Here is a 57,671-nt window from a genome sequence, read left to right as displayed (position 1 = left end):
CCGAAAATAATTATCCTTCTTAACTACCATAGATACAAATTTACCTGAACTATCTTTCTTATAAACTTTTACATCCTTTGTAAAAGTCATTTTACCGGATTGGTCTTTTACAATTTCTGCCCCATCCCATACCACTTTTTCTTGTGCTTGTGCTGGTGATTCAATTGAGAAGAAACCTGCTCCTATTAATAGTAATACTATGAACCATTTTTTCATCGTCTACCACTCCTTTCCTATTTCAGTTTCATCAAATGTAGCATACTTAGATGTGTATATGAACAGTACAATATAATTCACTTACTTATGCTACGGTTCATCACTAACCTAAACAACTATTTGAAAAAAATAACAGTAACGCATTCCTCAACTAAACTGCCCCGTTAGTTTAGTGTAATGTTTCACAAGCTTTCATTACGAATGGTTTCTGATTTCCTATTTATAGTTCTTTCAATAATTAATTTCATTGTACTTAGATCCATTAGTATATTAAGTTCAACAAAAAGAGCGTGAATCCCTTCATTCCAGAATCAACGCTCCTACTTATTTTATCCGTTCTCTCCAAACCCTTTTTCAGGCTCCACTCGTTCAAACACAACTTTTTCTTCATTTATTCCTTGTTCTTTGTGCGATTTTCGGTCGTTTTTGCGTTAATCCTTCTTTCCTTAACTTCTCGGGAAAGTAAAAAACAGCCGAATCTTTATATCTCAAGAGTTTCAGGTTTTTTGATTCCAATATGTGCAAGTCTATTAAATAATATTTCCATCAAAAAAAAGATTTGTATGTATTTGAGAAATTAAGCCCATATAACTTAACACGTTTTTTTAAACAAATGATTATCTCTCAAATATTAAGGGATATGTTTTCCACAAAAAAATAAAGCATAAACTTTCCATTTGTTATCGTTTATAATTTCAGGTTGCTACTGAATCGATAAATTCGGTAGCTCTGTCATTAGCTTCACAAGGTTTCCACCAAACTTTAGCAGATTACATTAGTACCAACTTCGTTCACAGTGAAAATCCGATTTTTACAACCAATGAGATTTTGGCGCATCACGTTCCTTCATTTAATTCATCTATCGAACGTATAGGAGATGACAAGTTATTTATATATGTAATTTGATTACAGGATTACTTTTTAAGTATAATCTTGCCTAAAATAGAATTAAGTATATCCTTGCCAACTCGGCAAAGATATACTTAAAATCACACAAGACTGTTTGAATCCAATAATTTCTTAGTATGGAGACGGTGGGAATCGAACCCGCCTCTAGAACTTACCAAACGTTATTAAAGGTCACAAATGTAATCCTCTTTAATACATTAGTCATCATTTATTTTAATGACTATTATGACAAACATTTTAAGAATCGTGTAGTAATCTATTTCGTATTGTTTCTCATTATTAGTATTTGTTCCATGTAAGTATTTAATTTTTATATCATTACCATTGGTAAATTTTGATTTATTGAAATAACAATCAAGATAATCTTGTTCATTTCTTGAAAACAGGCTATTTTCAAAATCAACAAGATTGCCAGCACTTAACTCCTCTATTAATACTTGTATATCCGCAGGATAATGCCAATAACTCATTACTTCTTTATAATACAGTTCCTTAAGAACATATATGACTCTTTGGTCAACAAACTCTAAGTGACCCATGCTACTTTCACTGATAAAGTCATTATCAAATAACCATTGCATTCTTTTCAATTGATACTCTTGAAAATCACTTCTAGTTAATTTTTGAGAAATCATCAAATTGAACAAATCTTATATTTCTCTTCCTTATTTGGTAATTAGAAAATGCTACTCTAGTCAGAAAACAATAAGAATGAAGCAAACAGTTTATTTTATATTCTCCCCATATAAATTAACCTTGAATGGGATATTGCCATTCAAGGTATGGTTCTGCTCTACGTTAAACATAAAGTTTTACTTATAAATTAAGAAATCTTGAAATTCTTAAATAAAAATCCTCACAAGCATCTTCTTCAGTTTCAAATTTCTTTAATAAAGATAGTTCCATTGGTTGCAAGTTTCGAGTTATCAATGCCCCAAAATGTTCGACCCATCCACGAACTGAAGTTATATCCAATACCCTTCCATCCAGATGCGGCACCTTTAGCGGCCATTCTAAATCGTTGATACCATTTCAATTTCTCCCTCCTTTCGATGTCAAGCAGTGCAATTAACAAAGCTTGAATTTGTAAAGTTTAATAATAATCTCTCCTAGAATTTTATAGCAAATTGATTAATCTACTTAGAGCATTAATGGAGCACTGAATACAATGAATATATAGTCTGCAGATTATAAATCTATAAATGTAAGGAGGTGTATTTTAAATGCCTTTAACAACTGGACCAATTGAAAACCAAGGAAATCTACCTGCTAATGCAACTAACGTTCGTGTCAAAATTCTCAATCGTACAGGAGGAGCACTTACTGGAGTAGTTAGAGTTTTCAGACTTAATGGAACAAGACAATTACTTTCATCAGCTAACTTCAACGTAGGTGCTAATGCTTCTGGTTTTGTAACCCTTAGTTTAGTGGGTGGAGCGTCTCAATATGAAACTGAAATTGTTCCTAATCAAACCGGTGGAATATATACTGCCTACGGAAGAACAGCTTCAGCTAATATCATTACCGCTCAACGAGTTTTACACTCAGAATTAGTACAGATTCTTTAGTTTTAAAAAGAGATTTAAAAAGTTAAAATTGGTTTAGTAGGGCTGTGCCTAAGTCAATAAATTTATCGACTTTTGGACAGTCCCCTTATTTTATGTCTTTATACCTTTTTGCGTGAAAATCCAAGTAACCCCATTCTCCATAATTATTCAGCTTCTACATAAGCCTTATTTGATAAAAGACTATCCGTATCTAACTTTAATTTCGGTTTTCAATCTTTCTTCCAGTGAGCTTATATGACTTAGCAATCGTTTAACCACCTTATATTTGCAGTCTCTACAAATCATTCACAGAAATAAAACTTATATCACCACTACCAAAATTCATTTCTGCAAATCTAGCTTGTACAAATCCTTAATTACTGCTGCTATTGGATCTATTCGCTCTCTGGATTTTCGCTTTGACAACCGAATATTTTCATTTACATCAACCTCTGTAACAGCATTCCCGATGGACCATGTTAAAAGTTCATCTCCGTCAGGAGTGATTTTCTGTTGATAGACTTGCTCTCGAAAATCTTTTGTCGGCTCGCTAAGTGTTGGATAACCTTGCCGGACTTCCACGACAACAAATCCGTGCGCAGACATATTTTGTGCAAATTGCGTTGCTCCGTATGGGTCGTAACAGAAGACGATGGGGTTCCACCCATTCTCCTCCACAGTTGTTATAATCCAATTTTCAATGAAACTATAATCAACTACTGCACCAGGTGTTACAACCACCCCTGGTCCATCCACAATTGATAAGGTACTTTATCCTTTGCTTGCCGTTCTCTCAAAGCATCCTCCGGCATGAAGGAATGTTGTTTTACATGGAATCCATAATATGTTGGAAAAATCAATCCTGTGGAAGACAAGTCGATTTTTTTAGATAAATCAACTCCGATATAAACATCAAAACCAGTAACATCCACATTCTCTCGAGCACAAGCATTCCATTTTGATAATGGCATATAGCCACCTTGCTTTTGGTCAATCCAGATATTCATGTTTTTCGTAAGGAAGTTGCGCATTTTCTCTGGCACATCGAGGTACTGGTTGCCGTGGTCTAGCCATGCTATCACCTCTCTTTCATTCAAAAATATTTCATTTAGGGAACTTTGTACACGGAAGATTGCCAACCGGTGTAGGTCAAATTTTATTTTTCAGAAAATAGGGAGGGGGCTACCCTAAAATATTATTTCTTTGCCCTTTCCTTTCCTGTTTTCTTGTTATGGCATGCATGACAAAGTAATTGAAGGTTGTCTAAGTCTAGCCGTTTGTCCCAATCTTCTTTGGTAGGAATCATATGGTCTACAATAGAACCAACTGTAATACGTTTATCATTCATACATTCCTTACACAATCCATTGTCTCTTATCTTCACGATGCTCCTTGCTTTCTTCCAAGCTGTTGCATGATAAAAAGAATTAGATTGTTTGTCCCTTTGATGTTTATCGTAGTATTTATGTTGATTGCTATGTTCTAGTTGGTGGTCCACACAGTATCTCGTCTTCTATAAGTTCCTACATCCAAACTTATTGCATGGTTTCATTGGCATCTGATTCAATCGATTCACTCCATATCGTTTAACGCATGATTGCAAGATACTGGTTCACCATTCCCCTTCTCGAATTTGACTTAACTATATACAAGAATGACCACCACCTTTTATGTATTATTTAATGAAGACCGTTCATTCTTCGAACCTCTACCAATATGGTAATGTGATGTGAAAGAACGGTTTAAAAGCATAATAAAAAGCCACACCTGAATGGATGCGACTCTTTTGATTTTTATTAAGAAGAAATAATTTCTTTTACAAGATCAATCGGAACGGAATAACAAACATAGCTACCTGAGTAAAATAAGTAGACTCCACCTTCAACTTTAAGTTCAGTTATATCTTGTAAGTCAAAAATTTTATTTTCGTTTCGGAAGATAACTTGATAGTGGATTTTATTCAAATTTCTCACCTCCATCCACACTAATCATAATGTGATTGAAAAAGATTGTATGTAATAATAATTTGACATAAAAAAGCACCCCGAAGGATGCTTTTTTATGAGTATTTGTCTAGCACTATTAAATGACCTTTCTTGCTTGTATAAATTATTAACCGTCCGTTGTAACACCTTGAATTAACGCTATACCTAAACCTGATGCAATTCGAACTGCAACCGCTTCGCTAGTAGCTGCAAATGCTTGTGATACAGATGCTGAAATTCCTACTTTAGAATAATCAATATCCAAAACTGTTTTTCCTGTAGCTCCTGGTGCATAATAAGTAGCTAATTTGTTGAAGATTGCGTGGTTATTCATTGACCACATGAAAAGGTAAGAATATCCAGCTTGTCCTGGGTGCACAGATTTTGAAATTAATTCATCAAATTGACCACTTAAATCAAACTTAGCTTCTATTTGTATATCAGTTAAATTTGGAAATTTAGATTGCATATGAGCTTTCCAAGCATCTCTAAAATGAGAAGCATCAAAAGCTTCATTATTAGGAGCTCCAAGCTCGTATAGATAACCATCTTTCCCAAGTCTGTTATCGTAATAATCCAAGATTTTCAATGCATCAGTTTGAAGAGGATGAGATTGTATTGCAACTTTTAAATCGGAAAATCTAGAATAAGTATTTGCGTTCTCTGCAAATGCTTGCAATGTCAATGCCATTACAACGAGAGCATTATAACCAATAGAAGGGAAAGCACCACGGCTTTGGTCATCTGCCCCTACAGCTAAACACAGTCTAGTTCCAGGGAATTGTCCAGCTGAAGTAGCTGTAACCAGAGTTCCTTCAGTATTGTAAGTTGAACCATAATTTGTACTAACAAGGCGAAGTGCATTGTATGATTGAGTATAACGAGTATCATAAGCAGTAATACCGTACATTTTATTATACAAAGATATAGTCGCTAATGTCATTGCTATGCCGTTTATACCTACTTTGGCCATTTTTTGATTATGCCAAACAAAGTTGGTACCACTTGCAAATGAATTTAAAATTGAATTATCATTTTTTAAAGCTCTGTCAAGTTTTAAAGCCTGTCGAGGTATTTGTATTTCACGGACAAAACTTTCCGAGGAAACGCAATTGCTATCAAAATTAGGATTATCTAATACGCCTTGTTTGTCTATCATCATTAATCCGCATAGCATTAAAGGGCCTGAAGGGTCTGTAGTAAACTGACCTGATGTTACATATGAAGCTCCATCATCATGTAATTCACCACTCGCAAATACTGGTCTAGCTGAGAATACGTTATATACTTTTGCAGCCGCTACTGCTATACGATTTTTAATATTAATATCTGCTGCACTTGTGTAATATCCAGCTAACAATTGAAAAAGTTGTCCTCCACGATTTAGTGAAACTAGCGCGGTTTTTGAAATACCGACGGGTTGTCCATTTCTATAACCAGCAAAATTATAAATTGAACTATTCGTTCCTGATGTTACTGTATTCACTACTTTTAAATCTTCTTCTAATTTAACTAACATATCTTCAACTAATACTTTAGTTGATACCATAAATAATCATTCCTCTTTTCTTTAAGTTGTTTTTCACATCAAAGATTAAGAAACTCTATCTTTAACTTGCTTTTTGTTTGATTGATTTATATTCAGCCATCTCCTACACCTCCATCTGGCGGTTTGCATCTTCTTGTTAGTTCATCATGATGAAGAACTTGACAATTTTCATTATGTTCTTTATTTAAATAATTCCTTCTGCAATACTTACAGAACAAATGTCCAGATGCTTCGTCATATACATAAAGTTCTTCTGTCATTATGCATCCCTCCACAATCATATTTACTATTTAACTGATAGCTCGAAGATGTTTGAATTATCTTAACTTCTTGAACATTCAATTGGCGTTATAGGTTAAAAGAGGAAACGGTAAATCATTCAATCTGCATTATAATAAGAATATAAGGTTCCGTGGTTGGTAGCCTTATTTTCTACCTCATAGCACCCACATTTGTGGGTGTTTTTTATTGCGTAAGTTTCTCGTGGCTATTTATCGATAGCTCGAAGATACTAGATCACTCCCCATTTCTCGAATTTGACTTAGAGTAAAACAAGAATGACCACCACCTTTTAAGAATACTAAAAAGCCACACCTGAAAGATGCGACTTAAACGAAATATTAATTTTAACTGAACTGGATTATTTTCTTGATCAAGCAGCATTACCCATTTTAAATTTGATAAATTGCAATTGTTGTTAATTCGATTGCGGGTCCTTTAAGTTCAAAAGACTCCTCATTTATTTCACCTACATCAAACGATAAATCTTCAGAAGCATTCATACTAGGTAAAAATGACATCAATTGCTTCTTACCTACTTTTAACTTTCCAGGCAATAATTTTATTAAATCAATTTTCTCATGTGGTTTATATATTCTTATTATTTTTCCTAATATAGTAAATTCTCCTTCTAAATCATATCTATCTTCCACGAAGTTACTACTTTCCAAGGATGTAAAGAAATTACTTTCACCTTCTGTATACGGAGTTATTATCATTGTTACCTTTTTAAATCTAAGCATTGTTGACGCTAACTCAAAGCCTTGAATTTCTTCTTTAGTAGCAGTAGTTTCAAAATGACCTTTATATTGATCTACCATATCTAACATACTAGATAAAACTAATTCAGCTGGTGATTGATTAAATTCTCCTATCAATTCTATAAACTCACCACTTTTTAATTGATCCATGATATCATTGTCAAATCCAATTAATGTTTGGATCATCTGTTTATCTTCTAAAATAGTATATAGATCTTTAAATAAGACTGAATCTGATTTGCTAATATGTCCTTCAATTTGCTGTCCAAATCCAGAACCTTTTTTGGTATTTCGCTACTACTTTGCCCGCATTTCCCCCTATTTCTAAAGCACCGTCTTTATTTGTTTGATGAGTAATACTGTACTCTGTCATTAAATCTTCAACTAACATCTCTAAGAATTGTCTTGTTCTTTTTCCATCTTGCCAATAAATTGTAGGTAAAAACATAAAATCGCCTCCTACTTACAATATTCGCCAATATTCATGAATACTCCTTCTACAAAATGCATTATAAAAAGCCGCAACTCGTAATGAGTGCGACTTGTATTATTTTAATGAACAAATATACCTTGCAAGATTATAAATTTTGTATAATTTCTTTGTATACAAAAACGAAGAAAAATAATAAAAAGATATAAGAACATAAGAAACAGTTCCAATTTTAATAGATATCTCCATATCATCAAATCCAGCAAATATTTTGTATGTACCTGTTACTCCATCAGGATAATTATTATATTCTTCTCCTACCATTTTTACATCAACACTTTCTAGTTGATAAATTTTATCGTCAATAACTGTGAACTCACTACCAGATACTCCGTCTGAAATAATAGGTACTACAAAAAAAATGACTACTAAAATCAACCCTAAAAAAGCTAAAAATCCACTATGATGCTCTTATTCAACTACCCTGCCCCGTTAGTTTAAGTGTATCATTTTACAATGGATCGCCGAAATCTCTTGACGTTTTAGACGTAAAAAAAGAGCAAAGCATCTAAGCTTCACTCAGTTTCGTTATTTTCAATGGTGTGTCTAACAGCACCACCGCCAATAAAGTATTCATCAAATATTAAATCTAAAAACTTCTGTTTCTCTTCATCATTTAAGTTCTCAATCATTTTTAGCATATCTTCTGTCTCCATGAAAACACCTCTTTTAAGCTATATTATAAAGGATGCCAAATAAATCAGCACCCTAAATACCTGCTTCGTTTGTTCAATAAGAAAAATGCTTTACTCCTTCTTGAAGTAAAGCACCTGTAAGTTGAATAACAAAAAAAATTTATTGGTTAATACCAATATTTACATCCCATAGTCTTTGAACATTCACTAATTCCTGTTCATCGAATTCCATTCTATAAATATCAGGTTTTGATGTGTTATGTAAAAAATTCAAGTCATAAGTGCTATCGAAATATCCCATCATCAAGGTCATAACTGCCCCGTGAGTACCTATCACTATTTTTTTATCTCTAAAAGTATCTAATAGTTCTTTTAAGACTTTTATAGCTCTTTTTTGGGAATCAGCATTTGATTCTCCTCCCTCTAAAGAGAAATTTGATTCGAAAAACGACTTCTTCAAAAGTGGAACCAATTCCTTATCAGATATTCGATTGTCTTCAGAAGAAAATACCTTCTCTTTTAAATCTTCATACACTAAAACTTTTTGCCCTATTTGTTGAGCTAACTTTTCAACAGTTAAAATTGAGCGTACATATGGACTTGAAACAACTGCATCAACTTCTTCATCTTTCATTATGTCAGTTACTCGTTGAGCATCTAAATAACCTTTTTCGGTTAATCCTCTTGTTCTTTCATTTCCTACTTTTGGCGACTCACCGTGTCTCACCATATAAACAAATGTGCTCATAATATATTTCCCCCCCAAAGTGTAGTTATAATTTATCCACAGCCCTGTTTTACTAAAGCACCCGTTAGTTCAATATCCTTTATTTTTTTGAACCATTTAATCAATGATACAATTATGACCATAATGAATGTAATCGTTATAGAGTATTCCAAAATCTTAAAGAGAAAATCTGGATAAGGAATTTCCCAACCCGAATGCATTCCATTAACATCCTCTGATGTTCCCGTTCTATCAACCAATACAAACAATGCCGAAAAAGAAATAATAAAGGAATATATAGCCATTTTCACTAAAGTTTTTTCACGTTCCAACCCCCTTTAATCTTTTTCTCCACCTTACCATAAAACCCCATTATTGAGCTAAACTGCTTTGTTAGTTCAATAAGAAAAGCTACCTTTACAGGCAGCCACTTGTGAGCTAAAGCACCCGTTAGTTTAAGAAGAAGTTAACGATTAGCGTAGTTGGGTTTGCTACTCCATTTTTAATTAAAATTTCAGCTTCAGATTTAATTATTTCAATGTAGTTACTTTTTTTAAAAGGTTTTGTTACTTCGGCAATCCTTCTTAAACTTCCTACTGTCTTTGTTTTATTATTTTGAACATCCACAATTACAGTTAAATATGCTTCACCATTATATTTTACTACCCCTGTGACTTGTTTTTTCTCTAAATCTATATTTGTATATTCGGGTACGATTCTTAATGGTGCAAAGGTTGTCCATCCCACCGAACTTTGTTTTGATTTCAGTCCAATCTTAAAACTAAAATAACTGATAAGTTTTTTTAATTTGGAAATCATTTTCCCTCCTAATTTACAAGGAATATTTTATCCCGCTTTGGTTCAAGAACGGCTGTACTCCTTCCTAAAGTAAAGCACCCGTTAGTTGAAGTATCCTCTACGAAATTACTACAAATCGATTTGTACAATAGGGTATTAAAAAGCAATCAACGTTGTATTTCTATCATTTTCATCTGTAATATATTCTATATTTTTATAACCAGCAATTACTCCCTTAGAAAACAATTGTTGAATTATGTTTTGGTTTTTTGAATAAATTGTTACATACGAGGAATCAACTACTAAAAGTATAAACTGACATTCACTATCAACAAATTCTTGATAAGTTGCAATTTCTTTTACATCTAACTTATTTTCAAATGCCTTTAAATCGACGAATATCAGATAATATTCTTCTTTTGAAATAATCTCAGATAATGTTTCCCCATTAACTGTACACAGAGATGGAAATAGGGGAACCCCTAATGTGTTGTTTTCTTTTTTATAAGATTCTCCTCCGCCAATTCGCCAATTGAATCCATTAAGTTCTAAATCACTTAAAATTTCATACAAGTATTTTCCATAACCATTTGGAATTTCAAAAGTTATACCTCTAATTCTAATCACCTCCTTAACATGAAACAGCTCTTTGCCTTCTTCAACTAAACTGGTTCGTTAGTTTAAGTGTAACATTTCACAATGGATTGCCGATATCTAATAGATGTTCTGGACATAAAAAAAGACCCTCGAAATGAACTGCACCCCAATTGTTAGATGGTGTCTAACAATTGGGGTGCAGTTCAAAATGATGGTCTGGTTAACTAAAGCGATGATCTTTTAAGTAATTATGTCGAGAATCTGATTTGATATAGCTTCACTTTTAAGTGATTAAATTTTTTTGGATTAGCAGTTACAATAATTGAAATCCTTTTCTTGGGATATATGAGAAATTGTTGACCGCCTGAACCTAATTAAATGAGAACTTTTCTTATCCTGGGAACTAAATATTTCTCTATTTGATATTGACACATATAAATTATGAATTGATTCATCCCGTTCATATAATCTAAGAATTTCTTTTATCATAAACAATCATTCTCCTATATTTATTTGCATTCCTATCACGAGATATTGAATTTGTTTCATATAATATTTCTCTACAATAGGCAAAAATTCCTTCTTCAACTAAACTGCTGCGTTAGTTCAATAAGGAAAGTGCTTTACTCCTTGTTGAAGTAAAGCACCCGATAGTCTAATAATTAATAGTAGATTTAATAAATTTAGTTGTCATTATTCAACTCATTTTTATTAACCAGTTTCTTAATTGTTCAGCATAGTTAAGCCTATCTTCTGGAGCACTTAATTTACCGTCCGTTCTATAAAGATCATCCTCGTTATATCGTAGATAAACATGTAGATGGTAATGCCAGACATCTTGACTCCCACCAGGTTCGTTGTGTTGCCGAGTGGAAATCCCATCGCATTTATAACACTCCTTTAATGCGAAGGATATCTTCTTTGCCAACTGGTGGATTATATCAAGAGTAACGTGAAAAAAACATTATGACAGCAACCTCTTTGCTTTGACTACGTGTCTTCAAAGTCGGCATAATTAAATTACTTAATTTATGAAAAACAGGTAAAAAGAATGAAAGATCAAGTTGCATTTAAACTACTTTTCAAGGTCTTTATTTTAAGTTGTATAAAAAAACCATGCTATAGACATCGTCTAAAGCATAGTAATTATTTAAACGAATATTAAACTGCTAAGTTGATTTTTTTAGCTCATCTACTTATTGAGTCCATTAACTGGAAAAAATATTCGGGTTTATGAGTCTTATTTAGGTTATACCAAGAATGCAATGTATCTGGTGCAAATACATCTAATTTTTTCATTACTTCCATCGCAAATTCCAGAGGAGCTACTCCTGATGCAGTAACCAAATTCTCGCCAGATACTACAGGTTCCATCTCATAAAATTTTTCTCCTTTATAATTAGGACAGACCATTTTAATATACTCTAAGTCATTGCTTGTATGCTTTCTAGAATCTAGGTATCCAACATTCGCTAGTCCCTCAGTTGCACCACAAATTGCAGCAACAATAGTGCCAAGCTTTAAAGCCTCGCCAATTTTTTTCAAAATAGGTTGATGAATATCTTCTCCCCAAGTATTCCCTCCAGGTAAAATTATAAGATCCGTACTCTCAAGAGTACACTCATCAAGGGAAATATCTGGTTTTATGCTCAGTCCTCCCATTGTAGTAATAATTTCTTTATTAGCTCCTACTGTAATTACTTTTAAAGGTGCTAAATCTTTTTTGAAATATCTTCCTGAGTTTAGTTCCGCAATTAAATATCCATATTCCCAGTCCGACATTGTATTAAATACATAAAGAAAAACTTTTTTTGTTTGCACCCAATAACACTCCAATCACATTTAATATAACCAAAGATAACATAACTTCCCTGACACCTAGCGTCAGGGAAGTTATCAAATTTGATGAAATTTTATTAATTCCGACAAAACTTCAATCATTCTTTTCTTAAGACTGATTGGCTCAATAACTCGAATAGATTTACCGTACGGTAAAAGTAAATAAGGTACATATGTATGTATCATATCTTTCTCAAGAAGAAATACTGCTTGATTTGAAGTCCACTCTTGTAAATAACTTCCTAAAAACCAATGTTGGCAAATATCACTCAATGCCCTTTTATCTCCATTAATAACCAAAGAAATAATCCCTTCCTTATCTTCGATAGTTGGAACAAGGTTTTTCATAAAAAAGTCACGCGCTGAAAAATTTTCTGGTCGGTTAAACTTATTTTCGGTTAACATTAGACTTTCCAATCGATCTACTCTAAAACTACGGATATCATTCCTAAGATGACAAAATCCAATCACATACCACTTATTATTCCAATAAATAATTCTGTACGGATCCACCAATCTATACTTTGATTGCCCTTCAGCACTTTTATGGTATAGAACTTTTACAGAGTATCCGTCAGCTACGGCCTGCTCCAACTCCTTCAAAAAAGGTTCCATAGCTAGGGAACTTAATCGACTTATTACTTCAAGACTAGTTAAATGTTGATTTATCTTTGTTTCCTGCTCTTGATTCGAATATTTTCTTAGCTTTGATATAGCCCTATTTAGTGCTTCACCTCCATAATACCCGGCTTCTTCTGCAAAAATAGCAGCGTGAAATAGCGAGGTTTGCTCCTCAAAATCAAAAAAAAGAGGAGCTTCAATAAAATTGTTCAATAAAGAGTATCCACCGTTATGTCCTGCGTCTGAAATTATAGGTACACCACTTATTGAAAGTGTATCAATATAACGATACACAGTTCTTATATTCATCTCTAACTTTTCTGAAATTTGTTTCGCAGTAATTTTTTCACCTGAACTAAGCATCCATAGAATCGCTAGTACATTGTCAATTTTAGCCATAGAATCCACCTCTATATGGAAATAAATTTATTTTAAAATAATACTAAAAACATTACCTATTCATTGAATTTCTATTTAAAAGTAAGAAAACCAAAAAAGCTAAAACAACTGCCATGTAATCTTTGAACTTGACCTTTTAATTGTTTGTTCTCTTCTTCTAGCGCCTTTATACGGTTTTTTAAGGTCTTTAATAATACTTCCTCTAAACGGACACTTTTACTAGTTTTACGAGGGCTTAACTCACTTATTTGCATCCCTCTTAATGTCTCCACTCTAGTTCATGCAGTCGGTTTTTTACTTGCTGATTACTTAATAACAACGCAAGGTTTCGACACATTTTTTTCGATGGTTAAAGATTTGGTAAATGAGCCCTTTATTGATAGTAGTAGTGAACATAAACTTCAAATACTGTCAGAGAGAACAACTAAGGTGTTGGAAAAATATTATGGACCTATTAGTAAGTTATATATAGACTATAAAAGTTACTTTAATAAACAGTAGTATTTATAAAAATAAAACAATATTTATTAGTAAAAATAAGAGCTAATAACCAAAAAATCCAGAGAGTCAATTTTCCAATTGATAATTGAGCACCCATTGAAGTCTTTCAAAGTCTTCTGGGACACGAGAGTGAAATAGTTTATTCCTTCTTCAACTAACCTGCTGCGTTAGTTCAATAAGAAAAAAGGCTTACCCCATCTTGAAGTAAAGCACCGGTTAGTTGAAAATGAGTCAATTAAGATGATTTTTATACGAAAGTAAAACCAATTATACAAATTATTGCCGTCACACAAAAGAATGACCAATTAACAATTCGTCTTTCTTTTACTGTAAGTAGTTTGGATTCCGTAAATCTTAAATTGCTTACGATAAAAATAAGTCCAAACATTATGAGTCCACATCCTATGACATCATCTATGATTAAAATGTACCTTAGACCAGCAATCGAAATTAATAAAATACCTAAATATCCAATGACAATATAAAAGTAATGGTTCTTTATCCTATCCACCAACTTCCACTCCCTCTCAATTGCAAACACTTCTTTAAGAATATCTTCTTATTCAACTAAACTGCTGCGTTAGTTTAAGTGTAACATTTCACAATGGATTTCTGAGATCTACTTGAGGTTTCAGATATGATGGCCTTGTTTAACTAAAGCACCCGTTAGTGTAAGTACATTATTTCACAAACTTTCCAGTAAAAAACCACCTCCACACGAGGACTCGTACTCTTTCTCTAAAAATGTTAATCTATTTGTTGTTAGAAAACGCCTGAACAATCACTTTTGTAGATTTTGCGATGAGTTCATCATTAAAGCTTGCATTCTCTTCATTACGACTTGACATGATCGCAATAATAATCGGTTCTTGATTTGGTGACCACACAATCCCTATATCATTTCGAGTTCCATAGCCACCGGCTCCGCTCTTATCTCCAACCTGCCAACCCTCTGGAACACCAGCTCTAATAAGGGTATCACCTGTAGTACTCCCCTTTAGCCAATTTGTGAAAATTTCTTGCTTATCGGCTGGTAGGTACTCACTAATTCCAAACACCTCAAGGGTAGTTGCAAGTGCTTTAGGGGAACTTGTATCTCGTGAGTCCCCAGGAATAGCTTCGTTCAAATCTGGTTCCATACGGTCAGCTATTGTAATAGTATCGCCACTTTCTCTTAAAGCCTTTTCAAATCCATCTGGTCCTCCTAATTCTTCGAACAGAAGATTTCCTGCTGTATTATCACTATACTGCATCGCTGTTTCAGCTATCTTTCCTAGACTCATGCCTTTGTTCACAAAGTCTTCTGTAATTGGAGAATAGGGAACAATATCTTCATTGGTGAATGTTCTTATTTCCTCAAGCACTGATATCGGATTTTGCTTTAATAAAATAGCTGTGGCTAGGGCCTTAGATGTAGATGTATAAGCAAATCGTTCGTCCTCACGAAATTCCACGGTTTCATTTGTTCCTGTGTCAATGGCATAGACACCAAGTCTTGCGTCATATTCCTTCTCAAGTTGTTCAAATTTCTTCATTGTGTTTTCTTTTGCCGTTATATTTTCTGATGTTTGGTTAGTTCCCACCGTTTGTTCAGTTTCTGATTGTTGTACAACCTGTTTTTTCTCATCTGAGCAGCCTGCAATCATAAGCACCAAGCCTATTGGTGCTACTATTTGATAAAATCTTTTGTACATGATGTAAACCTCCTAATTATTTGATTAGACTCTTATGTAAGTATTGAAAAAAAAACCCATTGAGATTCAGTAAAAATTGATAATTAATAATTAAATTCGATCATTTATAATAAAGTTTGATAAAAAACCTGTATGGAAATGCAGGCTTTTTAGTTATTCCGCAATCGGGCCATATTGTTGAATAAGAATTTTTATAAAAGGTTGCCTTACAATTATTTAAAGCCTCCCAAACCTACGCTTAATAGGAACCAAACCTATATAATTAAACCCACTAGCACCAATGTGTTCATACACTCCACTCATTGCGAAGTTATCGCTTGGTTAGAGTTAGTATAACGATAAAGAACGAGTTTCAGAGGGGGGAATCGTTCTTTTTTGTTGTTTTATAAAGTTTAAAGGATTTATTATTTGAGATGAGTTAATGGGCATTTTGCTAGAATAATAAGAAAAAGGCTTGATTCCACTTAAAATGGAACAAGCCAATTTTTATTTTACTAATAATCCCCATTGTTTTGTAAATTTAGCCATTGATTTCTCTACTTCTTCTTCACTCGGAATATAGCTCAGTATTTCATCTTGTGTATACACTTTGCCGCCCTTCACGATCTTATCTATATGCTTTGTATGTTCAATTTTTTCTAATGGATTGTCGTTTAAAATAACTAAATCAGCAATATATCCTTCTTTAATTACACCAATATAATCCAGGCTGATTGATTTTGCTGCGTTTACTGTTGCTGCTTGTAAAGCTTCCAATTCAGTAAAGCCAATCTCCACAAATATTTCAAGTTCACGGTGTAAAACCATACCTGGGTATGTATATAATAAACCAGGCGTATCCGTTCCAGCTACTACAGTTCCACCCATATCATAGTAAATTTTAGCAATGGCTTTCTGTAAGTTCTGTGTTTTGGCATTATATTTTTTTATCAAGTCTACATGTTCCGATTGTTCCTTCCAATATTGCATCATATAATTTATCTTTGAAGCGGATTCTATAACAATATTTTTAGGAGACCAAATATCTGGGTAGTTGATAGATTGATCGTAAATAACCATTGTTGGGCATAGCTTTACATTGTATGCCAACATTTTCTCACAAAGTTCCTTTATTTTTTCTTGATCTGGATTTTCCCAATCGATACGACTCCATTCCTCTTGGTCTACAAATAGATTCCATCCTTTATACATCTCATGTGCAAAACCAGATACATGTTCAATCCAAGTAACCCCTAACTCAGCTGCATCTAAAGCCGTTAAATCTTTTGAATTCACCAAATCAATAGCAACTTCCAAGTTGTACTTTTTCGCTTCATCGACAGCCGCTGCCATAACCTCTCTTTTGATCCATCCATACAATTTAACAAACTTTGCGCCCACTTCTACTTGTCTACGAACTTCTTTCCTCGCCTCTTCCGGTTCGTCTGTTACGAGAGCCCCATAGCTAGTTGGCCCCCATTGACCAGGTGTTCCGTCAATCATTCTGTCTGATGCATAAATTCGTGGGATTGGTGCATCATCAGGTTGTTCAATTAAGTTTTTTAGTAAAAGAACATTACCTGCAGTATTACGTATTGTCGTTACCCCTGATGCAACGAAATGGGGAGCAAATCGTTCATTAATATGACAATGCATATCGATTAAACCTGGGATAATATATTTACCTTCAGCATCAACCGTATCGATCCCTTCTGGTAACACGTCACCACTTTTATATATTCTTTTCACCGTATTTCTCTTTACTTCGATTGAACCTACATAAGAACCTCCATTTTCCACATCAATGATTGTTCCGTTTTTAATAATGAAATTTCTCATTTTTGCCTCCTTAATTTATTCATTTTAAGTATTATGAAGAGTTATGGGGTCATGATGTGTTAAGTGTTGGTATTTACTGGCATAACTCTTTGTGTTAATTTTGCCATTAAATGTAATATTATTCAAGTATTCACCAGTAAAATAATGAGTAGCCAAAAACTAGCACCCGGATATGGTATGTGGGAACATAGTTTACACATAAAATACTTTTAATGTTGTGAAAGCTTAGGTGTAAAATGATTCTGATTCTTATTTTGAATAGAATAATGTGATGTTCAACAATCGGGCGCGTTTGTGGAGTAACACAGGTAGAAAAATACTAAGGTGCTTACTGTTATTATAATGTTGTTGGCAATAATATTCCTTTTACCATTAAGTAATACATCTTATTCATAGAAGACCATTTAACAGGTGAATTCCATGTGGAGCCTTTTGTTTGTTTCCATTCCCATTGATTATCTTCTTTCTCGAAGTATGCTATAAACATCTTTTTCTCTTGATTCTTATGCTCTTTGAATATTGCGATTGCATCGTCTTCATGTACGACATTAAACTGATTATCAACAAGTGAATACGAATAATTTTGTTCACCTAAATGCATTTCTTTCATTTTTTGTTGAAAAAAATCTTCAAATGTTTGTTCGTCTGAACACCCGACTAAAAAAACTATGAAAAATAAAAATCCTATAAATATATTTCTTTTAAGTCGTTTCTCCCCCCTAGTAGTTAATTTCTCCAATCTTCTTCTGAAATCCTTCTTAAACTAACCTGCCGCGTTAGTTTAAGAAGGATTTCAAATTGTACATAAAACAAGACCATCATTTTTGATGGTCTTGTTTTACTAAAGCACCCGTTAGTTTAAGTGAAAACCTTCACAAACCTACCTCTTAATTTCCCTTATTTTTTATTTTTTTTCATCGCTTCTGCCAATTGATGAGAATTCAGAACTTCTTCCTTCTGTAGTTGATCAATGATGTTGCAGTAATCCTCCTCATTTCGATTCTGGCTTAATTTATAAGCACCTTGAACTTCTTGTACTTTAATCTTAAATCCCACAATACCTTTAAGTTCCCTTTCCAATAGCTGAGGCGAAAGATTGTCCCATAAAATTGGATCTTTCCGATGTTTTTCATATTTTTCTAGTAACATAATCAGGTCTTGTTTTAACTCTTCTTGCTCTAAAATACTCGGTTTGCCATATACATGGACGGCTTGATAATTCCATGTTGGAACATTTTCATGACCATACCATGAAGAAGAAATATACGCATCCGGTCCCTGGTACATAACAAGTGCGTTTTCACACGTTTCAAAAGTTCTCCATTGAGGATTCCCATAGGCCATATGTCCTGCGATATAATATTCATCGCCTTTTTTTCTAAACTCTAAAGGTATATGAGTGGCAATTGGTTTCCCTTGTTTTGTTGTGACGATGGTTCCAAAAGAGTTTGCTTGAATAAACTCTTTGACTTCATCCATGTCCGTGATTTTATAATATTTAGGAATAAACATGTTTGAACAACTCCTTTATTGGTTTTATAAATTTTTTATATAAGAATCCTACTATACAAATTGACATATAAAAAGGTACAATTATAAACAAATAAACATGTCAAGGTGATTGTAAATGAAAAATACTATTTTTGTTTTGAAGGATGATTCCCCCAAATACAAGCAAATATACGAGCAGTTTAAGTCTTTTATTAAGCGTGGCGACATACATCCTAATGATCCATTGCCATCCATTCGCCAACTTGCAGATTCCCTTCAAGTCAGTCGCAATACCACATTGATGGCATACGAGCAGCTTGTAGCAGAAGGCTATATCCGCGGAGAAGGGAGAAAAGGGTATTTTGTAAATGAATTAGAGCCGGTTTTATTTCAAGATACTTTCATCCCACCTCATAAAAAGCATAAAGAGACGGTAACGCCTATCGAAATTGATTTCAGAGCAGGGGCCGTGGATCAAACCAATTTTCCTCTGAAAATTTGGAGAAGAATATCAAATCAAGTTTTAACATTACGGGAGAGCTTTCGATACGGGGAACCCTTTGGTGAAGTATGCTTGCGTGAGCAAATCGCCGCTTATTTATTCCAATCTCGTGGAGTGAAAACAGAGCCAAATGCGATAATAATCGGCAGTAGTACCCAACAAATGTTAATTCATCTTGGACAAATCCTGAAGGATGATATTGCTGGCATTATTATAGAGGATCCAGGTTATGATGGAGCAATGGAAGCATTTCGATTTCATCGTTTCACGATTGAGACTTTACCAGTTTATGAGACAGGGGCTAATTTTTCGAAATTAGAAAAATTGAGTTCAAGGTTAATCTATGTAACTCCCTCCCATCAAAGTCCAATGGGTGTAAGTATGTCCATTCAGCAAAGGCAAATGCTTATTCATTGGGCTAACAACAAAAATGGATTTATTATCGAAGACGATTATGATAGTGAATTTCGCTATACTCAACAACCATTTCCAGCACTTGCATCCATTGATTCAACAAGAGTCATTTACCTAGGGAATTTCTCAAAGTCCTTTCTTCCAGGAATCCGCCTAAGTTATATGGTGCTGCCGCAGTTAGTATTAAATCGTTATAAAAACCAATTTCTTCATTTCGAGAGTACCTCTTCAATCCTAAGCCAGCTTACAATGGCTAAATTTATGGAAGAGGGAGAATGGAATCGCCATATTAAACGAATGAGACTTGTGTATAAGCGAAAAATGCAGTGCTTAGTTTCAGAATTAAAAAAACACTTCAAACAAAGTATATCCATAATTGGGGAACAGTCTGGTTTGTACGTTTTAGTTAAGGTACATCTAAATCGTTCAGAAGAATGGTTAATCGAGCGTGCTTCCATTTATGGTGTAAAGGTCTATCCTACCTCAATCTATTTCATAAATAACCATCCTGCAGAAGCAATTATTAAACTTGGATTCAGTAATCTTACCTGTGATGAAATTCAAAAAGGCGTGAAGCTTTTAAAAGAGGCTTGGGGGGGCTAATATTATTACTTTTTGTCTTTTACCGAAAAGGTATTGGATCGCACATTAACAAACTACCGTTGTTTGTATAAATACAACCTTCTATTTGAAAGAAATGCTTCATTATTAAAAAAAACCATAAAATAAAAATAGGGTGGCAAAATTGCCACCCACATGAATTTATTTTAATACACGATTGAGAAAACCAAATACTTCTTCAAGGTTTTCCTTTGAATTAAAAGGTTCCCCTCCATGGACAGCGCTTTCCAAAAGTGTAAGCTCCACTTTTTCATCCCCCAAAACATCTATAAGTTTTTCAGAGAAATCAATAGACTGTTGCGTTGGCACGTTCGGATCAGCCGTTCCGTGTTGGATAAAAAAAGCTGGATCGTTTTTTGTAATGTAAGTTGCCGGATTCGCTTTTTCTACTCGCTCTATATTCTCGGTAATATTTCCACCGATGTACTTGCTTTCCGGAGAATCATCTGAGTTTCGTTCTCCTATTTTCGGAGTAATTCCAGATTCTGTAAACTTCTCGTCCAGTTTCAAAAAGTCAATTTGTCCATACCAATCAACGACAGCTTGTACTTAAGGTGGGGGTCGCTGGTTCGAGACCAGGGACCATCAATATTATAGGTCTGTAAACGTTGTCATATCAATGTTTACAGGCTTTTTCTTAGATTAAAATATCATTTTACAAGATGGTCAAGAGTGTGGAGAGATCTCAAAAGAATTAAATACTTCCCATGCTGCAAAATTTTGGGGTATGATTGATGTAACTCTTCTTCATGCTTCTGTTTTGCAGCCAGCATTTCCTTATTCCAGAATAGTGAAGTCATCTAAAGAAATGTATACTACTTTTTTAACAAGGGGTGTTATGAAATGATTACATTTAAGACAATGGAGCATTTAACTTTTAACGAAGCACACGAACTTTTTACAAGTGGGTTTGAAGGATATTTTATTCCGATGAAGATGCCATTGGATGCTTTTATAGCTCGTTTTGGAAATGATAATCTATCAGCAGGAATGTCTGTTGTTATGTTTGATGAAGATAGACCAATAGGATTTGTATTACAAGGCATTCGGGAAGTACATGGTGAGAAAATCGCTTGGAATGGTGGTACTGGAATTATTCCAGAATACAGAGGAAAGAAACTAGGAACAATCCTAATTGAAAAGGCTCTTGACTTGTTAAATCAGCAAAAAGTAAATATTGCTACATTAGAGGCCCTGTCCATTAATCAACCAGCTATAAAACTATATGAGAAGGTTGGGTATAAAGTTATTGACACGCTGCATTTTTTGGAGGCAGAAGGTGTATTGAGCTATGATGAAAAAATTGCTAGTGAATTTGAATTGAAAAGAATACCTGCACTGCAAGCAGTAAATTCAAGTATTTTCCCAGCTTTAGTACCATGGCAAGTAGATCCTTCTATTACACCAAAGGCTGGTGGAGAGGCAATTATTGCAATGAAGGATAGTGAAGTACTTGCTGCTTGTTTAGTAAGAGCAAAGCAACAATTTGGTAATGAAGCTGAAGGTGTCACATTATTTCAAGCTTTTACTAACAATGAACATATAGATGGAATACCCGCTCTTCAAGCTGTACTACAGGAAGGGCTTCATTTTAATCGTTCTATTAAAAGAACTACTTATAATTTGGAAGACAAAATGAAAAATGTTCTACCGTTTTTAAAAAATAATGGATTTAAAAATACTGATATTTCACAAGTATTTATGACAAAACAACTTATGCATTAACTTAAAAATTCAGCTATCGCTATAAATTGGCGGTAGCTGTATTTTTAAGTTAATTATTTGTTTTTTGTCACCGAATCTGAAATTTATAGTAATAATTAACTCTATCATCAATAGAAAAAAGAACTTCGAATAAGAAAAACATAGGGAGATTTTAGTCTTCCTATGTTTTCATTCATATTATTTATCTGTTTGTTTTTGCTTCTTTTTCAAATACTCCGCACGTATTTTTTCAAGTTGCTGCTTTTTATCAAATTTGGCAGGCGACTGTTTTTCATGAAACTTTGTCACAGCTACCTGACCTTTGGTATCCAATTGATATTTCCCCACTTTGTTCACCTACTTTTCTTGTCTTTAAAGAGAATCTATTCAACAAATATAATATACCTTATTTTACTGAAGTAAACCTTATTACTTTATTAGTGTACTGCTAACTTCGCATATATCAGTAAAAACATTAAAAACTTAGTAAAATAATTCATCGCCAAATAGTATTCATTTCATCGCTATAATCAAAATAAAATGCCTTGACACTCTGCATAAGCCTCAATAATTCTATTTCTTGTTTGTTCAGCTCTCTTCTAAAGGTCCAATTGTTCGGTAAATAAGGTTTAAAATATTAAAACAATCTAAGTCTACTCCATCTTTTAAATGGTTCTTAATGCTAATAACCATTACGTTCTCGACGATTTCAAATTTAGGTTTCTGAGGGGAAATATTGTTTTTTTGCAAAGTCTTTTTACTACGTGTATAAAAAAATCACCCCTTGTTATTAACTTTTCGACTTATATCTACCTTAATCCAAATATTACCTTATTCAACTACCCTGCCTCAATAGTTGCATAAGAAATGCTGCTTTAAAGACAAATCCGAACTTAAGCTAACGCACCCCATCAAATTCCGGTGTGGACTCATTGTTACAACACGATATGATGGATGACTGAGCAAAGGCTCTATCATCTTATCGATATAGGAGTAGCTTCATTAATCGTCTTAAAAGGGCTTCATTTTACTAAAATCTAAACTGTTTTATTTATAGGAATTTGAGAGTATGGCACATTTTGAAAAGGAATTAGAAGAATACATTGCGTATTACAATCACAAACGAATGAAGGCGAAATTAAAAGACTTGAGCCCGGTAGAATACCGAACTCAGATCTTAGAAGTTGCCTAAATTATTTGTCTAACTTTATTGGGTCAGTTTAATCTGGTTGGTGGCTTTTAGCTTCTGCTCGATCTATGATTTTACATAACTTGCCTAATGCTAATAATTCTTCTCTTTTCATTCGTGACATTTCATCTAATGCACCAAGTATTAGTTCTGGCGGATGTTCATCCAGCAACTTATTAAATAGTTCTTCCGTTCTATCCAATTCATTCACAACCTTTAATCCATTATAGTTACATCTACTATTTCATCAATATTAATTTGAAACAAAGAAAATGGATCATCCAGTTCTAATGTTCTTCGCTGAAGATCTACGCTCTCAATAGTGCCCCTCTTATAGAAAAACTGACCATCCCTCCACAACTTAATTTTCGTATCAGCTTTAGATAGCATAGCTAAATTTAAGCAGTCATGTATTGCTTCTAAATCCCATTCGTTCAATTCAGGACGTGGATCTCGTTTTATTTCATCACTATATTCACGTAACAGTTTAACATGCTCAGTTAACATCATTGCTACCCATTTTTTAGAACCACGATCAAGATACTTAGCTGATCCATATACCTCTAAGAAATTCTCATGAAAATATTGTTCATCACTCACACTACCTCACGCTCCTTCTGAATTATGGGAACAGATGCGAGTACATTTTCTATTTTAAAAGTCCTCATAGTCCCTCTTAAAAAGCAATAAGCTTGGAAAGAATCGTTTGAAACATTAACAAACTTTCGCTTACTGATTTCACCATTGTCTTTCATGTAAATCATTTCTACTATTTGGTTCTGTTGCATGGACTTCAAAATATTTTTACGCACACTCGTTCCCTCCTTTCTTCACTTATTATACGAACTATTGTTCTATTTTAAAACAAGTAAATTTTGGACAAATAAAAAAAACGACCACTCATATTTAATGAGATGGTCGCTTTTTAAGAAGAGAAGATAAAAAATAGGAAAGTATCTAATACTTTAACTTTTTTACTAACCATTTTTCTTAAAGTCGTTAGGTACCGCGGACAATTTATACCCCATGCCTAAAAAGTGATGTTGGCAAAGCTGAAACTCTCTCTTAATCTACATCATATTCGTTTAGTACCTCATAAAACTTGCTCCCACAATAATAAGTAGGATAAACAAAACTACAATCAACGCGAAGTTAGATCCGCGATTACCATAGTCGCCACCGTAGTCGCCTCCACTATATCCAGACATCTTATACCCCCTCCTTTCCAATTACTATTTATAGATTATGAAAAAATTATGTTATGGATAAGGTAATTTATCTCGTATCAAAGAATTATATTTGTATACTCTGTGGTGAACCTTTCAATAAAGTTTCTTTCAAATAAAAAAAGCCTCACTCTCCAATGAGCATGGCTACGATTGGTTTACTATTTTTACTTCTCTCTCAATACTTGTCCAATAAAAATAGTGTAATTCACATCAAGTCCATCCGATCAAATGACCCCTAAGTATTCATAGATTGTTATTTATTTTAAATTGTTTCGTTTACACTAAACTAAATTTGTGTTAACTTATTGAAATAATTAAGTTAACACATTTATGGTGAATGGAGGGGAACCCATGCAACATTTTTGGGTAGTTGGTACAGATACAGATGTGGGCAAAACGTTTGTCACGACATTATTCATGCGTCATCTTCAAATGCAAGGTTATAAAGTACTGCCTTATAAACCTGTTCAAACTGGAGAAGTCGTGGAGGATAACTTCAAATATTACGCGGATACATTGAATTATACACAGTTTAGCTTACAACCTTTAGACAGCCATGCACTAAATACATATTCTTTCCCATTAGCTGCCTCACCACATTACGCGGCGGAACTTGAAAAAGAGACCATTGATGAACATAGACTATTAAAAGCAATTGAAACTTTACAACAGCAGTATGACACTGTTATTTGCGAAGGAGCAGGAGGGCTGATTGTTCCGCTTCAATCGCGTACTACTCTAACATTGCTAGACGTTATAAAGCTGTCAGGACTACCGGTTTTACTCGTAGCTCATACAAAGCTCGGAACTATTAATCATACATTGTTGTCTGTAAATGCTATAAAAGCTCAAAACATTGATCTACTTGGTATTGTATTTAATCAATTTCAACAGAGTGCATTAGAACAAAATAATATCGATACAATACGCCGGTATGTTTCTGTGCCAACTATTGTCATTGATGCAAATCGAACAATAGAAAGTTTTGATGATGAATCACTTTTTGAAAGGTTGATGACATATGACATATGAAGAGCTTCAAGCCCTTGACCTTGAACATATTTGGCACCCTTGCTCACAAATGAAAGATTATGAATCTTTTCCACCCATCGTTATTGATCGTGGAGAGGGAGTGTGGTTATACGACCACGAAGGCAAACGTTATTTAGACGCAGTCTCATCCTGGTGGGTCAATTTATTTGGCCATGCGAATCCAAGGATAAGTAAAGCTTTAGCTGAGCAAGCTCACAAACTGGAGCATGTAATATTCGCAAACTTTACTCATACTCCTGCAATTCACCTGGCAGCAAAACTTGTAGAGCTAACACCGAAAGGGTTGGAAAAAGTGTTTTTTTCTGATAATGGTTCGTCCGCTATAGAGATTGCACTAAAAATGAGCTTTCAATATCGTACGCAAAAGAACCAGCCTAAGAAAAAACGTTTTCTAGCATTTACTGATGCCTATCATGGTGAAACACTAGGTGCACTTTCTGTGGGAGGAGTAGATTTATATAACGAGGTATATGCTCCTCTATTACTAAACGTTGTACGTACACAAGGACCTGATTGTTTTCGCTGCCCTTTTCAAGATTCGCCATCGACTTGTAATGCACCTTGTATAAAATATGTGGAAGAAAAATTTATACAGCATGCCGATACCATCTCAGCTGCTATCATTGAACCACTTATACAAGCGGCAGCAGGGATGAAAATGTTCCCACCTATCTACCTTAAAAGATTAAGAGAATTATGTGATACATATGATGTGCATCTAATTGCCGACGAAGTAGCAGTTGGGTTCGGTCGAACGGGAACATTATTCGCTTGTGAGCAAGCAGAAGTAACACCGGATTTTTTATGTTTATCAAAAGGTATTACGGGTGGCTATTTACCACTATCCGCAGTTTTAACAACGAATGAAGTATATCAAGCGTTTTATGACGATTACGGTACGATGAAAGCATTCTTGCATTCTCATAGTTATTCTGGCAACCCGTTAGCGATTCGTGTTGCGCAGGAAGTGTTAGCGATCTTTGAGGAAGATCATGTGATGGACCAGTTGGCAGCTAAACAAAAATTGCTAAAAGAACTAGCGAATGCTGCTTTTGATAACTTACCTTACGTCGGTGAATACCGACAAATTGGGCTCGTTGGGGCGATTGAATTGGTGGCTGATAAACTTACGAAAGAACCTTTTCCAAGTGAGGAACGCATCGGTTATCAAATTTATCAACGTGCGCTTGAACGAGAAATACTTATACGTCCACTTGGTAATGTGATATATTTCATGCCACCATATGTCATTACAGATGAAGAAATAAAATGGATGATCGAAATAACGAAAGAAGTACTAATTCAATTTTTTAAAGAAAGAGGAGAATAAATTGAAAAGTACACGTACTGCTTCTCTATCACTTGTTGCAATTTTTGCTGCAATGACCGCAATTGGTGCTTTTCTTAAAATTCCACTACCTGTTGTTCCATTTACTTTGCAAATCATCGTTGTATATTTAGCAGGCTCATTATTAGGAAGCAAACGAGGTTTGCAGAGTCAGTTAGTTTATATACTTGTTGGTTTAGCTGGACTCCCTGTATTTACACTGGGTGGCGGTTTTATGTATGTGTTGCAGCCAACGTTTGGGTATTTAATAGGATTCGCAGCAGGAGCCTATGTGATTGGCTACATAATTGAACGATTTGATAACCCTACACGTAAGCATTTTATTGTTGCGCATTTAATCGGTACAGTTGTGATTTATGCTATCGGCGTTCCGTATCTTTATATGGCATTAAATTTATGGCTAAACGTACCCACGGGCCTATCACATGTACTCGCAACAGGATTATACAGTACTATTGGCGTTGATATTGCGCTTGCTATTTTTACAAGTTTACTAGCAGCACGTCTTTATCCTTTAGTGAAAAAAATACATTCCCAGAAAAGAGGAACACAAAATGAACTGGCAAAAACTAGCTCAAGAAGTTATTAGTGGTAAAGAATTAACAAATGAAGAAGCAATAGCTATTTTAACAACGGATGATGAGGAAATACTTCCATTACTTCATGGTGCTTTTACCATTCGGAAACATTATTATGGAAAAAAAGTAAAATTAAACATGATTATGAATGCTAAAAGTGGCTACTGTCCAGAAGACTGTGGATATTGTTCTCAATCTTCTGTTTCAAATGCACCAATCGATAAATACCCTTTCATTTCAAAAGAAGAAATTTTAGAAGGAGCAAAGCGTGCATTTGAAAATCAAATCGGTACATATTGTATTGTAGCTAGTGGTCGTGGTCCCACGCGAAAAGACGTAAGGGTTGTGAGCGAAGCAGTGGAGGAAATCAAGGAGAATTATGGTCTAAAAGTTTGCGCTTGTTTAGGTTTATTAAAAGAGGAACAAGCACAGGAGTTAAAAAATGCAGGCGTAGATCGTTATAATCATAATTTAAATACTTCCGAGCGACATCATAGCTACATTACAACCTCTCATACCTATGAGGACCGTTTGAATACAGTGGAGATTGTAAAAAAACATGGAATATCTCCATGCTCTGGTGCAATTATTGGAATGAAAGAAACAAAAGAGGATGTGGTGAACATCGCACGTGCACTTCGCCAGCTTGATGCCGACTCTATCCCAGTTAACTTTTTACATGCAATTGATGGTACGAAATTAGAAGGTACAAAAGAACTAAACCCACGTTATTGTTTAAAAGTGCTCGCACTGTTTCGTTTTATCAATCCATCAAAAGAAATCCGCATTTCAGGGGGTAGGGAAGTAAATCTTGGTTCCCTACAACCATTGGGGTTATACGCAGCAAATAGTATCTTTGTTGGAGACTATTTAACAACAGAGGGGCAAGAGAAGAATAAAGACTACTTAATGTTGCAGGACCTAGGATTCGAAATAGAGCTTACTGAAAAACAAGCCGCATTAGCAAGGGTCTAGTATATTATTATTAAGTAATACAAAGTTGTCTATCCATCATACGTAACCCGTTTAGTTGAGTGGTACAAAATACAAATTAAAGCACGAAGTAGACCGCAAATTCGCGTTTGAATTTGCGGTCTTTAAAATACCTATACTCCAAAGTCTTTTAATCATATTTTACGTTCAAAATAATCAATCAAATCTAAAGTTCCACCTTTCGTTTCAAAATAATATATATCCAAATCATTTAAAGAAACCTACCAACTCCTTTAATATTCCTAACAAAATAGAATAATAAGTGGTTGCTCATTTTAGGTAATCGCCATCGGTTGTTCAATAAAGGATATACCCCATATAATACCTACTTAGACAACCCTCTATTTATACCTTCTTCATCAACTCAACTTCTGCGTTAGTTCAATAAAAAAAAGCTACCCTTACAAGCAGCTACTTGTTCAACTAAAGCCCTTTAGCCATCCATGCAGCAAAAACTGACTTTTGGACTTGGGTTGGAACTGCTATTGTTAACTTTATCAGCTTCTATATAATGATAATGGTTGATCGAAAACTCTTAATGGCCTGGATTTCTTTAATATTAGCAGGTTTGTTTGAAATGTTTAGTCTTGCTATTATCAATAAATTGCACAAAGACCGTAATTGGCAAGCATTAGTACTTTTAATTCTCGGGTTTGGAGCAAGTTTTATTCTTCTTGCTTATTCAATGAAAACACTTCCTATGTGTATAGCTTTATGCTATTTGGACAGGAATTGGTGCTTCTGATGGAACAATATTAGGCATGTTATTTTATGGTGAATCAAGAGACTGGAGAAGACTTGTTTTCATAGGAATGGTATTAGGTCCTGCAGTTGATCTTAAACTTGTTTCATAAAGGAATTTTTAATTTTAAATGAAGAAGATAATCTGTTTTTAAGAAGCAAATTTTTATACTTGCCAAACACCTATGAATTTGATTGACTTTTAATAAGATCAGTCCTCTGCAAACGGGTCATGTTTATGGAATATTGATGAAAAAAATAAAAAAGTACGAGGAGGATACAAATATGATAAGTGATTCTGATTTGAAGCACCTGCGACGTTGTATTGAACTAGCAAAAACTGCGTTGGAGAAAGGTGATGAGCCATTTGGTTCAGTTCTTGTCTCAGCCAACGGAGACGTGCTTGTAGAAGACCATAACCACGTTGCAAATGGTGACCATACTCAACACCCAGAGTTTGCTTTGGCGCGATGGGCAGCCGGGAACATGACAGTTGAAGAAAGAGGCAAGGCGACAGTATATACCTCGGGCGAACATTGCCCTATGTGCGCTGCGGCCCACGGTTGGGTTGGTTTAGGTCGAATCGTTTATGCATGTTCGTCCGAACAGCTGGTACAATGGTTGAGTGAAATGGAGGTTACTCCATCGCGTGTTCGAAATCTTCCCATTCAAGATGTTATTCGTGATACCACAATAGATGGCCCTGTTCCTGAACTAGAAGAGCAAGTTCGTCAACTCCATCGTCAGTTTTACGCAAAGAGACGTTGAACATATCGCTCCCTGATGTTTAAAACTTCACCCCAATTGTTAGATGGTGTCTAACAATTGGGGTGAAGTTCAAAATGAAGTCACTAACGTTTACTAATTGGTGAATTATGACCTTTTCCCCATCATTTACACATGTTTATATTTGTACTTAGGCATTATCTATTGCCTACATAAAAGTAAAATCCTCGTAGATTCTAGCAATTGTCCATTCAATAAATATTTGATTAATTAACCTCAACTAAGTTCACCTCATTTCTTGGAACTTGTAAAAGCAAACAAAACATCATTAGGTAACCTATTCTATGATTCTACTAACATCATTTACTGTCTTTTTTACATGAAATCGTCCCCAAGAGATTAATAAGCTCTTGAGGACGTTTTTTAGTAACAATAGTGTGTTAAGTTCAAAGCCTCTTACTCCAATAACTTTAGAATTGGAGTAATTAGGATGTTGCTTTACTCCTTCTTGAAGTAAAGCACCCGTTAGTAAAAAAAATACATACAAAATAATAATTACTATTTCAAAAAAATCTTGTACAAAGGCAAGAAAGTCTAAACAATCTGGACAAAAAAGTCTAAACTCCTTCTTCTTCAAATATTTTGAGACAAAAAAATCTAAACTAAAATTTCCTTTTTGGTTTCCACTGACTTACCGATTTACATGTAGGTTATAAAAGTAAACTTAACGCAATAAGAAATTCTAACATGCTATTGTTCTATGAGTAGATATTGTTCTATGAGTAAAACGCACTAATTCGGCTAGGGCATCCCATAAATAAGACCGTCTATGACTGCATCTGATTAATGCCATTAGAATTTATCACTTCCGCTATCTTTTGTGCCAGTATAATTTTATATGTGGAAGCAGCCAAACAAGAATAGAAACTTGAAGATGACGATACACTGTCGTCATCTTCGGAAATTGGTGGATTAAATATTTCGTTCCTCACACTCGAAAGGTTCTTCGCACGAGAAAACTTCATGGAAAAATCCCTTATACGGGATATCTTCTTCGAGGCATTTTATGCTATATGACAACTCCTCATCGCACTTCAGCTCTTCACCGTTGTTCCGCATGACCTCGACTGCATCTATAATATTTTCCATGAGGGTAATTTGGATAAATAAGGACAAATTATTCAACATCGAATCTTCGATTTTGGTCTCAGATGTGTATCCCTCGAGTACTGTTTTGAAATAATCATCCATAAAGTCTTTTCGTTTAACAGCATCTGGTTCGAATTGTATCCAGCCCAATCCGAGCATCCAGACATTCGCCAAGTCATACATATACCAACAGAAACAAGAGTTATCGAAATCAAATACAGTGATTTGTCCGGTATCAAAGTCAATCATATAATTACCATCATTGTAATCAAAATGTACCATACCGAAAGACTCAGAATTCTTGTCCAATCCTTCTAAGGTTTTAAGAAGCTCTACCATCTTCTCCTTAAGCAGTGGTAACGTACCCGGTATCAGATTATCGATATACTCGACATTGTATTTATCAAAGAAACTATACCGGCGATGAACAGGAGCATAGCCTTTCGACAATTGGTGCAGCTTCCCGAGAACTTTACCGCAGTTATAATAGTATTCCGTAATAGGAACTCCTTCGCGATACTGATAATGATTTTCTACAAGCATTTTTCCCCTAGCCTTTTCGAACAGGCAGACAAAAAAGGTGTGATTATTATGAGTGATCTCTTCCAGTAGATTCCCCTTCCGGGAGCTGATCACATTCGAGACACTACCGCCATGATCGAATAAATATTGGATATATTCAACTTCTCCCAACAATTCCTCTCGGCTCCTGTCATTTAAATAGGCGATTCTGAGTATTTTTGCACTAGCGCCCTCTTTCTCACAGTTATAAACGACATTCCGCCCTCCGGCATGAGCATTAATTAGACTTGTTACATAGCCTTCCAACTCGTACAACTCTGATACTAGTGGACTTAAATAAGCTTCGTATATTTCAGCAACTTCATTATGATTCATAATTAATATCTCCTCCAACTGACTTCATTTTCACCCAAGGCGGGTGTTTGTCTATATTGCTATATTTCAAGGCTCATGTTTAAGAAACTTAACTTATAAACTTACCTTCAGGTCTTAGCTCTTAAAGAAAAAGGAATGCTTTCCAATCATTTTACTGAAATAGAAATGCTAGATGGCGTTCGTCCAGACCTAATTAAATCATTGAGAGATGAGAATCTTAAGACACAGGTGTACGTTACATATGGAACAGAGTGGTACTTATATCTTGCACATCGTATTGCAGAGCACCCACCAAACTTGTATACGTTTGTATCTGATATGATAGAGTCAAAAAACTTGCAACCCTCTCTCTATGAATAAAAAATAGTAATATTAAAGGCAGATTGTCTAATCTGCCTTTTTTAATGCTTTTGTCTATAACGTCCCTTTATGTGTCAAATACGACCATAAAACTTCTCCTTCTCTTATTGAACTAACCTACACCGTTAGTTTAACATTTCACAATGGATTTCTGAGAACTACTTGATGTTTCGGACGTAAAAACATACCATCGAAATGTTGGTCTTGTTTAACTAAAGCACCCGTTAGTTTAAGTGTAAACCTTCACAAACTTGTTCTTATTTTAACCTAAATATTCAGTTGACGTGAATTTAATTTTAATCAGATGTAGGGTAGGTGTCACCATACCATTTTACTATAAATCAACCTTTTCCTTTAACATAGCCTAAGAAAAAAAGACACGACCCAATAATTTCGGATCGTATCTTATAAACTAGGCTTTTTGTTTTTTACGAATTGGATTTTGTAATACAAGTATGCTATTACATTAAGCAAATATTTTAATTAGAATAAATTGTTTTTTTGTTATACTCAATATATTTAGTGAAAAAAGCACCCATATATCGAGTAGCTTTCATTGCAAAAGGCACTAACTTAATACCTATAACCAATATAATACAACTTAGAATTGTTTGAATAATATCAAATTCTTGTATACCCATCTGGTTTACTGCTACCAAAATAATTGGTGATAAAACAAACGAAACAACAACCGTCCACAAAGAAAACAATAGTGCAACTAACGCTATCGCAACTCCCGAAAATAGGACAAGATTAAAAAATATTACGCCAAACAATGCAAAATAATTAATTCTTCCCATAAATATCCCTCCAACCTTCAGAAAATTTTTCATTGGTAAATAGTTTCTTTTTTCTCTTATTTTCATTATACTCAAATTTTCCCAGTATAAATCAGACTGTAGACCGATTTTACATTCCTTTTTTACCTATTCTAAAAGAAACTCGGTTTGTCTCGGAAGCTAATAACCCTGAAACCGCTTAAGCATCCAAGTGAGCCTAAGTCTTGAATAACTAACCACTGCTTATAAACTGCTCCTAACTATAGTCCATAATTCGCTTTAATCGCTTAAGGATATCTATCTAACTTTGTTCTAAATTATCAGTCTTTATTACAAAGCTACTGTTCAGTGTCATCATTAAGAAAAAAGGCGTTTATTAAACAATCGCGCCCGATTGTGGAAGATCTTTTTCTATCGAATAGTATCGTTGTACTGCGCAGCTGGAAAGTTGTTCTTCTTAAAGATAAGCGCCCTACAGATCAAAAAGAGATAGTGGGTTAATCCTTTACATCTTCCTTGCATATTTCACTAACTAGCTGCCTTAACGCGGTGTTTTCTTTATTTTTCTGTCCAAGCCTATTACAATTTTCATATTGAGGCTTTGAATTCCTTTATTTTTTGCATTAAACCCTAATAAATTTTTAAGAGGTAACTAATTATTATTTCGTTTGTTAACTTCAATCGTAATGAACTCCGGCAAATAGCTGGGAGTACAACCTTTTGCTACTATTTCATCTTTGTAAAGACCCGTTTTCTCACCAAGTTTAATACAACGTGCACGATTCTTTTCATCATAAACGCCTATCCAGCCTGCGGTGAAATTCATAGCCCATTGAACTTCGGGTTCTTCCTGCGTAATATTAGCTTCTACTGCAGATAGCAAGTCTGCGGTGTTATCAGGCGGTGTTTGTCCAGTCCATCTCAATCGCCCTTGATAATACCAGAAAGCTCGCCTTTGAAGAGCAGAAGGACTATTTTCCCATGACACCATCAATGCAATTTTCTTCTTGTCTTTGGTGAGCTGATTAGCCATTAACCAATCCATTAAGTTATTTCGCTCATCAAAAGTGTGAGTCTGCATATCATTATCAAGCTTATTTAGCACATCTTGTGAAAGAAATTTTTTGTCCATAATTAAGATTGCTAATAGTCTGGGCAAAAACTCTTCGGTTGACCAAAGTTCCATAGCTAGTTCGTGATCTTTTTTAATGTCCTTCGCGATTTTTCGTAAGTCGCCTAGCTTAGTTTTACTATTGATCTGATGTAGAATGTTTTCTGCTTTTGAAGAGCGTTTTATTTCTGTATCTTTTTTTTCATCCATTTTATACAACTCCTTTATTAAAGTACTGTTTCATAATATGTCCTTGACGGGATATATCAAGAACTTAATTTCGTTATAAGTCTTATTGCAGTGGTGTGCCCCCAAAGTTTACCTTTTTTAAAATTGTAGCATATATCGTATTAAAGCTTTCTCCACCTATGATAGAAGAGCAACCATCTTTAATATAATAATAACATTTACTTCCTTTTAATTGGATACGAAAAGAGCATTCCTTTTTAAAGAAACGCCCCCGTTAGTTGAATATTCGACGACCGAAATTTATTTATCACGTTATAAAATCATACTTCTATTTTTTATAAATTCGAGTATCAAAAAATGAAAAACATCAATACTCCTATACCTAAACTACTAAATAATCCTTCTGTCTGTTTATGAAATGTTTGAACATCTAACTTGTAAAGTAGGATTGTTGCTATTGACAAGATAAGTGTATTTACGAAAAATGCAACTAACCTTGCCAGCCATTTCTTATGTTCTTCATTTTTAATAACCCAATAGAAATTTGAGTAGAAACGAGTAAGGAAAATACAAAAATAATGATAAACACTATATTCAAAGCCACCCCATCTTTTCCTAGTCTGTTACTTGATATTAACTACTTCGATGTCCTTCCAAATTTACCTGCTTCTTAAACTAACCTGCCGCGTTAGTTTAATAAAAAAAGCTACCCTACAGGCAGCCACTTGTTTAACTAAAGCACCCGTTAGTGAAAAAAATCGCGATAAAATAGCAGGTTAATAATTTACCGATTTATTACGTGCTTCTTTATTTCCAAATTTCCTCATAAAGAAAAAAGTAAAAGCAAGAATTACACCCACAATTATTCCAATTACACTTAAGTTTATTCCTGCACCAGTTGTAATACCATCTGCACGAAAAGAACCATTAGCATATATCGATACGAGAACAATAATAAAACCAATCCATTCAAAAATCTTATTACTCAGCATTTCAAATCTCCCCCTTATATACAAATTATAACATGATTCAAATTTTTCAAATAATTACACTTACTAAACCAAACCCTTATTCAACTTAACTGCTACGTTAGTTTAAAAAGAAAAAAGGCTTTACCCCTTCTTGAAGTAAAGCACCAATTAGTTGAATAACTATTCATACCCACCTTTGGACTCCGGGAGTGATTTATATTCACTCTTGGTTTTAATTATATTAAAGACATAATTTCTCAACTCAATTAGCTGTTTTGCATCGTTCGTTGGTTCGCAGTATTCCTCTGAAAATAAATGTCTTATCGTTTCACCGTTGATTATAATTTTCCACTCATCTTCTCCGTGCGGTTCTGCCATACAAGTCGTTCCGTTTATAGGTTCAGGTGTAAATTCCTTCTTTTCGGCTATATTAATTTCTAGCATTTTCTCATAAATATCTTTCATTTCTTCTTCTGTTAAGATAAACTCTGTTGTCGCAGTACCATCTGCTATTAAATCCTTGGTCACCGTTCCTTCAAAAGTACTAATTTCATTCTTTTTTTGAACACCGAACTGAATAGAAAAATCAAAATCGGAAGGCATATCTATTGGCATATTTTGAGTATTAGAGTTGGCTACATTTTTAGAAATCTCGTTGTCGAGTTCCTCCTCTTTACCGCTTTGTTGACAGCTCAATAGCCCTATTGACAAAAATATTAAAAATAAAATTAGGCTAAGTTTTTTAATATCGTCACTCCTTTTATAAATGGACAGAATTTCGTAGTTTTCGTTTCAATAAATCTTGTGGTAATTTGTTCAACAACCCTCTACTTTAGTTCAATAAGACAAAAGGCTTTACACCTTCTTGAAGTAAAGCACCCGTTAGTTGAATTAGAACTAAAGGCGTTGAGATTAATTAACACTTTTTTATATCTCCAAAAGTAATTTTCATGCTGGGTGCGTATATTAAAGAGGAATCCATGTTAAAAACTTGTGAAAACAGTAGTTCAGCTTCAAATTGTTCCTGTGCTTCCTTTAATGTAACCCCTCGGTTTGTCAAACTTTCAATAAACCAGTCTTTATTTACAGGTTCTCCACCTACTCCATCTTCTTTAAGCGAATAAAACAATTTTTTCTTATCTTGTTGATTCTTATCTGAATAGAGGAAGTTAACTTTATCACTGATTCTGCACTCAATGTTCTTCACGCCCAATTCAGATAGATATTTAGATACTTTTGCTCCAATATTTCCATCATTTGTACTCTCTTCGAATAATAGTATATAAAGTCAAAAACCCAAGAAACATAGCCCTACTACTAATATTTGGACTTGAAAAAAGTTTAGAAAAAACTTTCAATAACAACACTCCACTCTAGTGATTTACTTGATGTTGACTTTGTTTAACCTGCTGCGTTAGTAAAAACACATACTATGTCTATAATTCTATTAAATTGGCAATAATCCTTTTAATATTACTATTTTAGGGGGAATGAAATTGTTACTGTCAAAAGCATGGGCTTCGTTTGAAGCGGATAAGCGAATAGAAGGCTTTTCTCCACAAACGGTGAAGGCTTACCAGTTACAGTCTTTGCTACTAATCGGCTATTTTAAGGATGTAGAGATGGAATTACAGGATACAAATCAACTGAAGGAATATCTATCTATATCCGGCAAGCATTTAAAACCGGCCAGTCTTGCACATCGTATCCGCTTTTTGAAGTCATTTTTTCGTTGGTCTCATGAAGAAGGCTACTGAGTAAGAATCCAACTTCCAAAATTAAATTTGTCAGCAATAACTTGATATGACATCCCATATGTATTTAGGAAGGGGCTGAGATAAGAATCTATAAAGTAGGGTCCGTATACCTCCGCTACATACTTATCCAACTCTTTGTTCACTTCTTTATTATTCACAACAGTCGTATATTTAGGATTCCATATTAGCTCCATAAATTCCTCATCTGGACCAGTGAATTGAAGCTCAAGCACTTTTTTAATTACTTCATTATTCGTGTCTTCTACATCAAATTTTGAACAAGCAGATATTAAAAAACAAGACATTATCAACATCAAACTTAAAAACATAATGGTTTTTGTTTTGTTAATACTTTTTACCATTACAACACTCCCCTTTTAATGGTAAAAAGTATTGAAACCATTTAGGATCCAGATTAGTAGGACTATTACATGTTCAATTAACCTGTCTCTTCAGTTCAATAAGAAAAAAAGTCTATACTCCTTATGGAAGTAAAGCACCCGTTAGTTTAAGTACATTTATTCACATACTTATAAAACTACTTTTTTAAGGCTGTTTGTATCCATTAAAAGAACTTCACTGTTAGTATTTCTCGATCTTTGTTTTTATTTTCATTTTTATTTGTTCTTCGCTAGTTGTTTCTGTTTCTGTTTCAGAAATATTCTTAATAGAATCTTCAACTATTTGTTGAATCAACGTATCATCAATTTTTGCATCCTTTGGGAAACCTACTGAAATTGTTAATTCATCAGTACCACCATCTACCATTATTGTTAGTGAATCACTTTCAAGTTCCGTTTGCTCTGTAATAGATACTATTATTTCATTTTTTAATTCAGATATTAAATTTGATATTCCATCATTCTCCACGTTTCCTTGAGAAACTACTACTTCCTGCTCGCTTTCTAATACCTCGGTTTTATTACATCCAACTAACAAGATTGAAGAAAATACAATTCCTGAAATTATAGCTTTTTTCACCACTTCTAAATTCCCCTCTCAAAATAAATTGCACATTCCACAATAAGTTTAACGTTATATATTGGTAATAGATCCAAATTTAATAATAATATTCTTCAACTAAACTGCTTCGTTAGTTTAAGTGTAACATTTCACTATGGATCGCCGAAATATACTTGATGTTTTGGACGTAAAAAACAAGACCATCGAAATATGGTCTTGTTAAACTAAAGCACCCGTTAGTTGAAGAAGTCTACATTGACAGCCAATCATTTTCTTTTACATTGTAATCTTTCATAGCACTCTCTTTTGCTTCCTTAAATGTATTATAAACTGTGTCTCCTAATACTTCCCATTCTGCATCACAAGAGAATATGTAAAACTCTTCACTTCCTTCATACTGGCAAATAGCAATAGCAGTAATAGATAATTCATCAATTATCTCTTTTAAATCGTTGATTGTTCCAACTATCCCATATTGATTAGAAACATAATTTGAAGTGATAAGGTGATGTGAGAGGATCAGAGGTAAATAGGTGCCTTAAAAGGCACAATACTGAAACCTATTTTTTACCGTAAACTAGCATGTTGGATCCTTATTTAGAATGTTATATTGTCACACCATTAACATTTGTCAGTATCGTCCTCTTTTTACCTAGAGTACAATCAAGTGATATGTAATCAAATTGTCCACTGAATGGAGATTGCTATTACATAGAAAAAAAGAGAAAGGGAGACGACTACATGAAAAAATTATCCAGCCTATTTCTAATATTGTTACTCCTCAATTTACAATGGGGAAATATATCGGTATATGGCGCAGCAAATAGTGAAACAGATTTTGTAACGGAAACAAATGCTACAGGCGTTACCATTACAGATTACAATGGAATAACAACAGACGTCATCATTCCAGCCACAATTAAAGGTCAAGATGTGACGAGTATAAGGGATTCTGCCTTTTTTAATAATCAGCTAACGAGTGTGATAATCCCAGAGAACGTCACGTATATAGGGAATTATGCCTTTGATAAAAATAAGCTAAAGAATGTGACAATACCACAGAGCGTCACGGTTATAGGGGGTCTTGCTTTTTCTAATAATCAACTAACAAGTGTAACGATACCACCAAACGTCAGTATTATAGGGTTTGCTGCCTTTGCTAATAATCAGCTAACGAGTGTGACGATTCCAAAGGGCAACGCAATTGTGGGGGATGAAGTCTTTGCTAATAATCAGCTAACGAGTGTAACGATTCCAACAGACATGACGGTAATACCGTCAAGAACCTTTGCTAATAATCAACTAACGAGTGTGACGATTCCAGCAGGAGTCACTTATATAGGGAACGGTGCCTTTGAGAATAATCAGTTAAATCAAGTTGAATTTAATGGACAAGTTTCAAATATTGGTAAAGATGTTTTTAGTTATCAAGTGAAACGGGGTAATACTTTTAGTGGATGGTTCGAGAACTCATCGTATACGAGACCCTGGACAAATACTGTTCCATCGCCTATGACAATCTATGCGAAATGGAATCTTGTCCCTACAGGCATTGTTCTATCACCAAAAACTGGGCAATTAACAGTAGGGGATACGCAAAACTACCAACTAGTGGAAAACTATATAGATGGGAGCAGTCAAGACCAAACGGCAAACACAACATTTGCAGTAAGTGACTCAACCATCGCCATAATGCAAAATAATGTATTAACAGCGATTGCGCCAGGCATTGTAACGGTAACGGCAACCTATGGAACTACATATGATACGGCGACGATTACGGTGAATGCGCCTCCTGTCACAACAACAGGCACTGTTCTATCACCAAAAACAGGACAATTAACCGTAGGAAGCACGCAAAGCTTCCAACTAATAGAAAATTTTTCAACTGGGACAAGTGAAGATAGAACGGCAAATACAACCTTTACAGTAAGCAACCCAACCATCGCGACAATGCTGGGAAATGAATTAACAGCAATTGCACCAGGAACAGTAACTGTAACAGGAACCTATGGTAGTACATCCGACACGGCAATGATTACAGTGAATGCGCCTCCTGTCACAACAACAGGCATTGTTCTATCACCAAAAACAGGACAATTAACCGTAAGAGGCACGCAAAGCTTCCAACTAGTAGAAAATTTTTCAGATGGGACAAGTGAAGATAGAACGGCAAATACAACCTTTAAAGTAAGCAACCCAACCATCGCGACAATGCAGGGAAATGAATTAACAGCAATTGCACCAGGAACAGTAACTGTAACAGGAACCTATGGTAGTACATCCAACACGGCAACGATTACGGTGAATGCACCACCAGAGCCGACACCGGTACCACAGCCAGTAGAGCCAACGCCATCACATGCTATAGACATTATTCGTACTGTGGAACAAGGTATCGTGAAGTATCGAGCAGACGTATTATTGGAGAATGTCCAAGCACAAGTACAACAAATGGCCAATAAAGATGCACGAACAATTCGCCTCGTATACCCAGCAGAAACAGCTACGGCAGAGGCCTATTTGAATCTTTCAAGAAATGCAGGTTTATTTTTAAATAATCAACATACGAATTTCTTCATGCATACAGCGTTAGCACAATTGATGATGCCGTCAACATCATTTGATGGCGTGAAAGAAGATGTATTCTACCGTATTGTGCCAGTCAAGGCTCAACAAGAAACGATTCATACGAATGCGCTAAAAAATGAACAAATCCAACAAGCGATGCCGAATAGAGCTGTTATTTCAATAATGGGGACACCCGTTACGATTGAAACAAATATGCAAAATCGACCAGTAACAGTCACCTTACCCATTCCGGTAGAGACAACAGAGGAACAAATGGCTTCACTTGTTGTCTATATTGAGCATAGTGATGGGACAACCGAAGTAAAACGTGGGCGTATTGTTGAATTTGAACCGGGCGTGAAAGGGTTCCAGTTTGAAGTCGAACATTTCTCCACATTTAGCTTAGTTTATGCTTCAGAGGTGAAGCGATTTGCCCCCTACATTCAAGGTTACCCAGATGGCACATTTAAACCAAATGCTTCGGTAACACGTGCCCAAATGGCAACGATGTTAGCGCGTTTCTTAACAAATGGTGACATTCCAACAACAACGAATAGTTCTTTTGAGGATACAACCAATCACCCTTCAAAAGATGCGATTGAAGTGGTGATGCAAGTAGGTTTATTTAATGACACAACTAAAACGACATTCCATCCAAATGGCACGATTACACGCGCACAAATGGCAAGTGTAGTGGCTCATTGGATCGAAACCGAATGTGCACAGGATCCATTAAAAATAATCTGTCATGCCTCTGGAAAAGGCAAATCATATACAGACGTCTCGTCCAATCATTGGGCTGCAAGAGCAATCGAACAAGTGAGTACATGGGGGATTATGACGGGGAATAGTGAAACGACATTTAATCCAAACGTTTCTTTAACACGGGCACAAGCCGTGAAAGTACTCAATCAATTATTCGAACGTCCGGCTTTAGAAGACATTACCATGTCTACATTTAGCGATGTCCCTTCTACACATTGGGCTAAAAGAGAAATCGAAGAAGCTGCAACAGAAAGAATAGTCAAAAAATAAAAAGAAACTACACATGTCCGGCTTGCGAGGATGCCGCCGTTACATGTGTAGTTTTTTATTGGGATCTTTTCTAGCTGTAGAAAAATCAGTTTTACAAAACGAAGAGTTTTAATCCATCTTTTTTATAAAAAGTATTATCAAACAAAATACTTTTTATAACCAAATACCACCTGGAAAAGAGAGGGGAAAAGTCGATATTAATGGCATCATTAACGAAAAGAGAAAACCTTCCGTTCATGTTTGCTGTCTTCATTACCTGTTTACTATCCTTTATAGGTATTGTTCTTTCTATTATATTCTTCAATAAGAAAGAAATATAAGCTGGCCAAGGTTGAAAAGATTTAAGGCAAGCAAAGGTGGCAAGACGTTCTGGATAAGCCCCCATTATCTAACATGGAATTATCACCAAGAATTATTAATCAGCTACTGATTTCAGCACTTAAAAAAAGATGTGCTTTTTTGGGGCATTCTTTTTCCTATAATTATTTAAAGACTATTCAACTAACCTGCTGCGTTAGTTCAATAAGAAAAAGGCTTTACTCCTTATTAAGTAAAGCACCCGTTTGTTTAATTACATTTCTTCACATACTAAAAAATTAGAAAGTAACAAAGAGTCGTACTCTCATTTTAATTAACATTACTTATTTGATTTCCTCAGCCAACTCCAAAATAATTCCCTCTGGACCACGAACGTAGCATAATTTATAACTTTTTTCATATTTCTGTATCTCACTAAATATTTCCGTACCCTTCTTTTTCAATTTGGCAACAACAGCTTCAATATCTTCAACAGTAAATGCAATATGTCGGATACCCAGTGTATTTGCAAAGGTTTGCTGAATATCTTTTTCATCTGACGGTGAATAAAATTTGATTAGCTCTATCCATGTCTGACCGTCTGGCGTTCCCAATCCTACACACGCTACTTTAGCGTCATTAAGCCCAACTGCATATCCCATCAACTCTCCTTCCATTTCCCATTCCCCTTTCACCTCAAGTCCAAAATCGAGAAAAAACTCTTTAGCGGCAGAGAGATCATTTACGATTACACCCACATGATCTATTTTTTGGATCTTCAAATTTCATACCTCCTATGTTCCTGTTATTTTGCAAAATCCTGTTTTCAAATTCTAGTATTAACAAAGGGACGATTAATATAATAATAATAAGATAAATGTATTGCCAGTGAAAAAAAGAATCATTTCACTAATTTTGTATCAAATTATTTTTAAATTCCTTCCTCATTTCCCTAACGGTTATACTTTCCACCTATTTTTCTCAATGTTCCCCTTTGAATATTGAACAATACTGACCGTTAGAACAATAAGAAAAAAGGCTTAACCTTTCTTGAAGTAAAGCACCCGTTAGCCATCCATGCAGCAAAAAAACGCTGCACCACTAAGGATGAAAATTGTCTCAGAACGTGTATAGATTAGTTTGGCTGGCGAAGAAGGTCGATGAACTATGGTGCCATTGAGCGCATCCGTTAGTCTGACTCCAACGACCACGGTGCATCACAGACTGTCGCACTCTATACGAGTAGCACTCATGAGAGATTAATCTTCCTCTGGTTATGCACCAGCCTTGCCTTTGTTCTAAGAAGAATGGAGTTGGTTCCTGATTTAACTTTCAGCTTAATATAATCATTCTGAAGGCACAGCCTTTTTTATAAAAGCTATTTTTGAATATCTTTTGTGATGCAATTTTATAGATTATGAGCGTTTTTTAATTTTCATGGGAGTTTAAGTGTATAAATTCACAAACATCATCATTTAATTGATTTTATTTTATGATGAATAAATCTGGATGGACTTTTAACAATTTTGAAAGAAATAATAGTTGAGGAAAAGGTGTTAAAAATAAATCTCTATTTATAATTCCCTTTAATATCGCTTTTCCATTTTGTTTAATAAAATCATTTAAAGTAATTTTATTATTACAGATAAAATGAACATCTTCTGGAGTTAGTAGTAGAAGTCCATTAGTTTCTGAAGAGGGATTTGGTTCATTTTCAGAGTAGGAAAGATACATTATTGATAAAGATTCCTGCTCATTTCCTTTAACTAAAATTGGAGCTATTTCCTCGCATAACCGTAGTATGGAAGGCTCATTTCCCCACTCACTCATATGATAAGTTATTGGAGAATTTATTGGAGTTATTTTCATTGAAGCCTCTTCAAAAACTTCACGCCTAGCTGTCTCTAATGCCGTTTCTTCAAATTCTTTATGCCCACCAAGTCTAACTACTCCAAGTTTATCTGCCGCTTCTGTAGGGCCAACCTGAAAAATAAACAGCCCTCGATATAAAACGTAAGCACCCGACGTTTTTACATCTTGATTAATATTAATGTCAGTCACTCCCCTAAAATAATTTAATGTTTGTTAATTGATAAGAATACTAATCTTCAATGTTTAAATTCCATTCTCGTTTATTATTTCCTCTTTCACTAAACCTGCAGCGTTAGTTCAATAAGAAAAAGCTACTCTAACAAGCAGCCACTTGTATAACTAATGCACCGGTTAGTAGAAAATTCAATGGATACCTTTCTCTCTTTCATTCAAATAACTTTCATACGCTACTTGAACTTTGTTCTTTTTAGGTGAACTGTCAAGGCTCTTGTGTATGTCGTTTAGTAAATATAGTCCTCTAAACAAACAACCTACAATAATTCCAAAAGCAATAACTCCAGCTATGTATGTACCAAAAAAAAGTAGTACAAAGCCTAAAATAGTACTTAGAACAATTGATAAAACTAAATACATAATACTTCCTCCCTATGATTACATTAAATCCTTATTCAACTAAACTGCTGCGTTAGTTCAAGAAGATACTTTTAATCTTTTATCTCAATCTTTTTTGCTCTAGCTTGAGCAGGATTAGATTCCTCAATACCACCATCAATCCATACATCCACTTTGTAACCTTTCCTTAAGTTACTGGTACCTTCATAACTTAAGTAGAAAAGAGAAATACTTTCATTATCCAACTCTTGAAGCGTTTTATATTTAAGTGTTTCATATTGTTCTGAAGTCATGCCTTCTGCAACCAAAATTCTACCTTCATCTACTTCAAGTATATAACCTTCTATTTTTAACTCATCCTCTTTCGTTGTGGTTCTATTTTCTGCACATCCAGTTATTAAGAGAATAAAACTCAACAAGATCAAAATTGTACAAAAATACCGTAAAAGTTTCATTTTATACCTCCTACAAATAGACATTTTATCAAAGAAACGTTTTCCTTTATTAAACTAAACTGCAGCTTTAGTTCAATAAGAAAATAGAGTTGCCTAAGCAACCCTAAGTTCTTGAACTAAATCACCCGTTAGTTTAAGTGCAATCCTTCACAATCTTATATCCTGATCATTTAATAACAAAGATGCTGCCTAAATTACGCGGTAGGTCTTTAACTCAAGCATTCTTAATTTGCAATTGAAAGTCCTCACTTAGTTATTAATGATCTCAATAATTTTTTGTTGAGCATCTTTAGCTTCTGGGATTGGCATTACAACAAACACATGATTCATTTTTGGATATACAAATGTATCGCTCTCAATTCCTTGCTCTGTTAGTTTTTCATCAAGTTTTATAGCATCTGGATATAATCCTTCGTGTGTTCCAATAAAGTGAGTGATTTTCCCAAGTCCTTTAAAGTTACCGTAGATAGGACTAATTAATGGGTCATCTATGTTCTTATCTGCTGCCCAAATCTTTGTAATCACTTCCATTCCTCCAATAGCCAACATTGGGTCCTTTTTTTCATATTCAGGTATAAGGGGGTTATCAAGCCCCATATCAACACAGGCAGATAGCAAAATGATATCTTTTGGTTGAGGTATATTATTCGTCTTTAAAAGATGTGCCAAACCAAGTGAAATATTTCCACCTGCCGAATCCCCCATTATGGTCAATTGTTTAGGACTTTCAACGGTTCCAAGAATTTCATTATATAGGTTTAAGAGTTTTGGGTAGGTGTGCTGATAATTAAAATTAGGTACTTTAGGATAAATAGGAGCAATAATTTTTGCATTTAATGATTGAGCCATTTTATCCATGAACCTCCAGTGAAAAATTAAAGGTTGATTAGTCCAGGCACCTCCATGTATATAGAGAATTACTTTTTGATTCAAAGATTTTTGGTCATTTAATGTGAAAACCTTCATGTCCTCAAGTACTTGCTCCTTAATATCGCTGGAAAATTTAGCATTCCCTATAGCGTATGGCTTAATATTTTCAGTTCCCCTTTTTTTTACGAACTGTGAGGTGTTTTCAATAGTAGAAAAACCCTTTTTTGTATTTCGCAAAGTTAAATATTTTTCAAAAAGATAACTTTGCATAGAACGTTTTTTACTGTAAATTTGTAAACTCATTTTTATATCCCCTTTCACAAACCCCTTTTTTATTGATCATTCTGTTCAGTTTATGAAATAACGTAGATAGTTATTTTTCTCTTCATCAGAAGTTTTTTAACAAGTTTGAAAGCATGTTCTGAATAGAACGTAGAATTTTAATCTTCTTTTCAAGTTGTTATTCACAACAGCCTTTAAAACACTAATCCTAATGTTAATTTACATATATTAACTTATTCGATACCATTTCAAAATACTCCTTCTTTAACTAAACTGCTGCGTTAGTTCAATAAAAAAGAGTTGCCTAAGCAACCCCTTGATTTTAATCTAAAGCAATCGTTAGTTTAAGTGTATACTTTCTCAATCATCCCATCTATTAAGAAAGAAAAAAGAGCTGCAAAACAGCTCCTCAATGATCTAAAATTAAATTCATTTTTTCAAAACTGGAATCCAAATTTCACTCTTCACAGATGGTGAAGTTAAATCTTTGGTTTTAATCGACAATATTTCTGGTCCTTCAGTTACTTGATAATTGGATGAAGGGAACCACTCAGAATAAATCCTTCCCCAAGTTTCCTGTATCGTACTAGGAAAAGGTCCCGTTGATTCAAATATCGCCCATGTTAAGGCAGGAACTTCAAGTTTTGAAAATTTTTCGGGGCATTCTTGTGTTGTTGCCACTCCAATATACTGATCAAGCTCTCCTTTTTCTTCCATGCGTCCTTCAGAAAAGTTAGTAGAGGCTTGAATCATCCCTTTAGGTTCAATATTAGAGAGTTTTTTTAATTGATCTATTTTATCCAAAGTCAAAGATTTCCACATTGCTGTAATTTCTGTGTTTTCTCCTTCAAAAATAATTGGAACTCTTTTCTTGATACCAATTATGTTAAATGCCTCTTTTTGTTCGACCTGGTAATTCATTTCATTTCCTCCTCTTATTGATAATTGAAAGGTCATTAGTGGAAATGCTTTTAATTGATGTCCATTGTTTCTTGCTTCTGATGGTGTTACACCATGTAAATTTTGAAAAGCTCTAGTAAAAGAGTCCGGTGAGTTGTATCCATATTTAATCGCAACATCGATTACCTTTACGTCACTATTATTAAGCTCAAATGCTGCCAAACTAAGTCGTCTACGACGGATGTATTCTGATAATGTAATACTAGCAAGGAAAGAAAACATCCTTTTAAAATGATATTCAGAACAATGCGCTATACTTGCCACTATTTTAAAATCTATTTCGTTAGTAAGGTTTTCATCTATATACTTCATTGCATCATTCATGTTCTTAAGCAAATCCATTCCATGACCTCCTTCATTGATAGAATAGCAGGAGTTGAATCTATCCACCCTACATTTTGTGCACAGTTATGCAGGATTAATCTTTTCTTTGACTAAACTGACGCTTTTAAGTTCAATAAGAAAAAAGCTTTACTCCTTCTTGAAGTAAAGCACCCTTAGTGAAAATGCCTATAGGTGGTAATTCTAAAACCATTCTATACTCTAATTCAAATTGAAAAATTCCGAAATGATTTCTGCACTTCCAGGAGAAAACATAAATATTGAAAAGGAAATACATAATAATCCTACAAATACCAAGCTAAATTTTTTATTCCCAAGTAGCCCCTTAGCTACTAAAAATAATCCCATGAATAATATTAAGAAATACCAAAAGCCCATTCTCTCACCCCTTCGCTTAACTTAATATAATGACGTTTTCGTTCACCTTAAGTTCTGCCTCTTTGCTTTTGTATTGATGAAACAAATTTTCCGTTTTTTAAAAATTCCGTTCTTACTTATTGAACTAAACTGCTGCGTTATTTAAGGTTAACATTTGACACTGGATCGCCGAAATCTACTTGTTGTTTTGGACATAAAAATAGACCATCAAATTGATGGTCTTGTTTAACTAAAGCACCCGTTAGTTGAAGAAGCATTTTTGTAAATTGCTCGTACCGCACATTCAAGAGTCGAAATAACATTTTTTAATTAAGAGATTTTAATCACCAAACGCAAATGTTATTTCTGTTTCGCAAACTAATGTCCCATCAACCGTAGCTATACCTTTGCCTTTTCCAATAGGTCCTTTTAATCGAGTGATTTCAACCTCAAGACGGAGTTGGTCTCCTGGTTTTACTTGCTGTTTAAAACGACATTTATCTATTCCAACTAATAACCCTAATCTCCCCTGGTTTCCTTCTTTAGTTAGCATCACAACTGCACTTACTTGAGCTAATGCCTCAACAATTAATACACCTGGCATAACAGGGTACTTGGGAAAATGCCCGTTAAAGAAATCCTCATTTGCTGTTACATTTTTTAAACCAACCGCTCTTTTTCCTTCTTCTAATTCCAAAATCCTATCCACTAATAGAAATGGATATCGATGTCTAATTATTTCCTTAATTTTTTGAGCATCTAACATCATTTAATCCCCCATAACAAAATTATTAAGTCTATTTAATTAATTTTATCACTTGGTATTAATAGTTGATACTATAAAATAGACCTTATCCAACTAACCTGCTGTTTTAGTGGAAAAGTTAATTATTTATATAGACAAACTCATAGAAACTGTTCTTATGTTAAAGCCCATTTTTTCGTAAAGTTTAATAGCTGTATTCCCTACAAACGCACTAAGACGAACTTCAGAGTATCCATCTTGTCTTAGATGGTCAATTGCAGTTCTCATTAGCCGCTTAGAAATTCCATTCCCTCTAAATTCTTCAATAACAAACAGTTCATAAATAAATCCATTCATCTTGTCAGTAAATTGGTCTTTACCTGCACCTAAAAGAATCCAGCCCATTAATTTTTCGTTATCTGTTGCTATTAAATAATAGCTTCCCTTTTCCAGTAGTGGTTCAATAAGACGTGTGATTTTTTCATTTGTAGGTTTTACTTCACCCAATGTGCCATCAAATATTGCTTCTGGGGAAAGTAAAATAACTTCTTTCAATTCAAAATCGCTAGGTTTTCTAATTTCCATTAATAAAGTCATTCCTTTCAATATACTTTGATATAGTCTAACGTTAAACTAAACTGTTGCTTTAGTTCAATAAGAAAAAAGGCATTACTCCTTCATGAAGTAAAGTCCCGTATGTTTAATAACACTTTAATTTCTAAACTCCATAAAATGACTTGAATTTAGATAAAGATTTCCCTTTGAAAATCCAATAGATGAATAAAATCTTTCAGCCTGTTCGGTATCTGTATGAAGAACCAAAATTTTATAGTATCTTTTTGCTTCGTCAACTATCCTTTTTAACAAAAGACTTCCTATACCGTTTCCCCTATACTCTTTACTGACATAAAACCTTCTGAGCCTGCCAATATATTGTTCATTTGAAAATGGGTCTCTATTTAATCCACCAATAGCAACAAGTACACCTTCTTCATTAAACACACCAAATAAACCTTCTCCAAAATGGTTGAAAGTATTACTGCCATTTTTATAATCATTTATTAATCTTTCTACAAAACGAAAACCTTCTTCTTTGCTTTGCTTTACTAAACTATCCAAATCAAAGTTCAACAGATTATTTATACGCTTTACCTCATATTTTTCCATATAATTCTCCTCTAATTACGTAATTGCTGTTAAACTATTCTGCTGCGTTAGTTCAAATAAGGAAAAAAGCTTTATTCCTTCTGGAAGTAAAGTACCCGTTAGCTCAATAAGAAATGGAGGAACTCAATTTAATTAAGTTCCTCCAGTACAATGAACATGAACAATTAAATCTATTTTCTCTTACACTCAAAATAGTATTCACTTGTTAGATTATTATAGATTTTTAATACAACTTCTCCATCAACTTCATTGCAGCGAGTACTTAATAAGTTAATTTCTTTAGTATTGAAATAACTATTGGCATGCGTTAGAAAAGACACTCCAAATAATGCGATAACTAAAATCCATAAAACATTTGTAAAATACTTTTTAAATATAGTTATTTTCAGGACACCCCCTTATTTCAAATGAGCTAATCCATTCCTTAACTTTAATACGTTTAAAATTAATGGAAGTTCCAAATATTTCAAAAGAAATAAAATTTCCCCTTATTCAACTAAACTGCAGCATTAGTTCAATAAGAAAAAAGAGTTGGCTAAGCTATCCTTGATCTTTAACTCAGACACTATGTTAGTTTAAGTGCAATAGTTCACAATCTTTTAGTGAGTTCCAGCATAGCAGTACATTAGAGCAAAGATAAAAATAAACGTTAAGACTGCTCCTAAAACATTTGGGTTATGAGTGCTTTTTCCGTTCTATAGGTTCTTTAAAAAAGTAGTAAAATTTAAAAACCATAAAACGCCTAATAATGGTATGACAAGCCAAAGCATAAATATCATAAATTAGTCCTCTCCTTCCCATTAACAAGCTGTTATTCAACTAACTTAGCGTTAGTTCTATAACAAAAAAGAGTTACTTATTCAACCCAAGATTTTTATAATGCTAACTTTTCATTAAAAACCCAAATAACATCATTTATTTGGATGTCCATTCATATTGAATATCTGGTAAATTTTCTTCATTTTCATTTCCTCTATTTATGATTTTAAAGCCATGGTTTTCATAAAACCGTTGTGCTTTTTCATTTACTTCAAATGTGTACAATGTTAATTTCCTACTTGATTGTGCTTTTGCTTTATCTAGTAATGTCCGACCTATACCGATTCCTTGATACTCTAGATGAATATATAGTTGGTTTATTTCACTATCGTTATAGGCAATCATTCCAACAACTTCTTCATCCATTAAGGCTAAATCTATTTGAAACTGTTCTGGTAATATATGATTTAAAAAATAAACGTGATTTTCAAAGTCGTGAATTTCTTTTTGGCCAATAGCCTGTTCCTTACTTTCTCGCCACATGTCCACTGTTTGTTCTGCATATTTGGAGTTATATGGAGTAATTCTGATTTTATATTGTTTCATGCTATGCCTCCTTTGAACTTTTTAGGATATCTTTTCTAAATACGCACCCGGTACTTGAATAGGAAAATGTTAATGTGGTTGCATCTATTCTCTCTTGCAATTTCCTCTATACTATCTAATAATTGCTTTCCGTATCCTTTATCTCTAAGTAATTCATAACCCATAAGAAATTAATATGTAGGTAGTACAAAAAATTCGCCCCTGTAATGCTTCCTAAAAGATACCACTAAAGCCTGTAACAACAACGATAAGTATTAAACTATAGGTGGTGTATAGAGGGATATAGCAAGATTTTCACTTGACAGAAGTCTTCAAAAGATGTAGTGTGAATTAGCTTTGTGAAATTATATTAAAATTATTTTTACCAAATTATTCTTAAGAATGAATAATAGATTTATAGGAAGGTGATAAAATGCAAAGTTTAATTAATAAAAAAGCTGCTTTTTTAAGTAAGTTTTCTAGTCTATATTTATTAGCCACTTTCATGTTATGGATTAAAACATATATCACACAAGTAACTCAATTTAACTTAGGAGTAGAAGGATTCCTTCAACAATTTCTTTTATTGTTAAATCCACTTGGCTCTGCTTTGTTATTTCTTGGAGTTCCTTTCATTTTCAAAGGACGGGGAAAATATACTTTACTTGTGGTAATTTACACTCTTATGTCCATTCTTTTATATGCAAATGTAGTTTATTATAGATTTTTTAGTGACTTTATTACATTACCAACGATTACTCAAACGCAGAACTTTGGAGACTTAGGCGGCAGTGTTATTTCATTGTTAAAACCCTACGATATTTTGTTCTTTGTTGATGTATTTTTATTAATTTACTTATGTTTATCTAAAAAAATTCAAAAAGATACTAGTAGAATTGGATACAGACAAGCAATTGTAGGAATTGTTTTTGTAATAGGAATCTCTGCTTTAAATTTAGGACTAGCTAACGTTGATCGTCCACAGTTATTAACTCGTGGTTTTGATAGAAACTATATTGTTAAGTATTTAGGAATGTATAACTATACTATTTATGACGCTACAGAAACTATTAAGGCGTCTTCACAACGGGTTTTAGCTGATAGCGATGATATGACAGAAGTTATAAACTATACAAAATCTAACTATGCAGAATCTAACCCAGAATATTTTGGTGCAGCAAAAGAAATGAACGTCATCTATATTCATTTGGAGTCATTCCAAAACTTTTTGATTAACTATGAATTAAACGGTGAAGAAGTAACGCCATTTTTAAATTCATTAACTAAAGATCCAAACACACTATACTTTGATAACTTCTTCCATCAAACAGCTCAAGGTAAAACTTCGGATGCGGAGTTTATGCTTGAAAACTCTTTATTTGGTTTACCGCAAGGATCTGCATATATTACAAAAGGTCAGAATGCGTATCAATCAGCTCCCGCCATCTTAAAAGAGGATGGTTATACATCAGCTGTATTCCACGGTAATAACGGAACTTTTTGGAATCGTAACGAGATTTATAAATCATTCGGCTATGACCATTTCTTTGATGCCAATTATTATGACACTACTTCTGAGGAAGATATGGCTGAATATGGCTTGTTGGATAAGCCATTCTTTGAACAATCATTAGATTATATAAATGCTCTACCTCAACCTTTCTATTCAAAATTTATTACGGTTGGGAACCATTATCCTTATAAAATGGATCAAAACTTAACAACAATTAGTAAAGCTAATACTGGTGATGCAAGTGTAGATGATTATTTCCAGACTGCTCGTTATGCTGATGAGGCAATTGAACAGTTTATTGGTGAATTACAACAGTCGGGCTTATACGATAACAGTATGCTTGTTTTTTATGGTGACCATTATGGTATTTCAGAAAATCATAATAAAGCTATGGAACAAATAATTGGAAAAGAAATTACACCTTACGAAAGTACAAATTTACAACGTGTACCGTTAATTATTCACGTTCCTGGAATGCAAGGTGGAGTCAATCATACTTATGGAGGGCAAATAGACCTTCTTCCAACCTTATTACATTTACTAGGAATTGATTCACAAAATTATGTTCACTTTGGTACTGACTTACTCTCAATAGAGCATAATGATGTAGTAACGTTTAGAAATGGTGATTTTGTTAGTCCTACTATCTACTCAATTAATGAGAAATTCTATGATGCAACAACTGGTTTGACTCTAGATGATACTCAATTAGAAAAAGCGAATGAGTATAAGAAAGAAGTAGATAACAAATTACAATTATCTGATAAAGTTGTAAATGGTGACCTATTGAGATTCTATACACCGGCGGGTTTTACTAAAGTTGATCCTTCTCAGTATAATTATAATAAGGATATAACAGAAAAAACTGATAACGAAAAAAATAATTAATTTGAAGAAGTGTGTGGCCGCATACACTCCACACATTGCAAAGCATAACGATTAAAGGACTAATTCCCGAAGAGGAATTGGTTCTTTTTTTCTTGTTGTTCTAAAGTTAGTCTTGTTTAACTTATGATCTCAAGCACCCGTTTGTGAAAAAGTATTATATATATAACTTCACACTTTGAATAAACTCATAAACAAAATATCCTGCAAAACCAATTAATAAAATCCCCGATACTATTGTTAACCATTTAATCATATTTCGATTTAGTGCTTTTCTTGTAATGGATATAATTGCGAGTAATCCAATATCATGTAACAATATTCCACTTAAAATTCCTAATGCAACAATGAAAAAGTGACTTTCATCGCTTGCATAATTTTTTGCAAGTACTACTCCAAATACATTCACCCAAAAAACAAGATTACCTGGAGATACAGCCACAAGAAGGCCATTCTTATAAGAACTAAAAAAAGACTTCGTTACTCTTTCTCCGGATAAAGTGATATCCTTATCAGCATTTTTTATAGAATCGTAACCTAAGTACACTAAAAATACTGCTCCAATAAGCCACATTGGAATTTGAATAATAGGTAACGCCAAGATAGAAGCAAGTCCTGTTGATAGCAAAATGATTAGCGTAAAATCAATTGTCATACCACCTAACCCTACTGCCCATCCATGTATAAATCCATTTTTCAACCCTTGTTTTGTCATTTCGACAGTAATCGCCCCTACAGGCATTGCAATGGCAAGACCTACCATTACATAAGCAAGATACAAACTCACATAAACACTTCTTTCATTAGTAAAGATAGATAACCTCTTACGTCCGTTTATATGAATTATTATACATAAGGAAGTATATTATATTCAACCTCTTATTCTACTAAACTGCTGCGTTAGTTCAATAAAAAAAGAGCTGCCTAAGCAACCCATGTTCTCTACCTAAAGCACCCGTTAGTTTAATAACTATATTGCCTTTTTTTATAGTAATTACCGATAAAATAACTACAAATTATTCCGATTATAAAAGGAATTACTGAACCTCCTGCTTCAAATCCTGTTGAAGTTTCTTCGTAAAAACTAAACATGAACAATTTAAAATGAAACAAATATCCAATCGATAAAAGCAAACTGCTTACACCTATAAATGATATTAAACCTACAAATACTGTTTTTATCAAACTACACCTTCTTTTTATTATTATTTTTTCTATACTTTAACATAATAGTCGGGTCATATATTCTTTAATACTTTTCAGAGTAAAATGCTACTTTAGTTTAATAAAAAATGGCTTTACTTCTTCTTGAAGTAAAGCACCCGTTAGTTGAAAAGGCACCTTCTCTTTTATTACACATTATGTTAGAACTATGCATTGCTAATCATCCTCTAAACACTAAACAACCTTCTTTATAATCTCCACATTTTACACACTCTTTCTGAACATCAAATCTTTCATTCTTTTTTTCAGCAAGTCATAATTCAGATTTTAAATTGCTATCTATTTGAAATAAATTTCCTTCCAAATTTCTAATTCATATTGAAAATCCCTTAAAAATAAACTTTTTTTCTAAACTACTTTGCTTTAAGAACAATATATTTATAAACCAAAGAATGTAGCATTAATTCTACTAAATTAAACGAATTTATCTTCACTTGCCAAATTGTACAATCACCTTTCATATTGAAATCATAGATTATAAATGTACGGCCAAACTTTACAAAACCAAAGGAGGTATTGAATATGAGACATTCTAATAGTAAAAGTAATGAATGTAATGAATGTGATAAGAAGAAAGAACATACTGATAAAGTTGCAACTAAATGTAAAGGTTGCATTTGTGATCAATTAAGACGATTACAAACTCAAACTGAAGTTGATGTTTTCTTATCAGGTGGTCAGGTGTTAGAAGATGTTGTTTTTATTATCTTAGATCAGAGTAATTGCTGTGCATTCTTTAATGATCCAACAACAGAACCTGGTTCAACACTTATCGTAGACTGCCAATTTATTCAAGCTATTCGAATAGAAGCAGACTGATTCATAAGAGGTCTCTTTCTTTATGGAAGGGGCCTTTCTCAGGCCACTCAACATTCTATATTGAATCGAATATTTTATTTATTTAAAAATTGAGGGAGAATAATTTCCAGTTCACCCTATAAATATTTAATGTCCTTTGAATCGCATTATGTGTCAAATGCGACATAAAAACCCCCATTCATCTTCAGCTAACCTGCCTCTTTAGTTCAATAAGAAAATGCTTTATGGTCTTCAAGTAAAGCACCCGTTAGTGCAACAAGAATTCAATACTTTTCCGAAAATTCCTCCTTCAACATGATGAATACTAAATGTTAAAATTCGAGGTGAAAATAAATGTGACTATTTTCTCAACTGCTCTTTGAAAAAAATGTCTTGTCATTACTCCTTAACAGAAAGGAAATAGTCGCAGAAGGAATAAATTTTTTGTTCTAAAAACGAAGTTTAATTAAAGTAATTTAAAAACCTAGTTGACAGATAAGAATAATGAGGTTAATATAACATATAAATTACTTATCAAGAGAGGTGAAGGGACTGGCCCGTCGATACCTCAGCAACAGATTCAATGAATACTGTGCTAATTCCTGCAAGTACTTGTGCTTGATAGATAAGTTGAGGTTATAATATACCAGTTCCTCTTCTTATCATTTAAATCGTGTCATTTTAAATGAAAGGAGACAATTATGGGAAAATTATTGAGGGAAGCTATTGAAATTAAGCGGAATCAGTTAATTAGTAAATTGCTGGAGTTTGAACGGTACAAATTAGATGAAAGACATCTTTATGAGTTAACAATAACCGAATTGGAATATTTATATTTTAAACTTCAATCTGAAGTTCATCCGCATATTGGAATGGATTCAATCGTTTGGAAAAATTTTTCAAATAATATTAAATGACCTAATTATTGTGAAGAGCATCAATCCATTAACGATTGATGCTCTTTTGCTGAACTGTTGATCTCTTGATTGCTTTTCATCAATACGCGTTACTCCAGTTGGATGTGACTAGTATCCTTAATTAGTATCAGTTAAATGTTAATTCAAACAAACTGGATTTAGATGGAATTTATATTTTTTCAACGTTATATACAGTTCGTTCACTTTGCACATTACCGATATTTAATAATTCATATGGTTGAATCAGAGCAACATAATCTTCTTCAATTACTGGCATATGCTCTACTCCTTTTGGAATAACAACTAATTCACCCTCACCCAAATGTATATCATCTTGATCTTTTAATTTTATTTTTAAATGTCCTTTAATAACTAAAAATAATTCATCTGATTCGTCGTGGTGATGCCATATGAAATCACCTTATATATTTACTATTTTAAAAGCTGAATAATTTACATTTGCAATATTCTTAGGCTGATATTAGTCTTAGATCAAGTCAAATTTGGACATAAAATTTACTTTTTCAATCTTTGTCATCCCTCCGCAACTATTAGTATTACACAAAATGTGAATGGAAATAATTAGTTTTTAAATATTTCACATAATAAAAACACCTAGACAATTTAGTCCAAATGCTTTTAAAAGGGAGAAAACTTAATGGGTCGTTTATGAAGTAACTCATGCTATTACTTTACTACCTTTATTTGCGACTTCGCTAGTGTAAAGAAGTTCAGTATTTTATCACATAATAAATTACATAAAACCATCCAAATATTCCGTGTAGAATTGCCCAAAGTATTGACTTGTTGACACTCCAAGAGATAACTATAGCTAATACAACTCCAAAACCAATTCCACTAGATGTTGCTTTTACTGATCTCTTTTTACTCATTAATACCCACCCAATCCTTTCAACAGTCTTATCAATTAATATATTCCTCTTACGCAATACCTTATGCCGAGACAAATAAGCTTATCTGCAATATCTCATCATTCGAAACATCCATCTGTATCCCAACTGTAGGCGTGGATATTTTACCGCTACGTCCACCACTTATATTTTCTGTAAAGATTGTGGAGTAGTCGCATCCATCAATGTTGATAAACCACTCAAATTTCGAGCTGAAATTGAGCACTTTTTTATGTCAGTCTCATTCGAACTGCGCAATAATATATTTATTAAAATCATGCCTTTTCACCGAACACTTATTCGTGTACATTTAAAACATACTAATAAAAGGGGGAAAATTTTTGAACTCTATTGAATTAATTATTTTAAATTTTATCGAAGTACGAAGAAGAAGTATTAAGGTTTGGACAGCTATTCCACAAG

At 33.9% G+C, this 57,671-nt stretch carries 64 protein-coding genes, 5 pseudogenes and 1 riboswitch (2 of these 70 cut by a window edge); of the genes and pseudogenes, 17 read left to right on the top strand and 52 right to left on the bottom strand.

Features of this window, described 5'->3' with window-relative positions:
* The 3 genes and pseudogenes from KD050_RS18585 to KD050_RS18575 form a co-directional block, all read right to left on the bottom strand.
* Window positions 1-216: the 5' portion of a hypothetical protein gene (locus tag KD050_RS18585; RefSeq protein WP_211893791.1), read on the bottom strand. It extends 795 nt beyond the left edge of the window; the window shows 216 of its 1,011 coding nt (coding positions 1-216); it begins with the start codon at window positions 214-216; its stop codon lies off the left edge, out of view.
* 1,106 nt (window positions 217-1,322) lie between these two features.
* On the bottom strand, window positions 1,323-1,715 hold the full coding sequence (locus tag KD050_RS18580) for a hypothetical protein (RefSeq protein WP_211893790.1): 393 nt from the start codon (window positions 1,713-1,715) through the stop codon (window positions 1,323-1,325).
* A gap of 302 nt (window positions 1,716-2,017) precedes the next feature.
* Window positions 2,018-2,137: pseudogene (locus tag KD050_RS18575) on the bottom strand (phage portal protein); the annotation flags it as partial.
* A gap of 211 nt (window positions 2,138-2,348) precedes the next feature.
* Between KD050_RS18575 and KD050_RS18570 the strand changes: the two are divergent.
* Window positions 2,349-2,693 (top strand): ATPase, encoded by a 345-nt coding sequence (locus KD050_RS18570; protein ID WP_211893789.1) that lies wholly within the window; start codon window positions 2,349-2,351, stop codon window positions 2,691-2,693.
* Between the two features lie 321 nt (window positions 2,694-3,014).
* Here KD050_RS18570 and KD050_RS21420 read toward each other — a convergent pair whose 3' ends face one another.
* The 21 genes from KD050_RS21420 to KD050_RS18465 form a co-directional block, all read right to left on the bottom strand.
* The gene (locus tag KD050_RS21420; RefSeq protein WP_211893788.1) at window positions 3,015-3,413 is read right to left on the bottom strand and encodes a terminase TerL endonuclease subunit; all 399 of its coding nucleotides are present in this window, start codon (window positions 3,411-3,413) and stop codon (window positions 3,015-3,017) included.
* Entirely contained in the window at window positions 3,404-3,769 is a 366-nt protein-coding gene (locus tag KD050_RS21415; RefSeq protein ID WP_211893787.1) for a terminase TerL endonuclease subunit, read from the bottom strand. Before KD050_RS21415 ends, KD050_RS21420 begins: the two co-directional genes overlap by 10 nt.
* A 98-nt stretch (window positions 3,770-3,867) precedes the next feature.
* A complete protein-coding gene (locus tag KD050_RS18555; protein WP_211893786.1) occupies window positions 3,868-4,170 on the bottom strand; it encodes an HNH endonuclease in 303 nt (100 codons plus the stop codon).
* A 298-nt stretch (window positions 4,171-4,468) separates the two neighbouring features.
* Window positions 4,469-4,636, bottom strand: a complete 168-nt coding sequence (locus tag KD050_RS18550; protein ID WP_211893785.1) for a hypothetical protein — start codon at window positions 4,634-4,636, stop codon at window positions 4,469-4,471.
* Window positions 4,637-4,784: 148 nt separating this feature from the next.
* Window positions 4,785-6,206, bottom strand: a complete 1,422-nt coding sequence (locus tag KD050_RS18545; RefSeq protein WP_211893784.1) for a hypothetical protein — start codon at window positions 6,204-6,206, stop codon at window positions 4,785-4,787.
* Window positions 6,207-6,298: 92 nt separating this feature from the next.
* Window positions 6,299-6,466, bottom strand: coding sequence for a hypothetical protein (locus KD050_RS18540; RefSeq protein ID WP_211893783.1), 168 nt, complete (start codon window positions 6,464-6,466; stop codon window positions 6,299-6,301).
* 411 nt (window positions 6,467-6,877) lie between these two features.
* Window positions 6,878-7,432 carry a DUF6414 family protein gene (locus KD050_RS18535; RefSeq protein ID WP_211893782.1) on the bottom strand — a complete coding sequence of 185 codons (555 nt, stop codon included), beginning with the start codon at window positions 7,430-7,432 and terminating at the stop codon, window positions 6,878-6,880.
* A gap of 67 nt (window positions 7,433-7,499) precedes the next feature.
* On the bottom strand, window positions 7,500-7,694 hold the full coding sequence (locus KD050_RS18530; protein ID WP_211893781.1) for a hypothetical protein: 195 nt from the start codon (window positions 7,692-7,694) through the stop codon (window positions 7,500-7,502).
* Between the two features lie 99 nt (window positions 7,695-7,793).
* Window positions 7,794-8,114, bottom strand: coding sequence for a hypothetical protein (locus KD050_RS18525; RefSeq protein ID WP_211893780.1), 321 nt, complete (start codon window positions 8,112-8,114; stop codon window positions 7,794-7,796).
* Window positions 8,115-8,251: 137 nt separating this feature from the next.
* A complete protein-coding gene (locus tag KD050_RS18520) occupies window positions 8,252-8,392 on the bottom strand; it encodes a hypothetical protein (protein WP_211893779.1) in 141 nt (46 codons plus the stop codon).
* A 139-nt stretch (window positions 8,393-8,531) separates the two neighbouring features.
* Window positions 8,532-9,119 carry a histidine phosphatase family protein gene (locus KD050_RS18515; protein WP_211893778.1) on the bottom strand — a complete coding sequence of 196 codons (588 nt, stop codon included), beginning with the start codon at window positions 9,117-9,119 and terminating at the stop codon, window positions 8,532-8,534.
* 32 nt (window positions 9,120-9,151) lie between these two features.
* A complete protein-coding gene (locus tag KD050_RS18510; protein ID WP_211893777.1) occupies window positions 9,152-9,430 on the bottom strand; it encodes a hypothetical protein in 279 nt (92 codons plus the stop codon).
* A gap of 118 nt (window positions 9,431-9,548) precedes the next feature.
* On the bottom strand, window positions 9,549-9,917 hold the full coding sequence (locus tag KD050_RS18505) for a hypothetical protein (protein ID WP_211893776.1): 369 nt from the start codon (window positions 9,915-9,917) through the stop codon (window positions 9,549-9,551).
* Between the two features lie 135 nt (window positions 9,918-10,052).
* Complete coding sequence (locus tag KD050_RS18500) at window positions 10,053-10,523, bottom strand: DUF2691 family protein (protein WP_235753855.1); 471 nt, start codon at window positions 10,521-10,523, stop codon at window positions 10,053-10,055.
* 1,158 nt (window positions 10,524-11,681) lie between these two features.
* On the bottom strand, window positions 11,682-12,314 hold the full coding sequence (locus KD050_RS18495) for a type 1 glutamine amidotransferase family protein (RefSeq protein WP_211893775.1): 633 nt from the start codon (window positions 12,312-12,314) through the stop codon (window positions 11,682-11,684).
* 75 nt (window positions 12,315-12,389) lie between these two features.
* Window positions 12,390-13,352, bottom strand: a complete 963-nt coding sequence (locus tag KD050_RS18490; RefSeq protein WP_211893774.1) for a helix-turn-helix transcriptional regulator — start codon at window positions 13,350-13,352, stop codon at window positions 12,390-12,392.
* A 748-nt stretch (window positions 13,353-14,100) separates the two neighbouring features.
* The gene (locus KD050_RS18485) at window positions 14,101-14,364 is read right to left on the bottom strand and encodes a hypothetical protein (protein WP_211893773.1); all 264 of its coding nucleotides are present in this window, start codon (window positions 14,362-14,364) and stop codon (window positions 14,101-14,103) included.
* A 241-nt stretch (window positions 14,365-14,605) separates the two neighbouring features.
* Entirely contained in the window at window positions 14,606-15,499 is an 894-nt protein-coding gene (bla, locus tag KD050_RS18480; RefSeq protein ID WP_370627240.1) for a class A beta-lactamase, read from the bottom strand.
* Window positions 15,500-16,033: 534 nt separating this feature from the next.
* Window positions 16,034-17,365, bottom strand: a complete 1,332-nt coding sequence (locus KD050_RS18475) for an amidohydrolase family protein (protein WP_211893771.1) — start codon at window positions 17,363-17,365, stop codon at window positions 16,034-16,036.
* 337 nt (window positions 17,366-17,702) lie between these two features.
* A complete protein-coding gene (locus KD050_RS18470) occupies window positions 17,703-18,104 on the bottom strand; it encodes a hypothetical protein (protein WP_211893770.1) in 402 nt (133 codons plus the stop codon).
* Window positions 18,105-18,262: 158 nt separating this feature from the next.
* Complete coding sequence (locus tag KD050_RS18465; RefSeq protein WP_211893769.1) at window positions 18,263-18,877, bottom strand: FMN-binding negative transcriptional regulator; 615 nt, start codon at window positions 18,875-18,877, stop codon at window positions 18,263-18,265.
* A gap of 115 nt (window positions 18,878-18,992) precedes the next feature.
* On the opposite strand from KD050_RS18465, the gene KD050_RS18460 reads away from it, so the two are divergent.
* The gene (locus KD050_RS18460; RefSeq protein ID WP_211893768.1) at window positions 18,993-20,375 is read left to right on the top strand and encodes a MocR-like pyridoxine biosynthesis transcription factor PdxR; all 1,383 of its coding nucleotides are present in this window, start codon (window positions 18,993-18,995) and stop codon (window positions 20,373-20,375) included.
* Between the two features lie 159 nt (window positions 20,376-20,534).
* On the opposite strand, the pseudogene KD050_RS18455 reads toward KD050_RS18460, so the two are convergent.
* A pseudogene (locus tag KD050_RS18455) lies at window positions 20,535-20,930 on the bottom strand (prolyl oligopeptidase family serine peptidase); the annotation flags it as partial.
* 306 nt (window positions 20,931-21,236) lie between these two features.
* On the opposite strand from KD050_RS18455, the gene KD050_RS18450 reads away from it, so the two are divergent.
* Window positions 21,237-22,118, top strand: coding sequence for a GNAT family N-acetyltransferase (locus KD050_RS18450; protein WP_211893766.1), 882 nt, complete (start codon window positions 21,237-21,239; stop codon window positions 22,116-22,118).
* 177 nt (window positions 22,119-22,295) lie between these two features.
* Here the strand turns inward: KD050_RS18450 and KD050_RS18445 are convergent, their stop codons facing one another.
* Window positions 22,296-22,445 carry a hypothetical protein gene (locus KD050_RS18445; protein WP_211893765.1) on the bottom strand — a complete coding sequence of 50 codons (150 nt, stop codon included), beginning with the start codon at window positions 22,443-22,445 and terminating at the stop codon, window positions 22,296-22,298.
* 709 nt (window positions 22,446-23,154) lie between these two features.
* Between KD050_RS18445 and KD050_RS18440 the strand changes: the two are divergent.
* Window positions 23,155-23,289, top strand: a pseudogene (locus KD050_RS18440) (IS3 family transposase); the annotation flags it as partial.
* A 28-nt stretch (window positions 23,290-23,317) separates the two neighbouring features.
* Here KD050_RS18440 and KD050_RS18435 read toward each other — a convergent pair.
* The 4 genes from KD050_RS18435 to KD050_RS18420 all read right to left on the bottom strand — a co-directional run bounded on the left by KD050_RS18435 (window position 23,318) and on the right by KD050_RS18420 (window position 24,494).
* Window positions 23,318-23,488, bottom strand: a complete 171-nt coding sequence (locus KD050_RS18435) for a hypothetical protein (protein ID WP_211893763.1) — start codon at window positions 23,486-23,488, stop codon at window positions 23,318-23,320.
* 14 nt (window positions 23,489-23,502) lie between these two features.
* Complete coding sequence (locus tag KD050_RS18430; protein ID WP_211893762.1) at window positions 23,503-23,886, bottom strand: YolD-like family protein; 384 nt, start codon at window positions 23,884-23,886, stop codon at window positions 23,503-23,505.
* Complete coding sequence (locus tag KD050_RS18425) at window positions 23,883-24,098, bottom strand: transcriptional regulator (RefSeq protein WP_211893761.1); 216 nt, start codon at window positions 24,096-24,098, stop codon at window positions 23,883-23,885. The genes KD050_RS18430 and KD050_RS18425 overlap by 4 nt, the downstream gene beginning before the upstream one ends.
* Window positions 24,099-24,371: 273 nt before the next feature.
* Window positions 24,372-24,494 (bottom strand): YjcZ family sporulation protein, encoded by a 123-nt coding sequence (locus KD050_RS18420; protein WP_211893760.1) that lies wholly within the window; start codon window positions 24,492-24,494, stop codon window positions 24,372-24,374.
* Window positions 24,495-24,866: 372 nt separating this feature from the next.
* On the opposite strand from KD050_RS18420, the gene bioD reads away from it, so the two are divergent.
* The 6 genes and pseudogenes from bioD to KD050_RS18390 all read left to right on the top strand — a co-directional run bounded on the left by bioD (window position 24,867) and on the right by KD050_RS18390 (window position 29,996).
* Window positions 24,867-25,547 (top strand): dethiobiotin synthase, encoded by a 681-nt coding sequence (bioD, locus tag KD050_RS18415; RefSeq protein ID WP_211893759.1) that lies wholly within the window; start codon window positions 24,867-24,869, stop codon window positions 25,545-25,547.
* On the top strand, window positions 25,537-26,898 hold the full coding sequence (gene bioA / locus KD050_RS18410) for an adenosylmethionine--8-amino-7-oxononanoate transaminase (RefSeq protein WP_211893758.1): 1,362 nt from the start codon (window positions 25,537-25,539) through the stop codon (window positions 26,896-26,898). Before bioD ends, bioA begins: the two co-directional genes overlap by 11 nt.
* A 1-nt stretch (window position 26,899) precedes the next feature.
* On the top strand, window positions 26,900-27,505 hold the full coding sequence (locus KD050_RS18405; RefSeq protein WP_235753854.1) for a biotin transporter BioY: 606 nt from the start codon (window positions 26,900-26,902) through the stop codon (window positions 27,503-27,505).
* Window positions 27,471-28,469, top strand: a complete 999-nt coding sequence (gene bioB / locus KD050_RS18400) for a biotin synthase BioB (RefSeq protein WP_211893757.1) — start codon at window positions 27,471-27,473, stop codon at window positions 28,467-28,469. The genes KD050_RS18405 and bioB overlap by 35 nt, the downstream gene beginning before the upstream one ends.
* A gap of 556 nt (window positions 28,470-29,025) precedes the next feature.
* Window positions 29,026-29,341, top strand: a pseudogene (locus KD050_RS18395) (multidrug efflux SMR transporter).
* A gap of 172 nt (window positions 29,342-29,513) precedes the next feature.
* The gene (locus tag KD050_RS18390; RefSeq protein ID WP_211893756.1) at window positions 29,514-29,996 is read left to right on the top strand and encodes a nucleoside deaminase; all 483 of its coding nucleotides are present in this window, start codon (window positions 29,514-29,516) and stop codon (window positions 29,994-29,996) included.
* Between the two features lie 930 nt (window positions 29,997-30,926).
* On the opposite strand, the gene KD050_RS18385 is transcribed toward KD050_RS18390, so the two are convergent.
* Complete coding sequence (locus KD050_RS18385) at window positions 30,927-32,000, bottom strand: phosphotransferase enzyme family protein (protein ID WP_211893755.1); 1,074 nt, start codon at window positions 31,998-32,000, stop codon at window positions 30,927-30,929.
* Between the two features lie 135 nt (window positions 32,001-32,135).
* Here KD050_RS18385 and KD050_RS18380 point away from each other — a divergent pair, with 135 nt between their 5' ends.
* On the top strand, window positions 32,136-32,360 hold the full coding sequence (locus KD050_RS18380; protein ID WP_211893754.1) for a hypothetical protein: 225 nt from the start codon (window positions 32,136-32,138) through the stop codon (window positions 32,358-32,360).
* A gap of 479 nt (window positions 32,361-32,839) precedes the next feature.
* On the opposite strand, the gene KD050_RS18375 is transcribed toward KD050_RS18380, so the two are convergent.
* The 5 genes and pseudogenes from KD050_RS18375 to KD050_RS18355 all read right to left on the bottom strand — a co-directional run.
* The gene (locus KD050_RS18375) at window positions 32,840-33,160 is read right to left on the bottom strand and encodes a DUF1700 domain-containing protein (RefSeq protein WP_211893753.1); all 321 of its coding nucleotides are present in this window, start codon (window positions 33,158-33,160) and stop codon (window positions 32,840-32,842) included.
* Window positions 33,161-33,791: 631 nt separating this feature from the next.
* Window positions 33,792-34,460 carry a DNA alkylation repair protein gene (locus KD050_RS18370; RefSeq protein WP_211893752.1) on the bottom strand — a complete coding sequence of 223 codons (669 nt, stop codon included), beginning with the start codon at window positions 34,458-34,460 and terminating at the stop codon, window positions 33,792-33,794.
* Between the two features lie 755 nt (window positions 34,461-35,215).
* Window positions 35,216-35,431 carry a hypothetical protein gene (locus KD050_RS18365; RefSeq protein ID WP_211893751.1) on the bottom strand — a complete coding sequence of 72 codons (216 nt, stop codon included), beginning with the start codon at window positions 35,429-35,431 and terminating at the stop codon, window positions 35,216-35,218.
* 159 nt (window positions 35,432-35,590) lie between these two features.
* A complete protein-coding gene (locus KD050_RS18360) occupies window positions 35,591-36,106 on the bottom strand; it encodes a hypothetical protein (RefSeq protein WP_211893750.1) in 516 nt (171 codons plus the stop codon).
* 220 nt (window positions 36,107-36,326) lie between these two features.
* Window positions 36,327-36,686: pseudogene (locus tag KD050_RS18355) on the bottom strand (class I SAM-dependent methyltransferase); the annotation flags it as partial.
* A gap of 220 nt (window positions 36,687-36,906) precedes the next feature.
* On the opposite strand from KD050_RS18355, the gene KD050_RS18350 reads away from it, so the two are divergent.
* Window positions 36,907-37,167 carry a site-specific integrase gene (locus KD050_RS18350; RefSeq protein ID WP_235753853.1) on the top strand — a complete coding sequence of 87 codons (261 nt, stop codon included), beginning with the start codon at window positions 36,907-36,909 and terminating at the stop codon, window positions 37,165-37,167.
* Here the strand turns inward: KD050_RS18350 and KD050_RS21305 are convergent.
* Both KD050_RS21305 and KD050_RS18345 read right to left on the bottom strand, forming a co-directional pair.
* Window positions 37,161-37,529, bottom strand: a complete 369-nt coding sequence (locus KD050_RS21305; RefSeq protein WP_235753852.1) for a hypothetical protein — start codon at window positions 37,527-37,529, stop codon at window positions 37,161-37,163. The two genes, KD050_RS18350 and KD050_RS21305, sit on opposite strands and share 7 nt — an antisense overlap.
* A gap of 220 nt (window positions 37,530-37,749) precedes the next feature.
* Window positions 37,750-38,151, bottom strand: a complete 402-nt coding sequence (locus KD050_RS18345) for a topoisomerase (protein WP_235753851.1) — start codon at window positions 38,149-38,151, stop codon at window positions 37,750-37,752.
* 720 nt (window positions 38,152-38,871) lie between these two features.
* On the opposite strand from KD050_RS18345, the gene KD050_RS18340 reads away from it, so the two are divergent.
* Window positions 38,872-41,736, top strand: coding sequence for a leucine-rich repeat protein (locus KD050_RS18340; RefSeq protein ID WP_211893748.1), 2,865 nt, complete (start codon window positions 38,872-38,874; stop codon window positions 41,734-41,736).
* 641 nt (window positions 41,737-42,377) lie between these two features.
* Here the strand turns inward: KD050_RS18340 and KD050_RS18335 are convergent.
* The 11 genes from KD050_RS18335 to KD050_RS21570 all read right to left on the bottom strand — a co-directional run bounded on the left by KD050_RS18335 (window position 42,378) and on the right by KD050_RS21570 (window position 51,185).
* Window positions 42,378-42,815 carry a VOC family protein gene (locus KD050_RS18335; protein ID WP_211893747.1) on the bottom strand — a complete coding sequence of 146 codons (438 nt, stop codon included), beginning with the start codon at window positions 42,813-42,815 and terminating at the stop codon, window positions 42,378-42,380.
* Between the two features lie 703 nt (window positions 42,816-43,518).
* Window positions 43,519-44,085, bottom strand: coding sequence for an NUDIX hydrolase (locus KD050_RS18330; protein WP_211896356.1), 567 nt, complete (start codon window positions 44,083-44,085; stop codon window positions 43,519-43,521).
* Between the two features lie 183 nt (window positions 44,086-44,268).
* Window positions 44,269-44,499: a hypothetical protein gene (locus KD050_RS18325; RefSeq protein WP_211893746.1), complete on the bottom strand. Its 231-nt coding sequence runs from the start codon at window positions 44,497-44,499 to the stop codon at window positions 44,269-44,271.
* A 71-nt stretch (window positions 44,500-44,570) separates the two neighbouring features.
* On the bottom strand, window positions 44,571-44,933 hold the full coding sequence (locus KD050_RS18320; protein WP_211893745.1) for a YobA family protein: 363 nt from the start codon (window positions 44,931-44,933) through the stop codon (window positions 44,571-44,573).
* A 249-nt stretch (window positions 44,934-45,182) separates the two neighbouring features.
* Window positions 45,183-46,106, bottom strand: a complete 924-nt coding sequence (locus tag KD050_RS18315) for an alpha/beta hydrolase fold domain-containing protein (RefSeq protein ID WP_211893744.1) — start codon at window positions 46,104-46,106, stop codon at window positions 45,183-45,185.
* A gap of 408 nt (window positions 46,107-46,514) precedes the next feature.
* Entirely contained in the window at window positions 46,515-47,387 is an 873-nt protein-coding gene (locus KD050_RS18310; protein WP_211893743.1) for an AraC family transcriptional regulator, read from the bottom strand.
* Between the two features lie 697 nt (window positions 47,388-48,084).
* Window positions 48,085-48,510, bottom strand: coding sequence for a 3-hydroxyacyl-ACP dehydratase FabZ (gene fabZ / locus KD050_RS18305; protein ID WP_211896355.1), 426 nt, complete (start codon window positions 48,508-48,510; stop codon window positions 48,085-48,087).
* A 126-nt stretch (window positions 48,511-48,636) separates the two neighbouring features.
* Window positions 48,637-49,074, bottom strand: coding sequence for a GNAT family N-acetyltransferase (locus KD050_RS18300; protein ID WP_211893742.1), 438 nt, complete (start codon window positions 49,072-49,074; stop codon window positions 48,637-48,639).
* Window positions 49,075-49,200: 126 nt separating this feature from the next.
* Complete coding sequence (locus KD050_RS18295; protein ID WP_211893741.1) at window positions 49,201-49,656, bottom strand: GNAT family N-acetyltransferase; 456 nt, start codon at window positions 49,654-49,656, stop codon at window positions 49,201-49,203.
* 915 nt (window positions 49,657-50,571) lie between these two features.
* Entirely contained in the window at window positions 50,572-51,021 is a 450-nt protein-coding gene (locus tag KD050_RS18290) for a GNAT family N-acetyltransferase (RefSeq protein WP_211893740.1), read from the bottom strand.
* 35 nt (window positions 51,022-51,056) lie between these two features.
* Window positions 51,057-51,185, bottom strand: a complete 129-nt coding sequence (locus KD050_RS21570) for a GNAT family N-acetyltransferase (protein ID WP_211893739.1) — start codon at window positions 51,183-51,185, stop codon at window positions 51,057-51,059.
* Window positions 51,186-51,433: 248 nt separating this feature from the next.
* Here KD050_RS21570 and KD050_RS18280 point away from each other — a divergent pair, with 248 nt between their 5' ends.
* Entirely contained in the window at window positions 51,434-53,401 is a 1,968-nt protein-coding gene (locus KD050_RS18280; protein ID WP_211893738.1) for a lipoteichoic acid synthase, read from the top strand.
* 154 nt (window positions 53,402-53,555) lie between these two features.
* Here KD050_RS18280 and KD050_RS18275 read toward each other — a convergent pair whose 3' ends face one another.
* Entirely contained in the window at window positions 53,556-54,185 is a 630-nt protein-coding gene (locus KD050_RS18275; protein WP_211893737.1) for a LysE family transporter, read from the bottom strand.
* Between the two features lie 959 nt (window positions 54,186-55,144).
* Here KD050_RS18275 and KD050_RS18270 point away from each other — a divergent pair.
* Window positions 55,145-55,441 (top strand): hydrolase, encoded by a 297-nt coding sequence (locus KD050_RS18270; protein WP_235753850.1) that lies wholly within the window; start codon window positions 55,145-55,147, stop codon window positions 55,439-55,441.
* Window positions 55,442-55,948: 507 nt separating this feature from the next.
* Window positions 55,949-56,052: riboswitch (SAM riboswitch) on the top strand.
* Between the two features lie 69 nt (window positions 56,053-56,121).
* Window positions 56,122-56,337 carry a Fur-regulated basic protein FbpA gene (locus tag KD050_RS18265; protein ID WP_211893736.1) on the top strand — a complete coding sequence of 72 codons (216 nt, stop codon included), beginning with the start codon at window positions 56,122-56,124 and terminating at the stop codon, window positions 56,335-56,337.
* Window positions 56,338-56,506: 169 nt separating this feature from the next.
* Here KD050_RS18265 and KD050_RS18260 read toward each other — a convergent pair whose 3' ends face one another.
* Entirely contained in the window at window positions 56,507-56,749 is a 243-nt protein-coding gene (locus KD050_RS18260; protein ID WP_211896353.1) for a cupin domain-containing protein, read from the bottom strand.
* A gap of 319 nt (window positions 56,750-57,068) precedes the next feature.
* Window positions 57,069-57,230, bottom strand: coding sequence for a hypothetical protein (locus KD050_RS18255; RefSeq protein WP_211893735.1), 162 nt, complete (start codon window positions 57,228-57,230; stop codon window positions 57,069-57,071).
* 359 nt (window positions 57,231-57,589) lie between these two features.
* On the opposite strand from KD050_RS18255, the gene KD050_RS18250 reads away from it, so the two are divergent.
* Window positions 57,590-57,671 carry the 5' end (the start) of a DinB family protein gene (locus tag KD050_RS18250; RefSeq protein ID WP_211893734.1) on the top strand. The gene runs 389 nt beyond the window's last position, so 82 of the gene's 471 nt are visible here — the first part of the coding sequence; the start codon lies at window positions 57,590-57,592; its stop codon lies off the right edge, out of view.

This window comes from Psychrobacillus sp. INOP01, assembly GCF_018140925.1.
Taxonomy (GTDB): Bacteria; Bacillota; Bacilli; order Bacillales_A; family Planococcaceae; genus Psychrobacillus.
The sequence above is the reverse complement of the archived record's forward strand: the minus strand, read 5'-3'. Positions and strand labels throughout refer to the sequence as shown.

Coding starts and splice junctions, on each gene's coding strand:
- KD050_RS18570 (WP_211893789.1), top strand. CDS start 2,349: ATGCCTTTAACAACTGGACCAATTGAAAACCAAGGAAATCTACCTGCT.
- KD050_RS18545 (WP_211893784.1), bottom strand. CDS start 6,206: ATGGTATCAACTAAAGTATTAGTTGAAGATATGTTAGTTAAATTAGAA.
- KD050_RS18540 (WP_211893783.1), bottom strand. CDS start 6,466: ATGACAGAAGAACTTTATGTATATGACGAAGCATCTGGACATTTGTTC.
- KD050_RS18535 (WP_211893782.1), bottom strand. CDS start 7,432: ATGATCCAAACATTAATTGGATTTGACAATGATATCATGGATCAATTA.
- KD050_RS18530 (WP_211893781.1), bottom strand. CDS start 7,694: ATGTTTTTACCTACAATTTATTGGCAAGATGGAAAAAGAACAAGACAA.
- KD050_RS18520 (WP_211893779.1), bottom strand. CDS start 8,392: ATGGAGACAGAAGATATGCTAAAAATGATTGAGAACTTAAATGATGAA.
- KD050_RS18515 (WP_211893778.1), bottom strand. CDS start 9,119: ATGAGCACATTTGTTTATATGGTGAGACACGGTGAGTCGCCAAAAGTA.
- KD050_RS18505 (WP_211893776.1), bottom strand. CDS start 9,917: ATGATTTCCAAATTAAAAAAACTTATCAGTTATTTTAGTTTTAAGATT.
- KD050_RS18490 (WP_211893774.1), bottom strand. CDS start 13,352: ATGGCTAAAATTGACAATGTACTAGCGATTCTATGGATGCTTAGTTCA.
- bla (WP_370627240.1), bottom strand. CDS start 15,499: ATGATTGCAGGCTGCTCAGATGAGAAAAAACAGGTTGTACAACAATCA.
- KD050_RS18475 (WP_211893771.1), bottom strand. CDS start 17,365: ATGAGAAATTTCATTATTAAAAACGGAACAATCATTGATGTGGAAAAT.
- KD050_RS18465 (WP_211893769.1), bottom strand. CDS start 18,877: ATGTTTATTCCTAAATATTATAAAATCACGGACATGGATGAAGTCAAA.
- KD050_RS18460 (WP_211893768.1), top strand. CDS start 18,993: ATGAAAAATACTATTTTTGTTTTGAAGGATGATTCCCCCAAATACAAG.
- KD050_RS18450 (WP_211893766.1), top strand. CDS start 21,237: ATGATTACATTTAAGACAATGGAGCATTTAACTTTTAACGAAGCACAC.
- KD050_RS18420 (WP_211893760.1), bottom strand. CDS start 24,494: ATGTCTGGATATAGTGGAGGCGACTACGGTGGCGACTATGGTAATCGC.
- bioD (WP_211893759.1), top strand. CDS start 24,867: ATGCAACATTTTTGGGTAGTTGGTACAGATACAGATGTGGGCAAAACG.
- bioA (WP_211893758.1), top strand. CDS start 25,537: ATGACATATGAAGAGCTTCAAGCCCTTGACCTTGAACATATTTGGCAC.
- bioB (WP_211893757.1), top strand. CDS start 27,471: ATGAACTGGCAAAAACTAGCTCAAGAAGTTATTAGTGGTAAAGAATTA.
- KD050_RS18390 (WP_211893756.1), top strand. CDS start 29,514: ATGATAAGTGATTCTGATTTGAAGCACCTGCGACGTTGTATTGAACTA.
- KD050_RS18385 (WP_211893755.1), bottom strand. CDS start 32,000: ATGAATCATAATGAAGTTGCTGAAATATACGAAGCTTATTTAAGTCCA.
- KD050_RS18380 (WP_211893754.1), top strand. CDS start 32,136: ATGCTTTCCAATCATTTTACTGAAATAGAAATGCTAGATGGCGTTCGT.
- KD050_RS18375 (WP_211893753.1), bottom strand. CDS start 33,160: ATGGGAAGAATTAATTATTTTGCATTGTTTGGCGTAATATTTTTTAAT.
- KD050_RS18370 (WP_211893752.1), bottom strand. CDS start 34,460: ATGGATGAAAAAAAAGATACAGAAATAAAACGCTCTTCAAAAGCAGAA.
- KD050_RS18365 (WP_211893751.1), bottom strand. CDS start 35,431: ATGCTGAGTAATAAGATTTTTGAATGGATTGGTTTTATTATTGTTCTC.
- KD050_RS21305 (WP_235753852.1), bottom strand. CDS start 37,529: ATGGTAAAAAGTATTAACAAAACAAAAACCATTATGTTTTTAAGTTTG.
- KD050_RS18340 (WP_211893748.1), top strand. CDS start 38,872: ATGAAAAAATTATCCAGCCTATTTCTAATATTGTTACTCCTCAATTTA.
- KD050_RS18325 (WP_211893746.1), bottom strand. CDS start 44,499: ATGTATTTAGTTTTATCAATTGTTCTAAGTACTATTTTAGGCTTTGTA.
- KD050_RS18320 (WP_211893745.1), bottom strand. CDS start 44,933: ATGAAACTTTTACGGTATTTTTGTACAATTTTGATCTTGTTGAGTTTT.
- KD050_RS18315 (WP_211893744.1), bottom strand. CDS start 46,106: ATGAGTTTACAAATTTACAGTAAAAAACGTTCTATGCAAAGTTATCTT.
- KD050_RS18310 (WP_211893743.1), bottom strand. CDS start 47,387: ATGGATTTGCTTAAGAACATGAATGATGCAATGAAGTATATAGATGAA.
- fabZ (WP_211896355.1), bottom strand. CDS start 48,510: ATGTTAGATGCTCAAAAAATTAAGGAAATAATTAGACATCGATATCCA.
- KD050_RS18300 (WP_211893742.1), bottom strand. CDS start 49,074: ATGGAAATTAGAAAACCTAGCGATTTTGAATTGAAAGAAGTTATTTTA.
- KD050_RS18295 (WP_211893741.1), bottom strand. CDS start 49,656: ATGGAAAAATATGAGGTAAAGCGTATAAATAATCTGTTGAACTTTGAT.
- KD050_RS18290 (WP_211893740.1), bottom strand. CDS start 51,021: ATGAAACAATATAAAATCAGAATTACTCCATATAACTCCAAATATGCA.
- KD050_RS21570 (WP_211893739.1), bottom strand. CDS start 51,185: ATGGGTTATGAATTACTTAGAGATAAAGGATACGGAAAGCAATTATTA.
- KD050_RS18280 (WP_211893738.1), top strand. CDS start 51,434: ATGCAAAGTTTAATTAATAAAAAAGCTGCTTTTTTAAGTAAGTTTTCT.
- KD050_RS18270 (WP_235753850.1), top strand. CDS start 55,145: ATGAGACATTCTAATAGTAAAAGTAATGAATGTAATGAATGTGATAAG.
- KD050_RS18265 (WP_211893736.1), top strand. CDS start 56,122: ATGGGAAAATTATTGAGGGAAGCTATTGAAATTAAGCGGAATCAGTTA.
- KD050_RS18255 (WP_211893735.1), bottom strand. CDS start 57,230: ATGAGTAAAAAGAGATCAGTAAAAGCAACATCTAGTGGAATTGGTTTT.